This window comes from Novosphingobium sp. PC22D (assembly GCF_002556635.1).
Taxonomy (GTDB): Bacteria; Pseudomonadota; Alphaproteobacteria; order Sphingomonadales; family Sphingomonadaceae; genus Novosphingobium.
On sequence record NZ_MWMO01000020.1, the window covers coordinates 1 to 57,671 of the forward strand.

40 protein-coding genes and 1 tRNA gene (1 of these 41 running past the window's edge) are annotated in these 57,671 nt (G+C 66.5%); 20 read left to right on the plus strand and 21 right to left on the minus strand.

Annotated features, from left to right (window positions below; all coding sequences use genetic code 11):
• Nucleotides 1-406 precede the first annotated feature (406 nt).
• Entirely contained in the window at nt 407-3,679 is a 3,273-nt protein-coding gene (locus B2G71_RS20810) for a type ISP restriction/modification enzyme (protein ID WP_206049473.1), read from the plus strand.
• 218 nt (nt 3,680-3,897) lie between these two features.
• Here B2G71_RS20810 and B2G71_RS20815 read toward each other — a convergent pair whose 3' ends face one another.
• From B2G71_RS20815 to B2G71_RS20835, 5 genes are all read right to left on the minus strand, one after another.
• Entirely contained in the window at nt 3,898-4,422 is a 525-nt protein-coding gene (locus B2G71_RS20815; RefSeq protein WP_141521649.1) for a hypothetical protein, read from the minus strand.
• A gap of 84 nt (nt 4,423-4,506) precedes the next feature.
• Nucleotides 4,507-4,803, minus strand: a complete 297-nt coding sequence (locus B2G71_RS20820; RefSeq protein ID WP_098108590.1) for a hypothetical protein — start codon at nt 4,801-4,803, stop codon at nt 4,507-4,509.
• Between the two features lie 92 nt (nt 4,804-4,895).
• A complete protein-coding gene (locus B2G71_RS20825) occupies nt 4,896-5,087 on the minus strand; it encodes a helix-turn-helix domain-containing protein (RefSeq protein WP_098108591.1) in 192 nt (63 codons plus the stop codon).
• A gap of 116 nt (nt 5,088-5,203) precedes the next feature.
• A complete protein-coding gene (locus tag B2G71_RS20830) occupies nt 5,204-5,905 on the minus strand; it encodes a hypothetical protein (RefSeq protein WP_098108592.1) in 702 nt (233 codons plus the stop codon).
• A complete protein-coding gene (locus B2G71_RS20835) occupies nt 5,902-7,212 on the minus strand; it encodes a tyrosine-type recombinase/integrase (RefSeq protein ID WP_240530263.1) in 1,311 nt (436 codons plus the stop codon). The genes B2G71_RS20830 and B2G71_RS20835 overlap by 4 nt, the downstream gene beginning before the upstream one ends.
• A 5-nt stretch (nt 7,213-7,217) precedes the next feature.
• On the opposite strand from B2G71_RS20835, the gene B2G71_RS20840 reads away from it, so the two are divergent.
• The 5 genes from B2G71_RS20840 (at nt 7,218) to B2G71_RS20860 (ending at nt 10,458) form a co-directional block, all read left to right on the plus strand.
• Nucleotides 7,218-7,294 (plus strand) — tRNA-Leu (locus B2G71_RS20840).
• A gap of 191 nt (nt 7,295-7,485) precedes the next feature.
• Entirely contained in the window at nt 7,486-8,109 is a 624-nt protein-coding gene (locus B2G71_RS20845) for a lytic transglycosylase domain-containing protein (protein WP_098108638.1), read from the plus strand.
• 14 nt (nt 8,110-8,123) lie between these two features.
• Nucleotides 8,124-8,411 carry a TrbC/VirB2 family protein gene (locus B2G71_RS20850; RefSeq protein WP_240530271.1) on the plus strand — a complete coding sequence of 96 codons (288 nt, stop codon included), beginning with the start codon at nt 8,124-8,126 and terminating at the stop codon, nt 8,409-8,411.
• A gap of 84 nt (nt 8,412-8,495) precedes the next feature.
• Nucleotides 8,496-9,851 carry an NADP-specific glutamate dehydrogenase gene (gene gdhA, locus B2G71_RS20855; RefSeq protein WP_098108594.1) on the plus strand — a complete coding sequence of 452 codons (1,356 nt, stop codon included), beginning with the start codon at nt 8,496-8,498 and terminating at the stop codon, nt 9,849-9,851.
• Between the two features lie 13 nt (nt 9,852-9,864).
• On the plus strand, nt 9,865-10,458 hold the full coding sequence (locus tag B2G71_RS20860; RefSeq protein ID WP_240530264.1) for a Pycsar system effector family protein: 594 nt from the start codon (nt 9,865-9,867) through the stop codon (nt 10,456-10,458).
• Between the two features lie 49 nt (nt 10,459-10,507).
• Here B2G71_RS20860 and B2G71_RS20865 read toward each other — a convergent pair whose 3' ends face one another.
• On the minus strand, nt 10,508-11,302 hold the full coding sequence (locus tag B2G71_RS20865; protein WP_240530265.1) for a tetratricopeptide repeat protein: 795 nt from the start codon (nt 11,300-11,302) through the stop codon (nt 10,508-10,510).
• A 188-nt stretch (nt 11,303-11,490) separates the two neighbouring features.
• Here B2G71_RS20865 and B2G71_RS20870 point away from each other — a divergent pair, with 188 nt between their 5' ends.
• From B2G71_RS20870 to B2G71_RS20890, 5 genes are all read left to right on the plus strand, one after another.
• Nucleotides 11,491-14,097: a cyclic nucleotide-binding domain-containing protein gene (locus B2G71_RS20870; RefSeq protein ID WP_098108596.1), complete on the plus strand. Its 2,607-nt coding sequence runs from the start codon at nt 11,491-11,493 to the stop codon at nt 14,095-14,097.
• Entirely contained in the window at nt 14,097-14,966 is an 870-nt protein-coding gene (locus tag B2G71_RS20875; protein WP_098108597.1) for a hypothetical protein, read from the plus strand. The genes B2G71_RS20870 and B2G71_RS20875 overlap by 1 nt, the downstream gene beginning before the upstream one ends.
• Nucleotides 14,967-14,975: 9 nt before the next feature.
• Nucleotides 14,976-16,715 (plus strand): cytochrome c3 family protein, encoded by a 1,740-nt coding sequence (locus tag B2G71_RS20880; protein ID WP_098108598.1) that lies wholly within the window; start codon nt 14,976-14,978, stop codon nt 16,713-16,715.
• A 24-nt stretch (nt 16,716-16,739) separates the two neighbouring features.
• A complete protein-coding gene (locus tag B2G71_RS20885; RefSeq protein WP_098108599.1) occupies nt 16,740-17,600 on the plus strand; it encodes a metallophosphoesterase in 861 nt (286 codons plus the stop codon).
• Nucleotides 17,601-17,691: 91 nt separating this feature from the next.
• A protein-coding gene (locus B2G71_RS20890) for an IS630 family transposase (RefSeq protein ID WP_098108600.1) occupies nt 17,692-18,634 on the plus strand; the annotation gives its coding sequence in 2 pieces (ribosomal slippage) (nt 17,692-18,036 and nt 18,038-18,634; 942 coding nt in all).
• A gap of 199 nt (nt 18,635-18,833) precedes the next feature.
• Here the strand turns inward: B2G71_RS20890 and B2G71_RS20895 are convergent.
• The 10 genes from B2G71_RS20895 to B2G71_RS20940 form a co-directional block, all read right to left on the minus strand.
• Entirely contained in the window at nt 18,834-22,961 is a 4,128-nt protein-coding gene (locus tag B2G71_RS20895; protein WP_098108601.1) for a multiheme c-type cytochrome, read from the minus strand.
• Between the two features lie 11 nt (nt 22,962-22,972).
• On the minus strand, nt 22,973-24,841 hold the full coding sequence (locus tag B2G71_RS20900) for an alginate export family protein (RefSeq protein WP_240530267.1): 1,869 nt from the start codon (nt 24,839-24,841) through the stop codon (nt 22,973-22,975).
• Between the two features lie 62 nt (nt 24,842-24,903).
• Complete coding sequence (locus tag B2G71_RS20905; protein ID WP_098108603.1) at nt 24,904-26,907, minus strand: heme-binding protein; 2,004 nt, start codon at nt 26,905-26,907, stop codon at nt 24,904-24,906.
• A complete protein-coding gene (locus B2G71_RS20910; protein ID WP_240530268.1) occupies nt 26,907-28,217 on the minus strand; it encodes a cytochrome c family protein in 1,311 nt (436 codons plus the stop codon). Before B2G71_RS20910 ends, B2G71_RS20905 begins: the two co-directional genes overlap by 1 nt.
• 71 nt (nt 28,218-28,288) lie before the next feature.
• Entirely contained in the window at nt 28,289-35,752 is a 7,464-nt protein-coding gene (locus B2G71_RS24770) for a hypothetical protein (RefSeq protein WP_206049474.1), read from the minus strand.
• Nucleotides 35,753-35,754: 2 nt separating this feature from the next.
• Complete coding sequence (locus B2G71_RS20920) at nt 35,755-37,560, minus strand: ShlB/FhaC/HecB family hemolysin secretion/activation protein (RefSeq protein ID WP_098108606.1); 1,806 nt, start codon at nt 37,558-37,560, stop codon at nt 35,755-35,757.
• 165 nt (nt 37,561-37,725) lie between these two features.
• A complete protein-coding gene (locus B2G71_RS20925) occupies nt 37,726-38,433 on the minus strand; it encodes a hypothetical protein (RefSeq protein WP_141521651.1) in 708 nt (235 codons plus the stop codon).
• Entirely contained in the window at nt 38,420-40,528 is a 2,109-nt protein-coding gene (locus tag B2G71_RS20930; protein ID WP_098108608.1) for an adenylate/guanylate cyclase domain-containing protein, read from the minus strand. The genes B2G71_RS20925 and B2G71_RS20930 overlap by 14 nt, the downstream gene beginning before the upstream one ends.
• 4 nt (nt 40,529-40,532) lie before the next feature.
• Entirely contained in the window at nt 40,533-43,622 is a 3,090-nt protein-coding gene (locus B2G71_RS20935; RefSeq protein ID WP_240530269.1) for a CHAT domain-containing protein, read from the minus strand.
• Between the two features lie 339 nt (nt 43,623-43,961).
• A complete protein-coding gene (locus B2G71_RS20940) occupies nt 43,962-44,846 on the minus strand; it encodes a UTP--glucose-1-phosphate uridylyltransferase (protein ID WP_098108609.1) in 885 nt (294 codons plus the stop codon).
• A gap of 129 nt (nt 44,847-44,975) precedes the next feature.
• On the opposite strand from B2G71_RS20940, the gene murA reads away from it, so the two are divergent.
• The 3 genes from murA to B2G71_RS20955 all read left to right on the plus strand — a co-directional run bounded on the left by murA (nt 44,976) and on the right by B2G71_RS20955 (nt 47,156).
• Nucleotides 44,976-46,259 (plus strand): UDP-N-acetylglucosamine 1-carboxyvinyltransferase, encoded by a 1,284-nt coding sequence (gene murA / locus B2G71_RS20945; RefSeq protein WP_098108610.1) that lies wholly within the window; start codon nt 44,976-44,978, stop codon nt 46,257-46,259.
• 106 nt (nt 46,260-46,365) lie between these two features.
• A complete protein-coding gene (locus B2G71_RS20950) occupies nt 46,366-46,572 on the plus strand; it encodes a hypothetical protein (RefSeq protein ID WP_098108611.1) in 207 nt (68 codons plus the stop codon).
• Nucleotides 46,573-46,649: 77 nt separating this feature from the next.
• Nucleotides 46,650-47,156 (plus strand): DUF305 domain-containing protein, encoded by a 507-nt coding sequence (locus tag B2G71_RS20955; protein WP_206049476.1) that lies wholly within the window; start codon nt 46,650-46,652, stop codon nt 47,154-47,156.
• Here the strand turns inward: B2G71_RS20955 and B2G71_RS20960 are convergent.
• Nucleotides 47,150-47,380 (minus strand): ribbon-helix-helix domain-containing protein, encoded by a 231-nt coding sequence (locus B2G71_RS20960; protein ID WP_098108613.1) that lies wholly within the window; start codon nt 47,378-47,380, stop codon nt 47,150-47,152. The two genes, B2G71_RS20955 and B2G71_RS20960, sit on opposite strands and share 7 nt — an antisense overlap.
• An 87-nt stretch (nt 47,381-47,467) precedes the next feature.
• Between B2G71_RS20960 and B2G71_RS20965 the strand changes: the two genes are divergently transcribed.
• Nucleotides 47,468-48,319, plus strand: a complete 852-nt coding sequence (locus B2G71_RS20965) for a DUF4019 domain-containing protein (protein ID WP_098108641.1) — start codon at nt 47,468-47,470, stop codon at nt 48,317-48,319.
• Here B2G71_RS20965 and B2G71_RS20970 read toward each other — a convergent pair.
• The 3 genes from B2G71_RS20970 to B2G71_RS20980 form a co-directional block, all read right to left on the minus strand.
• The gene (locus B2G71_RS20970; RefSeq protein WP_098108614.1) at nt 48,304-49,347 is read right to left on the minus strand and encodes a hypothetical protein; all 1,044 of its coding nucleotides are present in this window, start codon (nt 49,345-49,347) and stop codon (nt 48,304-48,306) included. The two genes, B2G71_RS20965 and B2G71_RS20970, sit on opposite strands and share 16 nt — an antisense overlap.
• Nucleotides 49,348-49,360: 13 nt before the next feature.
• Nucleotides 49,361-50,083: an acetoacetyl-CoA reductase gene (phbB, locus tag B2G71_RS20975; RefSeq protein ID WP_098108615.1), complete on the minus strand. Its 723-nt coding sequence runs from the start codon at nt 50,081-50,083 to the stop codon at nt 49,361-49,363.
• A 173-nt stretch (nt 50,084-50,256) separates the two neighbouring features.
• Nucleotides 50,257-51,030 carry a hypothetical protein gene (locus tag B2G71_RS20980; protein WP_240530270.1) on the minus strand — a complete coding sequence of 258 codons (774 nt, stop codon included), beginning with the start codon at nt 51,028-51,030 and terminating at the stop codon, nt 50,257-50,259.
• A gap of 252 nt (nt 51,031-51,282) precedes the next feature.
• On the opposite strand from B2G71_RS20980, the gene B2G71_RS20985 reads away from it, so the two are divergent.
• From B2G71_RS20985 to B2G71_RS21005, 5 genes are all read left to right on the plus strand, one after another.
• Nucleotides 51,283-51,732, plus strand: coding sequence for a DUF3576 domain-containing protein (locus B2G71_RS20985; protein ID WP_098108643.1), 450 nt, complete (start codon nt 51,283-51,285; stop codon nt 51,730-51,732).
• Nucleotides 51,733-51,757: 25 nt separating this feature from the next.
• Complete coding sequence (leuS, locus tag B2G71_RS20990; RefSeq protein WP_098108616.1) at nt 51,758-54,298, plus strand: leucine--tRNA ligase; 2,541 nt, start codon at nt 51,758-51,760, stop codon at nt 54,296-54,298.
• Nucleotides 54,295-54,810 carry an LPS assembly lipoprotein LptE gene (gene lptE / locus B2G71_RS20995; RefSeq protein ID WP_098108617.1) on the plus strand — a complete coding sequence of 172 codons (516 nt, stop codon included), beginning with the start codon at nt 54,295-54,297 and terminating at the stop codon, nt 54,808-54,810. Before leuS ends, lptE begins: the two co-directional genes overlap by 4 nt.
• Complete coding sequence (holA, locus tag B2G71_RS21000; RefSeq protein WP_098108618.1) at nt 54,807-55,841, plus strand: DNA polymerase III subunit delta; 1,035 nt, start codon at nt 54,807-54,809, stop codon at nt 55,839-55,841. The genes lptE and holA overlap by 4 nt, the downstream gene beginning before the upstream one ends.
• A gap of 289 nt (nt 55,842-56,130) precedes the next feature.
• Complete coding sequence (locus B2G71_RS21005; protein ID WP_098108644.1) at nt 56,131-57,423, plus strand: sugar transferase; 1,293 nt, start codon at nt 56,131-56,133, stop codon at nt 57,421-57,423.
• 81 nt (nt 57,424-57,504) lie between these two features.
• Here B2G71_RS21005 and B2G71_RS21010 read toward each other — a convergent pair whose 3' ends face one another.
• Nucleotides 57,505-57,671 carry the final stretch of an LptA/OstA family protein gene (locus B2G71_RS21010; protein WP_098108619.1) on the minus strand. The gene runs 361 nt beyond the window's last position, so 167 of the gene's 528 nt are visible here — the last part of the coding sequence; its start codon lies off the right edge, out of view; its stop codon occupies nt 57,505-57,507.

Here is a 57,671-nt window from a genome sequence, read left to right on the forward strand (position 1 = left end):
GCTCTTCATCGCCTCGATCCAGCTCTTCGTTCGCCGCACCGCAAGGCCATGAAATTACGCCAGATAATTTTGAATCAGACTCTTAGGCGGGCGAATTGTGTAGACCGCAGACAACTCGCGGACATTGGCGGATTTTCATCGCCATTTCAGGACCTTGTCGCACGATGAGTTGGCTGCGGATCGGTGCAAACCCGCTCAACTCGTCGGCGGGTGACTTTCGCCCAAACCACTATTCTTCAAGGATTAGGGAGCCTTGCATCCCGAAATCGCTGGGTACGGTGTGCCTGCCAAATTTTTCCCAAATTGCGACGCGTATACCGGCGTGACCTGACTCGCGATTCATAGAGCTCAACGTCATGCCTTCCAGCGGAGCGTAAGCAACCTTCATCCTGCGAGCCCAAGATGCTTGGCGCTCTATCTGGTTGTCGCTAAGTCTCGCGAAGGCAGGAGGGCGCAAGCGCAAATGGACGTTCAAGGTTATCTATCTGAAATTCGCGCGCTCTATGCCAGTGGCCAGACAACCGAACATAGTTTCCGCCCTGCGTTGGCGAAGCTGTTCGCATCGATCGATCCGGCCATTACCGTAATCAATGAGCCAAAGCATATTACCGATGTCGGCGCGCCGGACTTTGTCTTTCAGCGCGTGGAAGTTGCCATCGGCTGGTGCGAGGCCAAGGACATCGGCAAAGATGTCCGCAAGTTCGCTGCTAATGACTACAGCAAGGGCCAGAAAGAACGATACCGCAAGGGCCTGCCCAATCTGATCTATACCAATGGACTGGACTTCGAGTTCATTCGTGATGGCGAGGCGGTGGATTTCATCACCATTGCCGACCTGATCCCGACCATGCCCGCAAGGCCGGACAGCTTTGTGCTCCTGGAAAACCGGCTGCGCGATTTTGCTCACGTTACGCCGCTCAGCATCACGTCATCCAAGCGGTTGGCGGAAATGATGGCGGGCAAGGCTGCCATCATCAAAGACATCATGGGCCGCGCTCTGGTGGCCGATATGAAGGCAAAGGAGGGAGGTCAGCCAGCTACCGACCTGATCGGCCAGTATGAGGCGTTCAAGGCAAACCTGATCCACGACATCACGGTTGACGAGTTTGCCGACATCTATGCCGAGACCATTGCTTACGGATTGTTCGCAGCGCGCTTGCATGATGAGACGCCTGCCACGTTCACGCGAGGCGAAGCGCTGGACCTCTTGCCCAAATCCAACCCGTTCCTGCGCGAACTTTTCATCTACATCGCCGGGCCAAATCTGGACGAGCGCCTGCGCCGCGTGATCGATGAACTATGCAACGTCTTCTGCGCCACGAACATGGAACAAGTGCTTCGCCACTTCGGCAAGGTGACGGCGAGGCAAGACCCGTTCCTGCATTTCTACGAAGTGTTCCTGGCCGAATACAATCCGGCCAAGCGCAAGGCGCGAGGCGTTTGGTACACGCCTGAGCCGGTCGTGAATTTCATCGTTCGTGCGGTCGACGAAGTGCTGAAATCTGAGTTTGGTCTGGCGGACGGGCTTGCCGATACCAGCCGCATTTCGATTGATTGGGACACAGGCCAAACGGACAAGAAGGGCAAGCCTGCGACCATCAAGAAGGAGGTGCATCGCGTCCAGATTCTCGACCCTGCGACTGGCACTGGAACCTTTCTGGCAGAGGCGATCAAGCTGATTGCCGAGCGGATCAAGGGACACGCACCTGGCAACTGGTCGAACTACGTCGAAGAAAACTTGATCCCGCGCATCCATGGCTTCGAATTGCTCATGGCGAGCTACGCGATGTGCCACATGAAGCTCGACATGATCTTGACCGGGCTAGGCTACAAGCCGACCGCCAAGCCTCCCCGTCTGGGGGTCTATCTCACCAATTCGTTGGAAGAAGGCGAGCGAGTAGATCAAACGCTTTTCGGCCTCTCGCGCGCCATCGCAGAGGAAGCCAAGGCCGCCAGCGACATCAAGCGACAGACGCCAATCATGGTCGTCATTGGCAATCCGCCTTATTCGGGCATCAGCCAAAACAACGGCGCGTGGATCACTGGCAAGATCGAAGATTACAAATACGTTGATGGCGTTCACTTCGGAGAGCGCAAGCACTGGCTGCAAGACGACTATGTGAAGTTCATCCGCTTCGCTGAACACATGATCGAAAAGAATGGAGAGGGCGTGTTGGGATTCATCACCAATCACGGCTATCTCGACAATCCGACCTTTCGCGGGATGCGCTGGCACCTGATGCAGACATTCGACAGCATCCATGTGCTGGACCTCCATGGCAATTCGAACAAACAGCAAGTCAGCCCAGACGGTTCGCCGGACAGGAACGTGTTCGACATCAAGCAAGGTGTCGCCATCGTTTTAGCGGTCAAAAAACGGCGCAAGGCCAAAGAAGACAAGCCGCTGGCGAAGGTTCGCCACGGCGAACTGTGGGGCAGTCGCGAGGCCAAATACGCCACACTCTGGGATGGCGCACCAGAGAGCCTCATGCCAGCCGAGCTTCCGTCTAAGGCCCCTGCCTATCCTTTTGTGCCGCGCGACTATGAACTGGAAGGTGAATACGCGAAGGGCTTTTCAGTAGCAGAGTTAATGCCTGCCAACGTAACGGGCATCGTTTCTATGGGCGACAGCTTCATTATCGCAGACACCGATGCGGCCCTGCGAGCGAATATTGAATATCTGCTGCACTCGGGCTGCACCGCCGCTGAGCTCAAGGCCCGCTATGGACTCGGCAAGAACTACGCCGATTGGGTTGTGGGGAATCGCGCGGACTTGGAATTTGATCCGTCGCGGGTGACGACCATCGCATATCGACCGTTTGATGCCCGAAGGACCTACTTCGACAACAAGTTGCTCTGGCGCTGGCGAGAAAAGGTAATGCGAAACCTGCTCGGTCAACCGAACATCGCTATTGCCATTTGCAGGCAAGGAGTTGGTGAAAGTTGGGCAAACGCATTCATAGCCGATTTGATCGGAGACGACAGCTATGTATCAAATCGGTCAAAGGAGCGCGGTTATTTCTGCCCCCTCTTACTCTACCCAGACGACGGCACGCTGGACCAAACCGTCCGCGTCAATTTCGACCCCAAACTATACGCGAAAATCCGGAAGTCGGCTGGCCTGACTGGATCGCCAGTCGCGCCAGACGGCACCGACGCCTTTCGCTTCGCAACAAGCGATGCTCGCCCCGATGAGGTTAAGGTGTTCGACTACATCTATGGCGTGCTGCATTGCCCGGCCTATCGCGAAACCTATGCCGAGTTGCTGAAAATCGATTTCCCGCGCGTCCCCTTCCCGCCATCGCCCAAAATCTTCCGCAAAGTGAGCGAGCAAGGCGAATCACTTCGCCGCCTTCACCTAATGGAAGACGCGGCCATTGGTGATGCCAAGTTCCCCTTCGAAGGCGAAGGCGACGGCATTGTCGACAAACTCCGCTTCGAAAGCGGCAAGGTCTGGATCAACAAGGATCAGGGTTTCACAGGCGTCCCCGCCATCGCATGGGATTTCCCCATTGGCGGCTACGAGCCTGCTCAGAAATGGCTCAAAGACCGCAAGGGCCGCGCCCTGTCATGGGATGACATTCGCCACTATCAGAAGATCATCAAGATCCTCGCTGAAACCGACCGCATTATGCAGGGCATTGAGCTGCCACTGAGCGCTACCAACGCAAACCAGTGAAGGATTAGGCTGGGTTGCTCCCGCTAGAACATGGAGTCGTTTCGCACGCTTGCAGAGGCTTTCCGACGAGCTTCGATAGTCAACAAGCGAGATTGGAGCACTACCCATGGTAGCAGCTATATGTGCGTCGGAATCCGATACGATGCTGATTGGCGGAATTCTGCCATTTCCGGCATTCGGCGTGTCGGTTTCCAATACCGGGATTACCGATAGTTCCGTCAGTTTTCGTCCAGCGTATCGGAATCCACCACCGGCAAACGGCCTGAGTCGCGGTCCTTGCGATAAGCCTTCAATGCCCGCAATCCGCGTTCCATCCTCGTGTGCGCTTTTGTGCCGGGCTCCGGCTGGCATTCCATAAACGCCATCGTCGGCCCTTTGCGACCGGGACCAGCCAGCCAAGTCAATCGCCAGCATCGGGCGCGGGACTTGTCAGCGGCCTTCACGTGAAACGAAGCTTCCTCGGTCACCTCAATGAAGCCGAGGTCCTGCAATTCGTTGAATGCGCTGCTGATGGCGGACAGATCGGACATGCCGAGGCGGCCCGCTGCATCGCGGATGCTGAGATAGAGGCTCCCGTTGTTCTCGCCATTCTCGAGCATCGTCAACTCGACCAACAGCGCGCGGGCCGCAAGGCTGAGCGCGCGATAGGCTGGCGAGTTCAAGAGGCTGTGGTCCAGCCGGGCAAAGCGCGAGGTGGGGTTGCGGCCCGTCTGATTCGGTTTGTTTCTGCGTCGCCTGCCCACGGCAAGTCACTCCCGGCAGCGAGATTGGTTCGGCGAACGAAAACGGGGCGACTGTTGCCAGCCGCCCCGCCACGGTCCCGTCTGTCAGCTCGAAATGATTTCGATGATGGTCACGGTCGAGCGCAGGACGTAACGCCCATGATTGCCACCTTCGTGAGCTTCCCAGATCATCGGGATTGCCAGCCGGTGCCTGTGGCGCAGGACCATGATGTAGTGGGAGAGGCGGAAGGCCCAGGAGGCAATTTCCAGCGCCGTCACGCCGGCCTCCCCGGCTTCGACCAGTGCGACAAGCGTCCGGGCTGTCTGGCCCGTCACGGTGAAAGGCTCGCCGTCCGGTCCGATGGCCTTCTCGACAAGTCGCTTGCAGGGATTGCTACCCATGGTAACCTCCCATCTGCCCGGTGGCTTCTCGTCCCAAGGCAATGGCCCCCAGCGCCGCTGCAACGGCGCTGGGGGCATCATCAAACAGGTCATTAGCCATTGGACGCCTCCCCGCCGTGCGTCGGCAGGCTGGCAGCCCATGCTTCGGCGTCGGCGAGCGAAACGCGCGTTGCCCGACCGATTTTCCTGATGGGGATGCGATTGGCGGCCACCTCGCGATAAAAGGCGCTATGGCTGATTTTGTAGCGGTCTTTGAATTCCGCAACGGTCAAGAGTTCGGTCATTGTTGGTTCCATGCCCATGCAGAGACGGAACGAAATGCCGCCATGCTTCAGGGCATGGCAGGGGATGCCGCGAACCCAGAAACCGAAAAATGGAAAGCATAGACGCGGCTGGCGGCCTATTTTTTCCGGGGGCGGCCTCGCTTAGGAATGTCGCTGACTTTCAGGTCAGGCTCGCGAACGACTGAAGAACCACGGTACGGAGCATTAGGATTAACATAACCGCGCTTTCGAGCATTGCGGCGAAATATGCTTAGCAGCTTTTTGACTCCTTCAACGTCGGGAAGATTGAGCCGTGGCCGATTGATGGCAGGGAAGTCTCCAATCTGGGGATATGGCACACCCGTCCGGTAGTCTTCCTTCACCGCTGCGATTGCGTCGTCCTTGGGCTGGCCAGCGGCCATTCGCTGATAGACTTCCTCGCCTACTCTCTGGGCAAGATCCTCGCGCTCTCGCTCCCGGTCACGCTTTCCGCCATCTGACTTTTCGGAGTCCTTGCGATGCCGAACACTCAGAATCCAAGATTGCTTGGACTTGGGCGCTGCCATCAACGCTAGCAGGCGGGCTTCTTCCCGGCCCAAGCGGCTCACGACGACTCGGAGCGCCCGAAACCTCTGCTTGAATGTTGCTGCGCCCCAGTTTTGCGCGGCCTCCGCCACCTGCTCTAATTCGCGACGAAACCTGCCGCCATCTGGATCGAGTCGCTGGCTCATCTCGCGCAGCAGGCGGTCTATCTCCATGTCTCGGCGGATGGCCTTGAGGTCGTCGCTTTCCTCTTCCCCGGTAGGGTCATTTTCACGGTAGGGGTGCGGCTGGCTCATAGGGCCAGCTCCCCGAGTGCCTTGACCGCTGCATCGCTGGCAAGGTGGCCGTAATGCCGTTCGATCATTTCGGCGCTGGTGCCTGAAATCTGGGCGATGGTGAGCAATGGCAGGCCCGCGCTCACAAGGTCGGTGATGGTGCTGTGACGCAAGGTGTAGGCGGTGGTGCCCTTTGGTAGCTTCGCCGCCTTCGCCGCATCCTCGATGGCATCGCCCCATGTGTTTCGATCCCAAGGCTTGCCGTTGGCGCGCATGAACATGGATGCGGCTGGCAGCTTGCCTTTCGTCTGTTGGGCAAACAGTGCCGCTGCCTCGGTCGGCAACAAAATGCGGCGCTTGCCGCCTGCCTTGTCCTTCCCGATAGTCAGTTCGGCGGTGCGCTTATCGTAATCGCCCGCCGCAAGTGCAGCCATTGCACCGGGGCGAAGCGGCAACAGGCACAGCGCCCGGACAAACGGACGCGCATCGTCGGCAACGTGCGCCACCAACGTGCGCCGCTGCGTCTTGTCGAGATATAGCAGGCGCCGCCGGTCGGCATTCTCGAAGGGCCTGAGGGCCTCTTGCCAGGCGGCCTCGCTGTTTGGCGCGCCGGGGGCCAGCACCTTGTTCAGCGCCGCTCTAAAGGGCGCCATGTCGCGGTTGACGGTGGACTGCGCGCGCTTCCGTGTTCGGACCTCGCCCTTGCGACTCCGGCTGACAATGGCCGGGGCATCTTCCAGCCGCTTGCGCCAGTCGCGCAAATGGTGGCGACGCAACTTGTCGAGCTTCACCTTTGCAATCGGATCACCGTAGATGTGCCGGTTGAAAACGCCCTCGGCAATCTTGCCGGGATGGGTCTTGAGGTATTCCCGGCAGGCATCGGAAACCGTTTCGACCTTGCGGCGAACCTCGCCCCCCGCTTCGACCAGTTCCGCCAGATTCTCCGCTTCCCTTTTGGCAGCGGCGAACATTTCATTGCCTGCGAGCGTGCCAAAGTCGCCAAGCGACTTCACATGATACCTGCCAGCATCCTCGTCATAGGCGCGGGCGATCCACGTTCCCTTGCCGCCGCGCTTTGAAGGACGAAACCCGAGAAAGCATCCGGTGCGCAACCGCTGCCAGAACGGCTCACGTCGCGCCCTTAGTTCGTTGCGCTCGCCAACCTTGCTCAGGTCCACAGCCTTGTGCCGCTTCCGCTTGCTCGCCTTGCCCGGTTCCGTTGCCACTTCCAGCCGCCTTTCCGTTCCGTATGGAATGCGTATGGAATACATCAGGGGATGCATCGGAACAACTGTGGACACGAAACCGCCGAATTCCGGTGATTCCATTATCCGCCGTTGTGCCCAGATGTGGGATTTTCCACCCTTGGTAAGGGTGAGGTCGGGAGTTCAATCCTCCCCAGCAGCACCATCGTCGCAATACCGGATCGAAGCGCCGCACCGCCGCGTTGCGGGCAAATCCGGGCGTGTCGAGCGCCAAGTAATGCGCATGTAAAAGCAACGCCTTGGCAGTTTGCTCGCAAATGGGATAGTGGCGGCTCGAACGTTCGGGGAAAGAGGGACGATTCGGTGTTCGACACGGCGGCATTTGCCAGATCGGTTCTGGCCAGATCGCTTGGCGCGGTCCTGCTCTGCGCGGGCGGGCTGGGCGCAGGCGCGGTCGCGCGCGCCGACGTTCTCGAAGTGAACGCGGGCGGTTATGCCTGGGTCGCGGGCGGCCCCGCGCGGGAACAGGGCGCAGCGAGCGTGCTGACGCCCGAGGAACTGGCGGCCGCCGGAATGCTCGACGATACCGCCGTCCATCCGCAATCGCTCACCGAGGCCCATGACGCCGCCGGTCCGGACCGCTGGCGCGAGCAGGTCGCGGCGATGGCGAAGAAATACGACATCAGCCCGACGCTGCTCGAGGCGGTGGTCTGGCAGGAAAGCCGCTGGAACGAGCGCGCGGTCTCGCCGGCCGGCGCGCGCGGGCTGGCGCAGCTCATGCCCGTCACGGCGCGCGAACTCGGCGTCGATGCCAACGATCCGCTCGCCAATCTCGAAGGCGGCGCGCGCTACCTGCGCATGCAGCTCGACACGTTCGGCAGCGACATCGAAAAGGCGCTCGCCGCCTACAACGCCGGGCCCGCGCGCGTCGCGCGCGCCGGCGGCGTTCCGGCGATCCGCGAGACCCAGCTCTACGTCGCGGCGATCATGTCGCGGCTCGCCGAGCCGGTGCGCCGGTGAGGCTCGCGGCGCGCATCGCGGCGGCCCTGGGGCTGCTCCTCGTTTCGGTGCGCCCGGCGCTGGCGCAGGCCGCCGATCCGGCGGGCAGCGGCCCGATCGTCGCCGCGCTCGGCTGGCTGCAGGGCACGTTGCTGGGCAATGTCGCCACGGCGGTGGCGGTGATGGCCGTGGCCGCCGTCGGCTTCATGATGCTGACCGGACGGCTGAACTGGCGCTTCGGCGCGACCGTGATCATCGGCGTGTTCATTCTCTTCGGTGCCGGGGCGATCGTTTCGGGCATCCAGGCCGTTTCCGCCGGCTGAGGCGCGCGCGAGGGGCATTGCGGGAAATGCGGGGGTAGTCAGCCGGACAAATACATAAACCGGCGCTTGATAGGGGGAAGTCAGATGGCAGTTTCGGACCACGTCGATTTCAACGGTTTCATGGAAGGCGTGAAACGCCGCAATCCCCACCAGCCCGAATTCGTTCAGGCCGTGCAGGAAGTCGCGGAAGACATCTTCGACTTCATCGAGGACAAGGAAGAATATCACGCGCAGCAGATCCTGCGGCGCATCGCCGAGCCCGACCGCGTGGTCTCGTTCCGCGTTTGCTGGGAGGACGACAACGGCAACATCCGCGTCCAGCGCGGCTACCGCGTGCAGAACAACAACGCGATCGGCCCCTACAAGGGCGGCATCCGCTTCCATCCGAGCGTGAACGAGAGCGTGCTCAAGTTCCTCGCCTTCGAGCAGACCTTCAAGAACGCGCTCACCGGCCTGCCGATGGGCGGCGGCAAGGGCGGCTCGAACTTCAACCCCAAGGGCAAGAGCGTGCGCGAGATCATGCGCTTCTGCCAGTCGTTCATGACCGAGCTTTACCGCCACATCGGCGCCGACATCGACGTGCCGGCGGGCGACATCGGCGTGGGCGGACGCGAGATCGGCTACATGTTCGGCCAGTACAAGCGCATCACCAACCAGTTCACCGGCGTGCTCACCGGCAAGGGGCTCGAGTTCGGCGGCTCGCTGATCCGTCCCGAGGCGACCGGCTACGGCGCGGTCTACTTCCTCGCCGACATGCTCGCGGTCAAGGGCGCCGATCTCGGCGGCAAGACCGCCGTCATCTCGGGATCGGGCAACGTCGCGACGCATGCCGCCGAGAAGATCGTCCACCTGGGCGGCAAGCCGGTGACGCTTTCCGATTCGGGCGGCTTCATCCACGATCCCGAGGGCCTGACGCTCGAGAAGATCAATTGGGTCAAGGCGCACAAGACGCACCGCCGCGGCCGCATCAGCGAGTACTGCGACGAGTTCACGGGCGCGTCCTACCACGAGGGCAAGACCCCCTGGGGCGTGCCCTGCGACGTGGCGCTGCCCTGCGCCACGCAGAACGAGCTGCTCGGCGCGGATGCCCGCACGCTCGTCGCCAACGGTTGCGTCGCCGTCTCGGAGGGGGCGAACATGCCCTCGGACCTGGAGGCGGTGCACGTCTTCAAGGACGCCAAGATCATGTTCGCGCCGGGCAAGGCGGCGAACGCAGGCGGCGTCGCCGTTTCGGGCCTCGAGATGAGCCAGAACTCCGAACGGCGCTCGTGGAGCGAGGCGGAGCTGCAGCAGATGCTCAAGGACATCATGGCGGGCATTCACGCGCGCTGCCTCACTTACGGGGAACAGGGCGGCGGCTACGTCGATTACGTGAAGGGCGCCAATATCGCCGGCTTCAAGAAGGTGGCCGACGCGATGCTGGCGTTCGGAGTGGTGTAAGGCAGGATACGCGATGGCGGGACGCGAAGCGGAAAGTGGCACGATCGAGAGCGCGGCCGCCGAGGACTTCAAGTACGACGACATGACGGTCAGCGTTCACGCCATCCACATGGCGCGCACGGCGATGACCAATCACATGGCGCTCAGCCAGATGGCCGACCAGAAGGCCAATATCCTGCTGGGCGCCAACTTCCTCGCTTTCACCCTCGCGGTCGGCCAGGCCGGGGCGGGGCAGTACAGCGTCGCGCTGCTGGTGCTGGCGCTGACCGCGTTCGTCTCGGCGCTGCTCGCGATCGTCGCGGTGGTGCCCAAGACCTCGATCCGCACCGCCGACCCCCACGCGGCCGGTGCCAATCTGCTGTTCTTCGGGACCTACACGTCGCTGTCGCAGGACGAGTGGATCGACAGGATCATGGAACGCTCGCAAACCGATGGCCGGGTGATGATGACGATGCTGCGCGACGTCTATCAGAACGGCGCGGTGCTGCGCGCCAAGAAGTACCGCTACCTCGGCTATGCCTTCAACGTCTTCCGGCTCGGGCTGATCATCGCCTTCATCCTGTTCCTCTGGGAGAACCGCGAGGTCATCGTCGATTCGCTGACCTGAGGCGCGGCCGGGCGCGGCGGCAGGGCGTCCTGCGGCAATACTTGCGCGATTACTTGATTCCGAGGATCGCGGCCTGCTGGCGCAAGTAGTCGGCTTTGCCGGGATTGGCCGCGACCGCGTCGGCGAGCGCTTTGGCCGCCTTGTCGGGCTGTTCGAGCACCATGCGGCTGCGCATCAGCATGATCCAGCCGTCGACGTTCGCCGGATCGCCTTTCAGCCGGTCCTCGAGCCGCGAGACCATGCCTTCGGCCATCTGCTGCTGTTCGGCCGGGCGCATGCGCGAGGCGGCGGCGAGATCCTGCGACGAGGGTCCGGGAATGGCCTGGGCCGCGACCGGCGGGGCGGCGGGCGGAGACTTGGCTCCGGCCTCGGCGAGGCGGTTCTCGATATCGACGGCGTTGATCTTGCCGACTTGCTCGACGGTGCGAATCAGGTCGGCCCGCCAGGGCGCGTCGGCGGGCGTATCCTCGAGCAGCGCCAGCCAGTCGTCCAGCGCGCCCGCATGGTCGCCCGACAGGTCCTTGCGCACCGCCAGGAAGTATCGCGCTCGCGGGTCCTTGGGATCGATCGCGATTGCCCGCTCGAAGGCGTCCGCGGCGGGCCCCGGCATCGGGTCGCGATCGCTCGCCATGACCCGCGCTTCGCCCAGCGCCGACCAGACGACCGCCTGCTTCGGGTCGATGCTCGCCGCCTTTTCGTAGGACTTGGCCGCCTCGGCGAATCGGTCCGATTCGAAATAGGCCATGCCGAGCTGCTGCCACGCCGCCGGATCGTTCGGATTCGCCGCTGTCTTGGCTTCGAGTTCGGAGATGATGTCGCCGGCCGCGGCAGGGGCGTTAGCCAAGCTTTCAGCGGATTCCTCGGCACGATTACGTGATATCGCAAAGACAATCGCAAATGCGGCAACCATCGCGGCGATCACTAGAAGCACTTTACCGGCCCGGAAAGTTTTCGCGGCGTGTTGTGTCATGAGGAAATACCGTTCATTACTAGTGGAGGAGACCGAGGGGCGATGATCGGCTGCGCATGGGGATGTGCGCAAGTTCGATCGACAATGCAAATCGTTCGTCGGGCGATAACGGGGGTGAAGGGGTGGAAGCTCACGTTCGCATTGCGATTGTCGGCTCGGGTCCGGCAGGGATGAGCGCCGCGGGACGCGCGGCTGCGCTCGGCATTCCGCACGTCCTGCTCGAGAAGACCGATCACTTGTCCGATACGATCTACAAGTATCAGAAGGGCAAGCACGTCATGGCGACGCCCAACCAGCTGATCCTGCGCTCCGACCATGAATTCGATGCCGGCAAGCGCGAGCAGATCCTCGAAAAGTGGATCAGCCGCACCGACGAACTCAAGATCAACGTCAAGTACAACGCCGAAGTAAAAGCGGTTCGCGGCACCGGTCCGGCGATCCCGGGAAGCACGCAGAAGATCGTCACGCGCCGCCGCGGCAAGCCCGACGAGGTCAACGAGATCCAGCGGCACGAGCCGCCTTACGAGATCGAGCTGGCCAACGGCGAGAAGATCATCGCCGAAACCGTCATTCTGGCGATCGGCACGCAGGGCAATCCGACGCTCGTCACCGCGCCGGGCGGCGACCTGCCGCACGTCACCTACCAGCTCGACGATCCGACCGAAGTGCTCGACGAACACATCGTCGTCATCGGCGTGGGCGATGCGGGGATCGAGAACGCGCGCGGACTTGCCGAGGACCCGGCGCAGCGCAACGTCGTCACCATCCTCAACCGCAAGCCCAAGTCCACCAACGTGCGCGAGAGCTTCGCCAACGCCAAGGAGCCCAACGCCAAGGCGCTGATCGAGGACGATGCCGAGGGCAAGCTGACGATCCGCTACGAGACCGAGGTCAAGGCGGTCGAAGAAGGCTGGGTGACGCTCTCGACCCGCGACGGCGAGGAACGGATCAGGTGTGACCGGATCATTGCGCGAATCGGGTCCGCCCCGCCGCGCGCCTTCGTCGAGAATTGCGGCATCGAATTCACGAGCGACGACCGCCAGGCCTATCCGACGCTCTCGCCGGTCTTCGAATCGAGCGCGCCGGGCATCTTCGTGATCGGCGCGCTCGCGGGCTATCCGCTGATCAAGCACTGCATGAACCAGGGCTACGACGTCGTCGAGTTCATCAACGGCAACACCGAGTTGAAGCCCGCCGACGAGCCGCTGCTGGTCGAGACCTTTGCGGGCCTGCCGCGGCAGATGCCGGTCGAGGACTGGCTCGAATACCTCAAGACCAACGTCACGATCCTCAACGAGATGAGCACGCTGCAGCTTCGCGAGTTCATGCTCGATTCGGACATGCGCGCCTACGCCAAGGGCGAGACGATCTTCGAGAAGAGCGCGCCGGGTTCCTCACTGTTCGCGATCGTCGACGGCAGCGTCTCGGTGCTGATCGATTCGAAGGACCCCGGCAAGACCGTGCCGATCGCGAAGGGCTCGATCTTCGGCGAGGTCGGCCTCATCTCGGGACGCCGCCGCAGCGCCACCGTGATCGCGGCCGAAGAGACCATCTGCGTCGAGATCAGCCGCAACGCCGCGCTCAAGCTGATGAGCCAGGTCCCGCCCGCCAAGCGCGAGATCGAGCGCATCTCGACCGAGCGGCAACTGCTGCAGATGTTCGGTTCGGGCCTGACCGCCGAGGATCTCCAGGAAGTCATGGAGACCGCCAAGTTCAAGATGATCCCGGCGGGCACCGAGATCATCACCGAGGGCGATCGCGGCAAGAACATCTTCGTCATCCGTTCGGGTTCGATGACGGTCGAGAAGAACATCGGCGGCAAGCCGGTCTTCCTCTCCTACCTGCCCGCCGGCTCCTACGTCGGCGAGATGGCGCTGATCGACGACCTGCCGCGCTCGGCGACGGTGCGCGCGGCGATCAAGTCCGAAGTGATCGAGCTCGATGGCGAGGCCTTCCAGCGCGTTCTCGCCGCCCGGCCGGCGCTGTTCGAGAAGGCGCGCAAGGAAATGGACGTGCGCCGCCGCACCAACGAGATGATCGAATCGCGCAAGGAAAACTTCTCGACGATCGTCCAGCTCTATTCCGAGCAGGCGGACTTCCTCGTCTCGCAGGGCATCGGCGAGGCGACCGACGTGCTGCTGATCGACGAGACGCTGTGCGTGGGCTGCGACAACTGCGAAAAGGCCTGCGCCGACAGCCACGACGGCCTCTCGCGGCTCGACCGCGAGGCGGGGCTGACCTTCGCCCACCTCCACGTGCCGACGAGTTGCCGCCACTGCGAGCATCCGCATTGCATGGCCGACTGCCCGCCCAACGCGCTCCATCGCGGGCCCGACGGCGAAGTCTCGATCGACGAGACCTGCATCGGCTGCGGCAACTGCCAGCGCAATTGCCCCTATGGCGTGATCCGCATGGACGCGCGGCCGCCCAGGAAACCCTCGCTGCTCTCGTGGATGTTCCTCGGCAGGGGGCCGGGGCCCGGCGAGGCTTCGAAGCTCTGGCGCAAGAAGCATGCGCAAGGCGATCAGGTGAAGAAGGCGATCAAGTGCGACATGTGCACCGGGATCGACGGCGGCCCGAGCTGCGTGCGCGCCTGCCCCACCGGCGCCGCGATCCGCGTTTCGCCCGACGTATTCCTCTCGGTCACGAACATGGTGGATGAAAACTGATGGCGACCAACCTGACGTCGGGCGCCCTGCAGTCGGGCCGTGAGTTTCGCACGGACCACGAAGGGTTTCTCCAGCATCGCGGCTTCCGCTGGCTGAAGCTGTCCTCGCTGCTGATGCTCGTGTGCATCGCGGCCTATTTCCTCGCCGACGTCGAGCCGCGCCCCAACGGCGGCACCTGGGTCGGCTATACGCTGGGCACGATCGGCGCCGGGCTGATCGTCTGGCTTTCGCTGCTGGGCTTTCGCAAGCGCGCGATCACCGAGGGCGGCTGGTCGCTCAAGGCCTGGACCTCGGCGCATGTCTACCTCGGGCTCTCGCTGATCGTCATCGCGACGCTGCACACCGGCTTCCAGCTCGGCTGGAACGTTCACACGCTCGCTTACGCGCTGATGATGCTGGTGATCCTCTCGGGGATCGTCGGCATCTGGTTCTACACGACCATCCCGGCCGAGCTCAGCCTCAACCGCCGCGAGATGACGCAGCGCCAGATGCTCGATGGCCTCAAGGCGCTCGATCGCCAGCTTAACGAAGCCGCGCAGCCGCTGCCGCGCGAACAGGCCGACCTGGTGCTCGAAGCGCTGGGCCAGAGCCCGTTCAAGGTCGGCTTCTGGCGCCGCGCCTTCAATTACTATCCCAATTGCGCGACGACCCGGGCGATCGCGGTGTTCGACAACGCCCCCGCGACCGATCGCGATGCCAAGCGCGTCCAGCGCCTCCTGATGCGGCGCAAGGGACAGCTCGACAGGATACGGCGCCACATGAAGCTCAAGGCCATGCTCGAAGCCTGGCTCTTCGTGCACGTGCCGGCGACGGTCGCCCTGCTCGCCGCGCTCCTCGCGCACATCATCAGCGTCTTCTTCTACTGGTAGGCCCGGGCGATGGCGTTCAAGCTCAGATCGATCGACGTCACCGCCACCGGGCGCGAGATCGTCCGCGACACCGACCTTGCCGGCAGCGCGATCATCATCGGCCGCTCGGCCGACTGTGACATTCACCTGCCCGACCTCGCGCTCGAGGCGCGCCATGCGCGCGCCACGCTGCTCGAAGGCGGGCGCGTCGAGATTCGCGCTCTGGGCACGCTCGGATTCAGCGTCGACGGCACCGATACGCTGCATGCCGAGATCGATCCGCAGATCGGCGCCGAGCTGGGTTTTGCCACCTATCGCATCACGATCGCGCGCGAGGACGGCGACGTCCTGCTCACGGTTCGCAAAAGCGCGAGCATCGGCGGCGACCTTGAGGAAAAGCAGGGCTTCTCGCTCGCCGGAGTCCTGCCGAGCAAGCGCTGGATTTCCTGGGGCTTCGCGCTCGTCATCCTGCTCGCCTTCCTCGCGGTTCCGATCATCAGCCACGCCACGCGCGACGTCGCGGCACGGCAGAAGGTGATCGGCGACAAGGCCTGGAGCACCGGCGAACTCAGCCTGGCGCACCATTCGCTCGAGAACAGTTGCGAATCGTGCCACGTCGATGCCTTCGTCTCGGTCCGCGACGAGACCTGCAAGTCGTGCCACAAGACGATCCACGACCATGCCGATCGCGACAAGCTCCTCGCCGCGCACGGGCGGCAGCCGCTGGGCACGCGCTTTCTCTATTCGGTCGGCGGCATCTTCGGCAAGGAAGGGCAGGATTCGTGTTCGGACTGCCACACCGAGCACGAGGGGCCGGTCGAGCTGCAGGCGGAAAACCAGCAATTCTGCGCCGATTGCCACGCCGATCTCAAATCAAACCTCGCTGGCACCGCGCTCGGCAACGCGTCTGATTTCGGCAAGGTCCACCCGCAGTTCAGCGCGGCGATCGTGACCGACCCGCAGACCAAGACGATCAAGCAGGTCTCGCTCGACAGCACGCCGCGCGAGGACAACGGTCTCACGTTCCCGCACAAGCTGCACCTCGATCCCAAGGGCGGCGTCGCGCGCATGGCGGCAAACATCGGCGACGAGCACGGCTACGGGTCCGACGGGATGCAGTGCAAGGACTGCCACCACGCCACCAAGGACGGCGTGCGCTTCGTCAAGGTCGACATGGAGCGCGATTGCGAGGCCTGCCACAGCCTCTCGTTCGACGAGGTCGGCGGGCAGTTCCGCAAGCTGCACCACGGCGACGTCGACAAGATCATCGCCGAACTCAATTCCGCCGACATCTCGCGGCCGCTGCCCAATCCGCGGCGCCGTCCGGGACTCTACGCCGACGGACCCTATCAGTTCAGCTTCTCCGCGCCGGTCTGGCAAGGGCTGCAATGGCGCACCGCGCTGTCGCCGCGCGGCGTGTGCGGCGAATGTCACCGGCCCGATTTCGAGGACGGCAAGCCGGGCGTGTTGCCCGTCACGCTGCAGACGCGCTATTTCCACGACGGCTGGTTCGACCACGGGCCGCACAAGCAGGAAAAGTGCGCCACCTGTCACCTTGCCGATGCCTCGACCGCCAACACCGATCTCTTGCTTCCCGGAGTCAAGGACTGCCGCACTTGCCACCTGGGTGAGGACGCCAAGGCTCCCAAGACGCCCTCGACCTGTGCGATGTGCCACGGCTATCACACGCCGGGGCAAGGCGTGCTGTCGCAGCTTGAGAACAAGAAGACGGCCAGGACCATAAAAAAGAAAACGACGAAGGCGAGCTAAGGCGCGGGAGACAGGAAGGCTCATGTGCTGATCGCACAGATCACGGATATTCACGTCGGCTTTGACCGGGGCAATCCGGACGAACACAATCTGCGGCGGCTGCGCTCGGTGGTCGATCGCTTGACCGCGGGGCCAGAGCAGCCCGATCTGCTGCTGCTCACCGGCGACCTGACCGAATATGGCGACGGCGAGAGCTACGCGCTGCTGCGCGAGGTTCTCTCGCGCTGCGACTTTCCCGTCTGGCCCGCGACCGGCAATCACGATGTGCGCACAGAGCTGCTGCGCGCCTTCCCGGTCGTGCCGAGCACGGACGGTTTCGTGCAGTACGCGCTCGATTTTCCGGGCCTGCGCATTCTCGTGCTCGACACGCTCGAGGAAGGGCGGCATGGCGGCGCCTTCTGCCCGGTGCGGGCGCGCTGGCTGGAAAGCGAGCTCGCCGCCCATCCCGAAACGCCGACGGTGATCGTCATGCACCATCCGCCGTTCGAATCGGGCCTGGCCTGGCTCGACAGCGGCGAAGACGAGGCCTGGATCGGGCGCTTCACGGCGGCGGTCGCGGGGCACGAACAGGTCGTCGCGATCCTCTCGGGGCACCTGCACCGCACGATCAGCACCGTGTGGAACGGCATCGCGCTCAACGTCAGCGCCTCGACCGCGCCGCTCGCCTCGCTAGATCTGCGCCCGATCGATATCGCGGTGCCCGACGGCCGGCCGATGATCGCCGACGAACCGCCCGTCTTCGCCCTGCACCGCTGGACCGGCAGGCACCTGATCACCCATACCAAGAGCGTCACCGGCGCCACGATCCTGGCTCACTACGACGAGAAGTTCCTGCCGGTGGTGCAACTCATCGACCGCGAGCGGCGCAGCGGCGCGAAGGATTAGACTCGATTTCTGATTGATTGAATCGAAAGGGGATTCCCAAAGGGGTTGAGTTCTGATTCAACCTGCTGGCTGGGGATGGAGGCCAGCATGGATGGCGAGACCCTATTCGAATGATCTTCGGGAGCGAGCGGCAGCGGCGGTGGCGTCTGGTCGGAGTTGCCGAGAGGTAGCATCGCTGTTCGGGGTGAGCGTGGCGAGCGTGGTGAAGTGGTCGCAGCGCCAGCGGGCAACGGGCACGGCGGCATCGCGCCAGATGGGTGGTCACCGCAAACGGCTGCTCGAGCCACACCGGGCGCTGGTGATTGATCGCGTGAGAGCCGTGCCGGACATCACATTGAAGGCGCTGGTGGCCGAGCTGGCGGAGCAGGGGATCGCGACGAGCACGGTATCGGTGTGGCGGCTGGTGCGCTCGGAAGGGCTGCGCTTCAAAAAAAGCGCTGTTCGCCGTCGAGCAGCTGCGGCCAAAGATCGCGAGAAGGCGGGAGCAGTGGAAGAAGTATCAGGGCCGGCTTGATCCCCGGCGCCTTGTCTTCATCGACGAGACCTGGGCCAAGACCAACATGACGCCGATCCGGGGCTGGGCACCGCGAGGGACAAAGCTCGTCGCTCGCGCCCCGTTCGGCAAATGGCGTACGTTGACCTTCCTTGCAGCGCTACGTCACGACCGGATCGAGGCACCCTGCGTCCTCGACGGACCGATCAATGGCCTCAGCTTCACGGCATGGGTCGAGCAGTGCCTCGTACCGACGCTCGCACCCGGCGATGTCGTCATCATGGACAATCTGGGCAGCCACAAGGGCCAGGCCGTCCGCAAGGCGCTCCGCTCCGCCGGGGCCAAGCTCTTGTTCCTGCCGCCCTACTCGCCAGACCTCAACCCGATCGAACAGGTCTTCGCCAAGCTCAAGCTGCTGCTCCGAAAGGCAGCCGAGCGATCCACCGAGGCAACATGGCGCCGCATCGGAACCCTGCTCGACGCCTTCCCTCCGCACGAATGCGCCAACTACCTCAGAAACTCCGGATACGCTTCAATCTAAATGAAACCGACTCTAGGCGTTCCTGCCGGAGGGTCGCCCGCCGCCGCGTGGAGACTGTCGAAAGCGAACCCAGCGTTGGCCGGAGTGACGACGGCGGGACGGGAGGGGCGCAAGTTCCTGCGCGTTCCTCACGCAGCGCCAGAACCGGGTTGTCCCTAAGCTCGCAGACGCCGCCCGCCGCGTGGTCGGTTGCGCCGGCTCAGTCCTTCGCCAGCCGGCGCATCGGGATCCAGGCAGTCATGTCGGGCTCGTCGTTGACCTTGTAGGGAACGCCGCGGCTGTTGAGGAACAGCTTTTCCATCTCGGGCCGGGTGAAAGGCCGCGAGCCGAGCCGGCCGAAGATCGCGATCTGGCCGCCGGTCTCGTCGACGCCGCGGTCGCGGTCGAGGCCCTTCGAGAGCGCCTTGGCCGGTGACGGCGTGCGCGCCCAGGCGATCAGCTCGGGATTGGGCGCGGGCGAGAAGCCGTAGAAGTTGGGCTGGAGGTCGGGCGAGGTGAGCTGGAGCACCTTCAATCCGTTGCGCCCGTCGGCGACGTAGGCGAACAGCGAGGCGTTGGTCGATGCGACCACCACGTCCTCGGCGTCGTCGAGCTGACCGTCGAGCGTGACCTTCTTGTAGATCGTCGGGCTCTCGGGCCGGGTCACGTTGATGATCACCAGCCCTTCCTGCTTGGCGGCGACATAGGCGTAAGTGCGCGCGACGTAGACCTTGCGGGCGTCGGCGAGCCGCACCGTGCCCGAGGGCACCGCGACCGGCCGGCGCAGGTTGGTGACGTCGAACAGCTTGAGGCCTTCGCCGTCGGTGACCCAGAGGTAGCGGAACTGCACCGCCGAGGCTCGCGCGTCGGCCATCGGCACGACCGCCGCGAGCCTGGGCTTGGTCGGCACTTCGAGGTCGATGACCACGAGGCCCGCGTCGGCGGTGACGTAGGCCACGTTGCCCGCCAGCGTAATGTGCCGCGCGCCCTTGAGCACGCCGTTTTCGTTCCAGGTGACCGCACGCTTGAGGAAGTTGTTGCGGAACTCGCCGTCCTGGAAGGTATCGACATCGACCAGGATCAGGCCTTCCTTGCTGTCGGTGATCGCCGCGTAGCGGTAGATCTCGTGCATCCGCTGTTCCTGGTTGACGTCGAGCAGCGTCAGTTCGGTGCCGTCGTCCTTGAGGACCGGCTTGCCGTCGTCACCCTTGATGACGTTGGCCTTCATGTCGTCGTTGCGCTTGACCGAGACCGGCTGGTTGGTGGCGAGCGCCATGCAGGTCGCGTTCTTCGTCTTGACCCGGGTGTCCTGTCCCAGCGGCGAGAACGGCGCGGTGATCAGCGGATCGGAGAACGACTTGTTGCCGATCGAGGCGGCGTCGTAGACGTGGAAGCCGCCCTTGCCCTCGGCGACATAGACGTATTCGCCGCGAAGCTGGAGGCACCCGACTTCGCCGCGGGTCGACTGGACCACGTTGCGGAAATTTTCGAGCGCCTTGGTTTCGCCCGAAAGGTTCGCGTCGAAGGTCTTGCCGCGCACCCAGGTCTTGAGTTCGCGCTTGTTGTCCTCGACGTGCATCCGCCAGTAATCGGGATAGGCGTACTTCTGGAGGTAGGAGCCGATCACGGCCTGCGGCTCGTCCCACTCGGTGACGCGCACCGCCTCGATGCCGCTGTCGAGCCCGACCCAGGCGTTGAGCCCGACGAAGTTCACGAAATTGGTTCCCAGCAGCAGCGTCTGCGCCATGATCGCGTTGTTGTCGTCCTTGTCGGACAAGTGGCAGTCGGTGCAGGTCTTGGTCTCGGTGAGGCGCACGGTGTGCGGGAAATGCGGCGCGAAGGCCTGGCTCGAATAGCCCGCCGCGCTCACCGGCGGCTGCTGCACGTAGATGCGCTCGCGGTTGACGTTGGTGGAGGAGAGCACCAGCGCCGAGGACGAGCGGATCGGCGCGACCTGGTTGCCCTTGGTTGTCTGGTGCTTGCCGAGCTGGAACATCTGGTCGCGCGCCACTTGCGGGTTGTAGGTCGCGAAGTTGCGCGTTTCCTCACCCTCGTAGTGGTGCATCGTCGTTTTCCAGTTCGCCTCGATCGGCAGGTGGCAGCCGCCGCAGCTCGTCGTCCACGAGAGGTGGCAGGTAAAGCAGGCCATCTCGTCGGTCTTGTGCGCGCGATCCTCGAGCGGGACGCCGGGGCCGAAGCCGAACTTGCCGTCGACCGCGCCCGAAGCGCTCATCAGCTTGGCGCGCGCGGCCTTGGCGTTGAACTCGGGCGAGCCGGGATCGACCGCGTTCTTGACGAGGCTGACCTCCCACTTGAGGCCGGGATCGACGATCGAGCGCTGGATCAGGTGCTTGCGCCCGAAGCTGTCGGTGCTCCACTCGAAGCGGCGCGAGCCGTCGGGGTTGCGCAGGAGCGCCAGGTTGTTGCCCTTGGGCGGCGCGGCCGGACCCGAGGTCATCAAGGTCGGATAGTCGTCGGCAGTGCCGTGGCAGTCGTTGCAGCGGATCTCGACCGCGTTCGCGACCTCGGTGTAGATCAGCCCGTTGCCGTGCGCGTCCTGACCGAAGTGGCAGTCGGCGCACTGCATGCCCTTCTCGGCGTGGATGTCCATCATGTGGACCGTCTTGCCGGGGTTGGTGCCGGGCTGGACCCACTTGCCCTCGTCGCCCTTGCGCCACTTTTCCGGATCGTCGTTGGCGACGATGTGGTCGGTATCGGTGCCGTAGGTCGCCTGGCTGCCGCCCGCGTCGAGCAGGTTGCCTTCGCGGTCGCGCTTCAGGATCGCGCGGAAGTTCCAGCCGTGGCCGTGATAGTCGGCGAACTGCGTGTCCTTGAGCTTGGGATTGAGGTCGTAGACGTTGCGCAGGAAGTCGACGTCGGCCCACTTGCCCTTGGGCGACGCCGCCTCGGGGTTGCGCTCGAGCACCTTGTGGACTTCCTCGGCGGTCGGATACTTCTGCTTCTCGGGCCACATGTGCGGCGCGTCGGATTCGTAGTCCCACATGGTGTAGCCCAGGTAGGGATTCACGAAGACGTTGGGCTGGTGCATGTGGCAGTTCATGCACTGCGCGGTCGGAATGGCTCGGGTGAAGACATGCTGCAGCGGGTGGCCGTACTCGCGGTCGTCCTCGTCGCTGCGCGAGAAGGCTTCCTCGCCGTGGCCGTCGCCATGGGCCTCTTCCTCGTGGCCCTTCTCGCCCTTGAGCTCACCGTGCTTGCGCTTCTTGAGATGCGCGATCGTGGGGTCCTTGGTGATCGACTGGCCGTCACGGCCGAGCGGCGCGTAGATCGAGCTTTCGCGCGGTTCGCGGCTGTTGGCGTAGACCACGTGGCAGGCCGAGCAGCCCGAGCTGCGGTAGTCGCCCGGCTGGTCGTTCGTGCCCAGGAACCAGGTGAACGGGTCGTTGAGGCGCGTCTTGGTGATGTTGAGCACCGGGATCGAGACGCGCAGGCCCGTGCCGGGGCCGCGGTTCGACTGGCGGATGTCGGGCCGGCCGGGTTCCTCGAGCCGCTGGGTCAGGCCGGTCGGGTTGGGCAGGCCCACTTCGGCGAACTGGGTGTTGATGTTGCGTCCGCCGCGCTCGAACACGCGGAACACGTCGGCGGGCGGAACCACGTTCCAGCGCGGCAGCGGATAGAGCGCTGCGATCGCGCCGCGCGCTTCCTGCTCGGGCGTGACCGTGCCCGGCTTTTCGCCCGGCGACTGGACCACGGCCGGCTCGCCCTCGCGCGTGTAGGCCTCGCCCAGGACGTAGTTCTTGAACGGCAGAATCCCGTTGTTGTACGAGCCGCCGCCCCACAGCATCGCGCCCGAGGCCATGATCGAGCGCTCGGCCGCCTCGATCACCGGCAGGTGGCAGGCGCCGCAGGCTTCGCGGGCGATGCGATAGTCGCCCGGATTGACGAAGCGCACGTACTCGGGCGATTCCCTGTTGAGCAGCGTGTAGGAGCGTTCCGGATTGCGCGATTCGGGATAGTGCCACGATTCCGGATACTTGGGCAGCACGTGCGCCCGGTCGCGGGCCTCGACATAGGCCGCCGCCTCGAAGCCCAGATCGGGATTGCCCATGACTTTCGGATTGCCGCCGTGGCAGTCGGTGCAGCCGAGCATGACCGCGGGCGTCGCATGCATGCTCGGTGCATCCGACGCGGTGTGGCACGAGATGCAGCCAGCGGACTTGGCATCGACCTGCGCCTGGGTCTGGCGCGCGGGCGCGGGGGCCGCCTTGACCAGCGCGTAGTCGCGCTCGACCGGCTTTTCGCCGCCCGAGGCGAGCAGGCTGCTCGCGGGCATGGCCAGCGCGGCAAGCAGGCCTGAGACAACGAGAAGAAGCCGGGTGATCTGCATCGTTGGGCGCATCAGTAGGTCAACACTATGTTGCCGAGGATCGAGTAATAGTTCTCGTCTCCGTCGAAGTTGGTGAACAGGTCGTTGAAGCCGTCACCGGGCACGAGCATCGCGCCCGAAAGGCGTAGAACGATGTTCTGGTTTGCCTTGGGCCGCCAGGTCGCCGCGGTGGAGATGTCCCAGCCGATGTCCTTGGGGATCGTGCCCTCGCTGCGCAGCGTCTGCAGGACCTTGGTGTTGTCGAACCACAAGTGGTTGGCATTGGTCGAGACGCGCAGTTCGGGGGTCAGGTCGAAGTCCGCCCCCGCGCCCAGCAGGATCGTGCCCGGGTTGTTGAAGTTCGACTGGCCCTGCTCCTTGGAGGAGCGCAGGTTGTTGAGGATGCCGTTGCGGCTGTTGATGCTGATCGCGCGGCCACCGCCGATGAAGGGCACCGGCTGACGGATCCAGTAGCTGGTATCGGCGCCCGCGAAGATCGGGTTTTCGAAGATCGCGTCGAAACCCTTCTCGGTGTTGTCGAACGGGTCGTCGTCGCCGCTGGCGTAAAGCGCGGAGAGGCGGAAGCGCATCCAGTTGCGATCGTAGCTCAGTTCGGCCGCGCCGAACCAGGCGCGGATGTCGGCGGGCTTGCCGGTGAAGACGTTGTTCTTGTCCTTGCCGAGCGCGAGATAGCCGAAGGCGGTCAGGTTGAGCCGGTCGAGCCGGCCGTCGACGCCGTAGCCGAGATAGGCGACGTCGTAGTCGCGGCCCTCGAGGTTGCCGATCAGCGCCGGGCGGACGGGGAAGCCGTTGTCGTCGATCTTGATGTCGTCGGCTTCGCGGTTGATGTTCACCGCCGCGATGACCTCGCTGGTCAGGCCGACTAACGGGAAGTCCTGGCGGTAGAGGTTGGCGATGAAGGTCCAGTCGTCGCGCGGCGCGTTGGTGATGTCGTTGAGGCCGCTGTTGGTGTCTTTCTCGAGCCGCCAGAGCAGGACCAGATTGTAGGCGAAGCGGTTGTTGTCGCGATTTCCGAAAAAGCGGAACGAAAGCTGGTTGTCCTGGAACAGGAAGCCGCGGAAGTCCGCCTGGAACGGCTGGATGCCGACGCGCAGCGATTCGAAGTCGTAGCGGTCGGAGGTGTTGCGCACGTGGTAGTCGAGAAAGGCTTCCTGCACGCCCAGGAACTGGTCGAAGCGGGTGCGGCCCTTGGTCGGCTCGACGTAGAGGATGCGCTTTTCGGGCACCTCGACGTAGTTCATGTTATAGGCGAGCGCGAGGCGCCACTCGACGTCGGGCGGCTTGTAGGCGGTGTTGCCCTTGATCAGCGCGGCGCCGACGAGAAAGGTCTGCGAGGCGATCAGGCTGGTCGGCCGCCCGAAGACGTCGTTGCTGCCGGGCCGTGCCGGATACTGGATGCCGACCGGCAGCGGAATGCTGCGCGGCTCGATCACCGTGTCGGAGACCGCGTTCAGCGAGAAGAACCAGTCGTCGCCCTTGATCGGCAGCCAGGGAACCTTGGCCGGATTGATCGGGCGATCGCCCTTGTAGGTGTTCTGGTGATAGGGATCGAAGAAGTTCTCCTTCACCAGGCCTAGCGTCTGGATCAGGCGCCAACGGTCGGGGATGGAGACTTTCTCGGCCGGGAAGGCTTCGGGCGGCGGGGCGCGCACCGCGCCGGGATTGTCCTGCGTGACCTGGTCGGGAAGGTCCGGCTGCGCGCCCGGGCGGCGGCGGCCGTCGAGCAGTTCGTCCTCGATATCCTCGGGCGCTTCCGGCGTGCCGGGGCGTCCGATGATGTTTTCAGGATCGGCCGAGGCGTCGGCTTCGGTTTGCGCCTCTGCCTCTTCGCCGTCCTGCTGCTGAGCGGGGGGCGCGTCGGCGGACGGCGCTTCGGCCATGCCGGCGGCATCCGACGCCGGCTGGGCGAAGAGAAGCGGGAGAGCGAGAGGCCAGTACGCCATTACTTGCCCTGACACACGTTCTGTTCCGACGTGCCGATGAAGGGCGCGAAGGGACAAGCGATGAAGGTCAATTGCTGGCTTCCGCTCCCGGCCGGGATCACGATCTTGTCGGAGCGGATCGCGAGCGGCGGGACGTTGACCGATCCACCCAGCTTCTCGCTGGCGTTGAACAGGCCGAGAAACGCGATCATGTCGCTCTGGTCGTCCCCGTCGCCCGACGATCCGATCGCGCCGACCAGTTCGTTTCCGCGATAGATCGGCGTTCCGCCGGCGAACAGCGTGATGCCGTTGTTGATCCGGTTGCGGCCGGTCGCCGGGACGATCGGCAGGTCGGAGCAGACCTTGGGCACGTCGTTGGCATTGACGCCCAGCACGTAGAGCACGTGCTCGATGATGTCGGGCGTCACCAGCCGTGACTGCAGCCCGGTGTTGAAGATGCTGAACTTGTCTTCCGGCACCGACAGCGGGCCAGGCGGATTGCCGCGCTCGCCGTCGGGGAAGTTGGGCCGCGCGAGGTTGCCGATCGCCTTGACCGAGAAGGCGGTGCCACCGGTCAGCGCGGACGAATCGTTGAGGAAGGCGCGGAACGCGGCGACGAAGGGCGGGACCGCGGGATCGGCCGAGGCCTGGAGGTCACTCGCGGCGAACCGGCTCGAGAAGAAGGCCATCGTCCGCGCCTTCTGCGGCACCGCGTCGATCGCGTCGACCAGCGCGTCGGGGCCGCGCACCAGGCCGAGGATCTCGCCGTTGGTATCGACCACGACGATCGTGTTCTGCGCGCGGTTGTCGACCGGGCGGCGCACTTGCGCGCGGGCGCGGCGCTGCACGTCGAACGCCTCGATCAGCATCGTGCGCACTTCGTTGGCGGTGAGCGGCTGCGAGACGTTGGCGGCGTCGGTCCCGGCCTTGGGCAGGTAGCGCGTGTTGCCGGTGCCGTCGCTGACCACCCAGATATCGGGATCGTCGTACCCGTCCGAGGGCTTGGCCGGACGCACGCCCGATTCCTCGGTGCCGTAGACCGCGCCGGCCACGATGCCCGCCGTCGCGTCGTAGTAGCCGCGCACCGAGACGAGACCGCCCACCGATCCGTTGATCGAGGCGAAGCTCGGCGCGCTTGCCGGATTGCTCAGGAAGTCGCTCGGTGTGGCGTCGGAAAAGCGCAGCAGGGTGCCGTCGATCGAGATACGCGGCGCCTTGATCTCGGGCGCGGGCTCGAAGCCGGTGGTCGCCGCGAGCGCGACGGTTTCCTCGCGCAGGTCCGCGTCGGTGTCGCGATACTCGGTATCGAAACCGTAGACGCCGTCGCCCACGACCGCGACCGAGCCGACCACCGCGCCCTGCTTGTAGAGCGGGAAGGCGCCCGCGTCGGCCCCGACGCCCAGCGGGCCGCGCTTGGTTCCGGCGAGGTTGCCCGGGACGCCGACCCCGAGGAAGCGGTTCGACACGTCCGAACAGGGAAGCTGCGAGAGCTGCACCGAGAACAGCGCGCCGCTTTCGAGGCCCTGCGTCGTCGCCGAGGGCGGGAAGACTTCCTGGACGATGTCGTTGGCGGTGCGGCTGGAGAAGGCGCCGCCGACCGACGAGAAGTAGGACGAAGTCAGCGCCTTCGAGATACCGCCCGCGAGCGCCGCCGGCGCCGGCAGGTCGAGGCCCTGCAGGTCGGTCTTCGAGCCATCGGGCGCGAGCGGCGTCTTCAGCGTCAGGTCGGTGCCGTTCATCACGAAGACTGCGAGAACGTTACCGACGCGGTCGATCACGACGATGCCCGCCTTGAAGTTCTGCGCCTGCGCCTCGGCGACGCCTTGCGCGATGATCTTCTCGATATCGGCGACCGTGAGCCCGACTTGCGCCGGGACCTGGAAGACCGAGCCCGAGGGCGGCGGCGGAACCGTGGGCGTCGGGGTCGGGGTTGGGGCCGGCGAGGAATCGCCGTCCCCGCCGCCGCACGCGGCCAGCAGCAGCGCAAGGCCGCTGATCAGGGCTGTCGCCCGGCGCATCGCCATCAGCGCAGCCTCCCGATCGCGCCCGTCGCCTGGCCGAGCGCGGAGCGGAACGCCGAGGGGTTGTAGCCTTCGGGCGTACTCACCGCGGCATAGGCGCGATTGATGTTCGCGCGGATGCCCGCGGCGGCGCCGACGGTGACGCGCCCCTCGCGCACCAGCGCGTTGAGCAGCGTGTCCACCGCCATGACCGCCTGGGCCGAGCCGGTATAGTCGGTGAAGCGCGCGGTCGTGGTCTGGCTGGCGATCGCCGAGATCACCTGGAATGCCGTCCCGCCCGAATAGCCCCGGGCGGAAAGCGTGTCGGACAGCGCGCCGGCGGCCGAAGCGAGCTTCTGCGCCGCCGCAGCCGCCTCGCCGCGTCCCTTGCCCATCGCCGCGTGGAAGGCACGCGCGGCGGCATCGAAGCTGGCGCCCTGGCCCGGCGCGAGCACTTTCGCCACCGCCGAGAGCATGATGATGTTCTCGTCGTTGTAGGGCGGATTGCCGAAGGGGATCGGCCGCGCCGGATTGGTCTCGAAGGTCCGCCTGGCGTCGGGCTTGTCGCTGATGCCGCGATGGCAGCTATGGCAATCGAAGAAATAGAACTGCGGGAAGGCGCCCTCGGTGCCCAGCTTGGGGTCGGCGTAGAGCGTCGCCTGCCGGCGTACCGCCTCGGCCTGGCCCACCGCCCACATCTGCACGCTGTCCACCCGACCCTTGCGGCGGGTGTAGTCGGCGTCGAGATTGTAGTGCTGCTGGAGCGAGGAGAAGAGATCGAGTTCGAACGACACGCGCGGATGGCCCGCCGCCATCATCGCGTGCGTCACGAACTGGCCCGTGTCGCTCGAGCCGAAGTGGCAGTCGAGGCAGACTTGCGCGCGCACCTTGGGGCGTTCGAGCGGAACCAGGCCCGCCGCGACGTTGGACGCATGCGTGGCGGGAAGCGCATAGTGGCTGGAGAGCCAGCCCGACGCCGCGCCGTGGCAACCCTCGCAGGAAACGCCGTCGGAGATCTGGTAGCGCGCGCCGCGCGCCGAGGCGGGTGCATTGGTGGCGTGGCAACCGAGGCAGGCGGTCGCGCTGCCGGCCTTGCCCAGGCCGAGCGCGGAGGCGATCCGTTCGCCGCGTGGGGTGGAGAGCACGGCGGACGCGCGGCTGTGCGCGCCGGTCTTGCTCGAGGGCTCCTGCCAGATTCGCAGTTCGTCCTGGCGCACGACCTTGCCGTCGCCCTCGTTGCGGCCATGGCAAGTCGAGCCGGCGCAACTGGCGACCCCTTCGTAGGTCCCCGCGGCCCGAGCGACACTCCAGACACTTCCGCAGGCCAGAAGCACAAGGCAAATTGTTTGAAAAGCCCTAAGAAATGGCCTGAACGACCAACGCAACGCCCCCGTATGCGCCACAGTCATGATCCCCCTTGTTCGCAGCGATCCGAATCGTCTTCGCCGCAATTCTCCTCCCACAAGTCGTCGTTACCTACCCCGGTCACGGGTTCGTCAACAAGAGGAAGAAGTGAATCGGGCGGACTTTCTTCAAATTCGATCAAGACCGTGTCGCTTTCGATCAATTCCTGAGTGTCCACCGGAGCTTCGAACTCCTCGAGTTCGCCGAGTTCGGCATCGCGCGGCAGATCCGGCACGATCGGCGGTTCCGTTGGCGTTGGCGTCGGTGTCGGCGTCGGTGTCGGCGTCGGTGTCGGTGTCGGCGTTGGTGTTGGCGTCGGTGTCGGCGTTGGTGTTGGCGTCGGTGTCGGCGTTGGCGTTGGCGTCGGTGTCGGCGTCGGTGTCGGTGTTGGCGTTGGCGTCGGTGTCGGCGTCGGTGTCGGCGTTGGCGTTGGCGTCGGCGTTGGCGTCGGTGTCGGCGTCGGTGTTGGCGTCGGTGTCGGCGTCGGTGTTGGCGTTGGCGTCGGCGTCGGTGTCGGCGTCGGTGTTGGCGTTGGCGTCGGTGTTGGCGTTGGCGTTGGCGTCGGCGTTGGCGTCGGTGTCGGAGTTGGCGTCGGCGTTGGTGTCGGCGTCGGAGCGACGCAGCCCACGGATGCCAGGCCGATGATGCAGCCGTTGATCGTCGACTCATCGTCGAAGCCGGTGGCGGTTGGCGCTGGGGTGCCGTTGATCACCACGAAGGGCTCGGTCGCGAGCCCGGCCGCGTCGTTCACCACGCCGTTGATCGCGATGATCGTCGTCGTGCCGTTGGTGTCGATGTCGAGCGTGTCGGACAGGATGCCCTCGCGATCGGCGTATTGCGTGCTCACGCCGGTGTTCTGCACGTAGAACCCGGTATCGGCGGTGGCCGTGATCGCGCCCGCCGTGAGCACCGCGCCCTGGCTGGTCGGCTGGTCGAGCAGCGCGGTGATCTGGCCGGTGGTCGTTGCCGAATCGATATCGTCGATCACCGCGGAGGTCGCCGCGAAGATCTCGTCGGCCGACAGGGTAAGCCGGCCCGACGGCACATCGTCGCCGAGCAGCCGGATGAGACCGTTCTGATCGATCACGACCTCGATGCGCTGCGCGTTGAGGGCGAGAGTCGAAAGCGGCCCGCCTGCGGTGAGGTCTACCGCGCCGACCACTTGGAGGAGCCCGAGCGTGTCGATCGAAACCGTGCCGTCGCTGCCGATCGGGCCGGTGTCGCCGTAAAAGAATGACAGGTCGCGCACGATCACCGTGAGTGGCGAGTCCCCGGCCGCGGAGATCGCGATCGAATCGTCCGCCGCGAGACGGCCGAACTCGTCCTGATCGAGGCTGTAGGCCGGATCGGACCCCGCGGTGCCGCCGATGTAGGTCGGATTGTCGATATTGACGTTGGTCAGCTCGATCGAGCTGGTCGACTGCCCGGACGTGCGGCGCACGCCCAGCCGCGATCCCGAATCGAGTACGATGTCGCTCGAGAACACGCGGATGACCGGCGAATCGACCGTCGCCGCGTCGCCCGACAGGAAGAAGGTTTCGCCCGCGTCGAAGTTCGCCTGCTCGCTGGCGATCACTTCGCCGGAGATATCTATGTCGGTCTCGGCCGAGACGAATACGCTGCCGCCTTCGACCAGCGTGTTGATCGTGACCGAACCGTCCGTGCTGATCAGATCGACCCGCGCGGGCGGATCGACGACATCGACGACGAGGTCGTCGACCGTCCGGATGAACACGTCCCCGTCGGTCGCGTTGGCCTCGGCGATGTCGAGCCCGGCCAGCGAAATGAGCTCGATGTCGGTGCCGGTCGCGGTGACTTGTCCGGCCGATCGCAGGTCGACGCTCACCGCGATCGGGCCGTCGGTCGCGGTGAGCAGGGTCGTGCCGCCTGAGGCGAGGCGTTCGAGGTCGATGCCGTCCGGCGCGGTGATCGTGACGTTGCTGCCGGCGGTGGTCTGGCCCGTCCCGGACACGAGGCTTTCGCTGACCACGCTGAGCGTGCCGCTCGTGGTGAAGTTCGCGGCATTCGCGAAGTCCAGGAGGATGTCGCCCGTCGCATCGAGCGAGGAGTTGCCCAGAACCTGCAAGACGATGTTGTCTAGCGATACCGCGATGCCGATGCCGTCCGCGCGCGCGTTTCGGCCGTTGGCCGATGCGAAGAGGCTGCCGCCGACTTGCAGGAAGCTGTCGGTGTTCGTCGCCGAACCTGTGATCTCGATGAGCCCGGCCTGCGAGGCGCCCGTATTGCTCAGCGCGTCGATGCCGCCGAAGCCGCTCGCATCGAGCACGAGGTCGCCGCCGATGGTGTTCTGCCCGCCGCCGAGTTCGATGCCGATGTCGCCGCCCGAGCCCGAGCCGGCCCCGCCCGACACATTGCTGTTGCCGCCGAAACCGAGCGCCTCGAGTCGCACATCGCTGCCGAAGGTGAGCGTGCCGCCGTTTTCCGCCAGGAGGACCGAGCCCCCGGTGCCGTCGCCGTCGCGTCCGCCGCGCCCGTTGGCCTGCATGGTCGCAATACCGACGACGCTGATGGTGCCGCCCGTTCCGGCGATGATCTCGCTCGATCCGCCGGTCCCCGACCCGAAGCTGGAGCCGAAGAGACCCGTCTCGGCCCCCGAATCGGTGTCGAGCGTCCCGCTCACTTCCAGGAGGCCTGAATTGCGCGCCGTCACCAGCACGGTGCCGCCTTGCGCGTCGCGCGTGAGCGCAGGGCTGGGGGTAGGTGTCGGCGTCGGCGTCGGCGTTGGTGTGGGCGTGTCGGTGTTCTGCGTGGCCGGCGCGGTCACGACCAGCGAGGCGACGCGAATCGTGCCGCCATCGGCGATGACTTGCGCGGTTCCGCCTTCTGCCGGGTCCACCGCTGCCGGGCTGGACGCGAACTCGGCCGTGGCATCGACAGTGGCGTCGTCCAGCGTGATCGTGCCGCCGGTCGACCGAAGCGTCGCGGTTCCGCCGATCGCATTGCCGCCGGTGGTGTCCGCGCCGCTGCCGTAGCCCGCGACTCCCCTGGCGGAGATCGCCGTGCTGCCCCCGGTCGCGGTGAAGCTGCCCGCCGATGCGCTGAGCCGCGCGGTGCCGCCCGCCGCGTCGCCGCCGGTGGTACCGGGTTGCGGATCGAAATCGGTGAACGCATCTGCCGTCACCGAGACATCGCCCGAGACCGCGACGGTGGCGCCGGTCACGTCGAACGCGGCCGTCCCGCCCTCGGCATTGCCCATCGTGCCGGCATCGAAGGCCTCGCCGCCGGTGCCGTCGGCGTTCACCGTGAGGTCGGTTCCCACGGTCAGCGTGCCTGGGCCCGCCGTCGCGGTGATCGCGCCGCCGGTGCCGTCGCCCGCCGTGCCCTCGTTGGTGTCGCCGCCGACGCCCGCGACGATGAGCGAGAAGCCGCCGCTCACGGTCATCTCGCCGCTGGTGCCGATCGCAAAAGTGCTCGGCCCGCCGCCGGTGCCGGTGCCCCCAAGCGTATCGCCGAAGCCGCCGATGCCGCTGCCGTCGAAGTTGAAGCCGCCCGAAGTCGTCACCGAGCCGCCGCCGCTCACCTCGCCGTCGAACGTGCCGCCGAGTCCGTCGCCGCCGTTGCCGCCGGCGCCATCCGAAATGTTCGAGCCGCCACGCCCCGCCGCGTAGAAGCCGATGCCCAGCGAGGAATCGATCGAACCGCCGTCGACGTCGAGCGTGATGTCGCCGCCGGTGCCGTCGCCGCCGGGCTCGGCGGCCGCGTAGCTCTCGCCGCCCCGGCCCGAAACGTCGATGTACAGCCCGATCTCGGAGCCGCCTGCGGTTATCGTGCCGCCGTTCGCGGCTTCGACGCGCGCGGAGCCGCCTTGTCCGGACCCCGCGCCGCCGCTGCCGCCGAAGCGGTCGCCGCCTTCAGCACGGGCGCTGGCCGCGAGATCGCCGCCGGCAATGATCTCGCCGCCGTCGATCGCGCTCACGGTGACGACACCGCCGGTCGCATTGGCGCCGGTGAAGCCCTCGACGATGGTGGGTGCGCGTTGGGCCTCGGCGCTGAGTCCGATGTCGAAGTCGGTCTCGATCGAGCCGCCCGCCGCGCTGACGGTGGCGCTGCCTGCCTGGTTGGTCGCGGGATTGAAGGCAGCGCCCGAGCCGTAGAGTGCGTCGGCATCGACCAGCACTGTGCCGAAGACCCTTACGGCGAGCGCCGAGGTCGCGGTGAGCGAGGCGGTGCCTCCGGTGGCGGTGCCGCCCGCACCACCGCTGGTCGCGCTGCCGCCGGTCGCGGTGGCGTCGATGCGGATGCCGTCGGTCGAGACGTCTCCGCCGGTCCCCGAGAACGACGCGGTGCCGCCCTGGGCCGTGCCGGCATCGCCGGCGTCGGCATCGAGGCTCTCGCCGGTGGCGCGGACCGCGATCAGTCCGAAGGTGTCATCGCCGTTGCCGAGGACGTTGGTGGTGCCGCCGTTGGAGACGAATGCCGCGGTTCCGCCGATACCCGCGCCCGAATCGCCGATTTCGGAAAGTCCGCCCTGGCCGCTGGCATCGATGTTGGCCTCGAGCACCTCGAACAGGCCGTCCTCTACGACGAGGCGGGCCGCACCACCCTCTCCGAGCCCGCCGGCGACGGCAGGCGTGGGCGTTGGTGTCGGAGTGGGCGTTGGTGTCGGTGTCGGTGTCGGAGTTGGAGTGGGGGTCGGTGTCGGTGTCGGTGTTGGAGTTGGAGTTGGAGTGGGGGTCGGCGTTGGCGTTGGCGTTGGTGTCGGGGTTGGCAGCACGGTATCCCCGCCGACGCCTTGCGCTTCGACCGCCACCAGCTCGCCGATCAAGACGGTTCCGCTGCGCAGTTGCGCGGTTGCGGTGCCGCCCTGGCCGATGCCGCCGGCGGTGCCGTCGTACTCCGCCGAGGCATTGCCGCGGGCAAAGACGAAGAGGTTGTCGGCGGTGACTCGGGTCTCGCTCACGCCCGCGTAGGTGTCGAAGGTCGCCTCGCCACCTGTCGCATTGAAGCCGACGCCGTCCGGCGGGGGTGGTGCGAAGGAGAAATCGGTCTCGCCCGCATCGGCGGTGACGACGATCGAATCGACGATGTTCAGCGCCGAGCCGCTCACTACGAGGTTCGCGGTGCCGCCGATCACGTCGGCGGGAGTCGAGCCGCCGCGCGCGCCGAACGCGCGCGCATCGATGATCAGGTTTCCGGCGCCCGAGGTCGGCGTGGGCGTGAGCGTCAGGGCACCCACTTGCGATTGTCCGGTGGTCGCGAGGCTGCCGCCGTCGGAAACCGTCACGCTGGCCGTGCCGCCTTGCACGGTGCCGGCCGAGGTCAGCGCCCCCGAGCCTCGCGCGCTGCCCGAGATCGTCACGCTGGCCGCGGTAACGCTGCCCCCGGCGACGGCGAGGCTGGCGCTGCCGCCGGTGAGATTGGGCGAGGAGTCCGCGGGATCGGGTGAGCCCTCGCCGCCCGAGACGCGCGCGGACGCGCCCACGGTCAGCGCATCGCCGATGGTCAGCGTCGAACCGGGGCCGACGGTGACCGAGGCGCTGCCGCCGTCGACGGCATTGGGCTGGCCGAAGTTCTCGGAAAAGGCGCCCGCGCTAAGGTCCACGCCGAAGGTGACGTCGAGTGTCGAGGCGCCGGTGACCGTCAGCGATGCCGTTCCGCCCTGGGCATCGCCGCCCAACGATCCATTGACCGAGGAGCCCGCTTCGGCATTGGCATTGATGTCGAGGAAGTCCCAGGTCTGGTCCGCGCCGCCGGACACCTCGACCGAGGCATTGCCACCCTGGGCCGAACCGCCTTGCGCTCCACCGAAACCGCCGAAGCCATTGGCACTGATGAAAACGCTCGATACGTCGATCGAGCCCTCGATGGTCCGCACGCTCACCGTGCCGCCGGTGCCGCTTCCGCCGACGCCCGTTTCCGGTCCCTCGCCGACGAACGCGTAACCGCCGAAGCCGGGGGTTGCGAGCGAAAGGTAACTGGCTTCGATCGTGCCGCCGTTGTCAACCGCGACATCGATCGTGCCGCCGCGCGCATCGCCGCCCTGGCTGGTGTCGTTGGCGCCGTTTCCGTAGGCATCGAGCGTGATGTCGAACGCCGAAATCAGGCCGCTGTCGGCCAGGATCGTGATGTTTCCGCCCTGCGCAGGGGTGCCGGGATCATCCGAACTGCCGTCGGCATAGACCGTGAGCTGGTCGGCGAAGACGATCGAGGCGCCCGACCGCGTCTCGATGTTGACGTCCGCGCCATTGGGTGAACCCGTCGCATCGATGAACAGCGACGTCCCCGTCGACTGGAAGGCGATCTCGGCGTCGCCATCGGCGATGATCTCGGTCAGCCTGTCGGCGTCGAGCGTGACGCGGCCCTCGAAGGTCACCGAGCGGTTGACGCCGGGAACGACGCTGATCGTGTCGGTCGCGAAGGCATCGACCCGGTTCTGGAAGACGCCGGGGCCGATCGTCATGCTGCCCAGGCTGTCGGTGGGCAGGTCGGTGAAGTCGTAGACGCTGTTCGCTTCGGCGCCCGCGCCTGACGAGAGGATGATCGCGCTGCCGTCGTCGCTGGCGATCGCCGCCGGCTCGTAGCCGATCGTGCCCGACAGCAGCATGGTCAGCGCGTCGTTCTTGGGGATCGCGACCATGCGGATCTGCTTGACGTCCTGCGAGGACGTGCTCGCCGAGCCGGTCGTGGTTCCGGTATGGATGATGCCGTGGCCGCCGTCCTCGGCGTCGGGATCGTCGGTGCCGACGGTGACGTTGATGTCGATCAGCCCGGTGTTGATCGTCAGTTCGGCCTGCTCGGCCGCGACATAGGCAATCGGACCATCGGCGCTGACGTCGCCCGCCTGAACGATGCGCGGCGAGACGATCGCGAGATAGGAGGAACTGATCAGCGAGGCGGCGCCGTCGCCACTCTGGATCTCGACGCGCGAATCCGAATTCGCCGGTCCGGTGACCGAGAAGCGCCCGGCGAGGAAGTCGCCCGCGGCGTAGCTCGCATAGTCGACGTCGAGCGTGGTGAGCACGAGGCCCGCGACGTTGAAATCGGCGTTCGGGCCGATGACGATGCCGTTGGGCGAATAGAACCAGATCTCGCCGAGCGACGAATTGACGGTGCCGTCCATGCTGATCGACTGGCCGTTGACGTCGGGCAGGATGCGGTTGAGGACGACGAAGCGGCCCGAAAAGCCGCTGCCGGTGTTGAAGTTGGCGGTCGTTCCGGTGGGCTGGAAGTCCCAGACGGTGGGCGTGGGAGTCGGAGCGGGCGTCGGACCCGGCGTCCAGTCGATCACGACTTCGTCCGAGGTCACCTCGACGGTGGTGGTGCCCGATCCGTCGAAGAAGTCGGCCGTACCGACCTGAACTTCGTGCGAGCCCTGAAACGATTGCGCGCGCGCCGCCGAAGGCGCGACCGTGAGGCTCAGCACCAGCGCGAGCGTGCTGGTCCCGCCCAGGATGCGCGAGCGGCTCGGATGGAACTTGCGGCGGCGCAGGCTTTGCGATTTCATCGTCAGCGATCCCATGGCGCCAGCAGCGCTCGCAGATTGAACAGCACCCGCACGTCGCCGCGCTCGGTCTCGAACGGTGCCTTCGTCAGGGGCGCCGCGACGGTCAGGCTGGCCTGGATGTGATTGCCCCAACGGCCCCGCACCCCGCCGCCGACCGATTGCACGCTCTCCGGATCGTCGAAGGCGCCGCCGTCGCGGTTGGTCCAGACCCAGGCGGCGTCGAAGAAGGCGAACGGCTGGATGGTGAAGGCATCGACGCCGCGCGGCACGAGCTTGCCATAGCTCACTTCGAACGAGGCGCCGAGGCCGCTGTCGCCCAGCACGCGCCCCGGATCATAGCCGCGCCCGACGGTGTAGTTGCTGACGCTGTACTGCTCGAAGCCGAGCAGCGCGTCGGGCGAATACTGGATGCGCGGCTCGACCGAGAGCGCGATCTCGGGCGTCGGGCGATACTGCGCCAGCCCCTCGAAACGCACGACGAAAGCCGAAGGATCGGCGAGGACGCGGCTGATCGGCACGTTGGGCGCGATGCAGTCGGTAATCGGCGAGCAGTCGTCGCTCGCGCCCAGGCCCGAAATCCCCTGCCGCAGTTCGAGCGCGCCGCGCAGCGACCACTTGGGTTCGAGGAACGAATAACCGCCGCGGCCGATGATGCTGTCGGCATCCATCGTCTCGCCCTCGATCCGGGCGTAGAACACGCGCAGCTTGTCCTCGGTGATCCGCGTCGATCCGAAGTCGACCGACTGGTCCACGATATCGAGCCCGCCGCCGACCATCACGCTCGCCTTGCGCGAGCGGAGCAGCGGGTAAGTCAGGCCGATGCCGCCGACGAGCGTCTTGGAGCTGAAATTGCCGCCTCCCGCCGATGGCTCGCTCTCACCGTAGAGGATATTGGCGCCAAGGCGCAGGCCGTCGGCGTTGAGCGCCAGGTCGTGCGCCGCCTGGACGACGACCTGCTCGTCGAAGTCGAGCGTCGCGAATCCGGCGAGGACGGTGCGGTCGCCCATGCCGATGAGGTCGTTGAACACGAGCTGGGCCGAAAGGTTCTCGCGTCCCACGGACTTCGAGCCATAGTTGCGGATGCCGACGGCCGCCTGGATCGGCGTGCGTTCGACGAGGACGTCGCCGATCACGTCGCCGCGCGCCCCGCCCTTGGCGGGACGCAGCGTCAGCCGCACGGCGTAGCCGGGCAGGTCGGAAAGCAGCAGCAAGTGCCGCTCGGCCTGGTCGGCGTTGAAATACTGTTCCTTGGTGAGCTTGGCGAGGTGGCGCTCGATCAGCTTTGCGCTGGGGCCGACGTCGCCGCGCGCCTGGACCTCGACGAGCCTGGCGATGAGCACGTCGAGCTGCACCGTGCCCGCCTTCTCGATCCGCTGCGGCGGGATCTGGACGGCGGCGAGGTAGCCCATCTCGCGCAGCATCGTCGCGGCGCGGTCACGCACTTCGCACAGTGTCGAGACCGGCACCTCGCGTCCGGCGAATTCCTGCCAGCTCGAGGCGAGCCGTTCGGGCGGAACGACCGCGAGCCCGCTGAACTCGACGCGGTCGAAGGTGACCATGGTATCGGCGAACGAGGGATCGGCGAGCGGGCAGGGGCCGCGCTCGATCTCACTGTCGACGGTGAGTTGCGGACCGCGCCGCTGCTCGCGCAAGGCGCCGTCGATGCCGAGTTCCTCGCGCGTCGGCGGGACGCTGGCCTGCTGCGCCTGGGCGGCACTCGCGAACGAAAGCAGCGCGACCGCCGCGACGGCGGATGCGCGACCGCATCGGAGGCGGACAAACTTCGAGTGCGCCTTTGCGAAAGCCAACGAACCCCCCTTTCGCTGCCGCGCTTGATGACGCGTGACAGCCCCTTATTACGCCACCCCTGGCGCTTCCGTACTCCCACGGAAGCAGATATCAGCACCCGAGCTTTCCACCGAAGCGAAGGCAAGGTGCCAGCAGAACTGCCCGCGGGCAAGTTCTGTGTATCGTCAACTGCTTGGTAATGCCATTGTATCGGTCAGCATTTGCAGTTGTGCCGTGCACTTGTTCGCAATCAGTGCACTTGCCAATTCCTCCGGCGTCTGCGGCTGTTCGGCGAGAACCACGAAAGTCACGTCGCGGCTCATGCCCTGTCCGCTGATGCGGTAGGTCGATCCGTTCGCGATGGCCGCGCCCGCCGGACGCCAGGTTCCGACATAGGCGTTGCTGTTGAACGAGACCGACGAATCACCCGATCCGTCGAGCGCGCTCACCGAATAGGACGAGGCGTTGGCGCCGTTCGGCCGCCAGATGCTCACCGCCCCTGGATTGACGATGCACATCCGCCCGTTGCCGGTCGCATCGACATTCCAGATGTTGGTGTTGCGCGCGGTGCTGCCCGAGCCGCGCACCGCTCCGGTCCGGACGCGCGACGGCCGGACCAGCGCGTTGAAGGCCATCGTGCGCGGGGGCATCCCCGATGCGCCGACCTTTTGCGCGCCCGGACCGCGCAGGACGCGGGTTCCGCTGCCGTCGAGGATGGTGACCGAATCGCCCGCGCGCAGCGTGATCGACGCCGAATCGTCGAGCTTGGTGCCTGCCGGATACTTGCTGGCCGATGGACCGCTCGAGGCCACCACGATTCCCGCCATCGCCATGTGCGGCAATGCCAGGGTCGTGGCCGCAAGCAGTACTGCCGCTCCCTTACCCCAGTACATATGCATTGTCCCTTTCACACTCCGAAAGTCTTTTTAGCAGACACAGTAATGCCCTGTCAGCAGGATGCTTGTCTGTGAGCTTTCGCACTATCGCGATCGATTCTTCCGGATCGGAACTCAAAACCGCCATCGCCCGCGTCAGTTCGGCGCGATCTTCTTCGGGAAATTGCGGAGCTGGCTCGAATAGCTCGACCGGGCTGGCGCGCCCGCGCAGCGTCACGCGGCCCATCGGCCGCCACCAGTCGAGCCCCGAACGCTCGGCGAACTCGCGGCTCGCCATGACCGCCGAGTCGAGCGCCTTGTTGGCCGATTCGAGCCGCGCCGCAGTGTTCATCGCATCGCCGAGCGCGGTGTACTGGATGCGGCGCTCGCCGCCGAAGTTGCCGACCACCGCTTCGCCGAAATGCATGCCGACGCGGGTCTTGCCCACACGCGGCATGCCCGGCGCCATGCTCTTGCGGAAGTCCTCGCCCGCCTGCCACATCGCATAGCCGGCGAGCGCGGCCTTGCGGCCGTCGTCGGGCCGTGAGATCGGCGCGCCCCAGAACGCGACCACCGCGTCGCCGACGTACTTGTCGATGATCCCGCCATGCTCGAGCACGACCGCGCTCAGCCGATCGAGATAGTCGTTGAGCAGCTTGGCGACCTGCTCGGGCGCGAGCTGATGCGACAGCTCGGTAAAGCCTTCCAGGTCGCTGAACAGGATGAACAGCTCACGTTTGGCGCCGCTGAGCGCGAGCCGGTCGGGATGGTCGATGATCTCCTGCGCGATGTCCTCGGGCAGGTACTTGCCGAGCGCGGTCTGCGCGAACTGCCGCTCGACCGCGCTCGATGCGCGCACCAGCGAGGACACCGCGAACAGCCCCAGCGCCCAGGCGATGATCCAGCCCACCGCGGGCAGGCCGAGCGTGTCGAAGCCCTGCGCCTGCATCGAGAACGGGATGCCGGCGATGAGGCCGAGCTGAAGCACCAGGAACGGCATCATCCGCGAGATCCGCGTCTCGATGAGGCTGGTGAGCCCCGCCGCGACCACCCACAGGATCGCCGCGAGCCAAAGCTGCCACGGCGCGAGGTGGGGCAGCGTCGCTCCGTCGAGCATCTGCGAGATCATCGTCGCGTGGACCCGGATTCCGGGCGGCGCCGGCGAGAGATCCTCGATCGGCCGGACGCAAGACTCGGTACCGTCCGCGGCCTCCTGCATCTGGCAGTCGGGGAGGAAGGGCGTGAAAGCCGTTTCCACCCGGTCGGTATCGACGATCTCGCCGCCGATGAGCACGTAGCGGCCGCGCACCTGCTGCGCGATCTGCTGCGACAACTCGGGGATCTCGAGCAGCGCCGGGTCGGCGAAGAGATCGATCTCGAGCGCCGAATAGATCGGCGCCTCGGTCGCTGGCAATCGATAGCGGATCGCGCCGGAATAGCGATCGAAAGGCTTCCAAGCGGGGTCGCCGGCCTTCTCCAGCATGGCCTTGCCGAGCAGCAGGGGAAAGCCGGGCAGCCGCTCGGGCCAGCGCCGTGCGACGCCATCCTCGTAGTTGAGCCGGATGCTCGCCGGACCCGCGCGCGTGCCCTTCAGCGCGTCGAGGAAGGCATCGAGGTAGGCCTGCTGCTCGTAGACGATGTTCTGCGCGTTGCCCTCGAAGGTGGTGTAGCCGATGCTGACCGGGGTCTTCATCGCGCGCAGCGCCGCGATCAGTTCGGCGTCCTCGGCTTGCGGCTGGTCGAACAGGATGTCGATGCCGATCGCCTTCGCGCCCATCGTGTCGAGCTGGCGCAAGGCGCGCGCGAGCATCCCGCGATCGAGCGGCGAACGCTTTTCGGCCTTGATCAGGGTCTGTTCGGTATAGGCGACGATCAGGACCCGCTCGTCCTGCGGCACGTGCTCGGCGGTCTGGAACGCGCGCACGTCGTAAAGCGAGCGCTCGGCGTCGCTGAACGCGGGCAGATACCAGCTATAGCGCGCGATCAGCAGCGCGAGCAGCAAGACGACGCCGGTGCTCGCCATGCGCAGCGCGCTGGCGGCCCGGACGCTGCGCCAGCCCTTGCGGAGCAGGTCAAGGCTCCCGCCCCGCGTCGATCCCTCGGCCGGAGCCATCGGATCAGTCGCCGGCGATGGGCTTCGCGGCGTCGCCGATGATCGCGAAACCCGCCCAGTAGAACGGATGCGAGGTATCCGGATCGTCCATCAGGGCAAGTTCCGCCTGCCGCAGCGCCTCGCCCGTCGAGGCGGTCTTGTCTCGGTAGAAGTTGGTGAAAAGGCGCTCGGTCGCGTCGTAGTCGTCGGGTGCGGGCCAGTGGCTGGCGACGATCTGGCGGCCGCCCGCGGCGATGAAGGCGCGCACCAGCCCGTCGAGCGACTGCCCGCCGCCGCCGACGACGCCGGCTTCCTTGGTCGCCTCGAGGCTCGCGCCGCCGGCGGTGTCGCAGGCCGAGAGCACGACAAGGTTGGCGTCGATCTTGAGGTCGAAGATCTCGGAGAACGAGAGCAGCCCGTCCGACTGCGGGCCGCCGAACGAGGTCAGCAGCGCCGGGCGCACCGGGCAGCCCATGGCCGGCGCTGTCACGAGACCGTGCGTCGCGAAATGCAGGATGCGGTAGTCGGCGAGGTCATCGCGCGTCTTCACCGCCGTGTCGGTGAACTCGCTGCCGGTCAGCAGCGTCGCCCCGCCGCGATCGAGCACGTTCGTCGCCGAGACCAGCTCCCTCGCGGAAATCGGATTGTTCCAGACTTCGGCGGGCCACAGGCATCCGGCGTCGCCGCCGTCGGTGGTCAGCATGGCGTTGCGCATGCCGCCGGAGATGCCGCTGCCGCCGAGCGGGGCGTTCTGCCCGAGGCCGAGGAACGACTTGCTCGCGGCCGAGACCGGCGCGTTGCGCGCGTCGCGGAAGCTCGCCGCCGAGATCGCGGTGCTGACCGCGCGGTTGCGGCCGAGCCAGTCTATGCCGGTGAAGTCGTATTCGTCGCCGCCTCTGGCGACCTTGGCGCGATAGGCCTCGATCCCGACGCTGTCGCCGGTGAGCAGGTTGAGCGGCAATTCGAGCATCGCTCCGTCGGGCTCGAAAACGATGTGCTTCACCGACGCGAGATCGCCCGCGACCGGCCCGAGCAGCGCGTCGTAGAGTTCGGCGGATGCTCCGATCTGGAACGGATAGGTGGTCTGCACGCCGTTGATCACGATCGAGATGCTGTCGCGCATCGTCGTCACCAGCGCGTCGAGCTTGGCCGAATCGATCGGCAGCTTCCACGCGGTCAGGCGCGTGGGCGAGGCGTAGATCGCGTAGTCCGAGCCAGCAAGCTCGACCATCTTGAGATAGGCCTCGCCGCTGCCCAGCATGCCGCGCAGCTCGTCGAGCGTGATCGTGCCCGACGCGACGGCGCGGTACGAGGGATAGGCGGACAGTGCATTGACGGTCTCGCGCTGCTCGGTCGCGAGGCGCTCGACCTTGTCCTGCACCGCGGCCAGTTCGGGCGTCGCGGCGCCGGCGGATTCGGCCGCCTCGAGCCGCGCGAGCTCGATCCGTGCGCGTTCGAGCTCGCGGCTGATGTCCTGCCCCCGGCGATAGAGCTGCGCCGCTTCGCCACGGCCCGATTCGAGTTCGCGCGAAAGCTGGATCAGCGTGTCGGCGGCGCCCGGGCGCGGCACGAGCTGGGCGACGTCGAACAATTCGGAAACCGCCTCGGGCGACGAATCGCCCCGCGCCACCAGCATGTCGAAATAGGGGCGCATCAGGTTCTCGAAGCCGGTGATCTGGCCGCGCGCGGTGGCGACGTTCTCGACGATGGCGCGGTAGGTGGCGCGTGCCTCCTGCTCCTCGCCGCGACGCGCGAGGAAGCCCGCCATGCGCGCGCGCGCCATGTTGACCGAGGTGCTGTCGGGATACTGGAACTCGACGAGTTCGAGCGCGCGGCGCAGATAGGCCTCGGCCTCGCCATATTTGCCCTCGGCCTCGTAGGTGATCGCGAGTTCGGAATAGATCTGCGCGCGCAGCCGCGCGATCGAGGCGACGCGACCGTTGCGCACGCTCACTGCGGTCTGCAACGCGGTCGCGAGGTCGGCGCGCGCGCCCGCGACGTCGCCGCTCAGCCGCTTGGCGGTGCCGCGCAGTTGCAGCGCCTGGGCGTCGATGATCGTCGCGCGCTCCTGCGGCGAAAGCCGGGTCGGTTGTCCGAGAATCCCCGAAACCCCGCCTTCCTCGGTGGAGTTGAGCCCGGCGGCGGTGAACGAATCGATGCTGACCGTGTCGCCGTCCACCATCGGCGAGGCCATCAGCGGCGGCACTTCGCCGTCGAGAATGCGGATCGCTTCGGCCCGGTCGCCGCGATTGAGCGCATGGATCGCGGTGTAGTTGCGCGTCAGGCGGACCTGGATCGGATCGGTCACGCCGTCCGCCTCGGCCTCGGCGAAGAGGCGGTCGGCCTGCTCGAAATTGCCGAGGTTCGAAAGTTGCAGCGCGCGATTGATCTTGGCCTCGTGCAGCCGCACCGCGCGCGATTCGAGCGTGCCGCTGTCGGCCTCGATCAGCGCCGGAGCAGAAGCGAAGGCCTGCGCGGCCTCGGCGAAAGCCCCCGCGCTGTTGCCGCGATAGCCCTCGCCGACGAGCGTTTCGGCATCGACCACGAGGCTGCGCGACTGGATGATCGAGCGCGATCCGCCCGATCCGATCGCGGCGATGGCGACTTCGCCCGGAACGATGCTGTCGGTCGCGAGATTGGCGATGGTGAGCCGCAGCGCGCTGTCATAGCCGGCCAGGCCCTCGACGACGTAGGTCTTGCCGTTCGCGCTCGTAGAATAGCTGCGCCATTCGAGACCCGACTCGCGGCCCGTGCACGAACGGCCCTGAACGGACGCGCCGCCCGCCGTTTCGACCGGCCGGGCCGCGTCGCACTCGAGCGCTTCCTCGCGCGCGGGCGCCACCCGCGCCAGCGGGTCGATGCTCGGTTCGAAAGCATAGGCGGTGCCCACGGGCAGCGAAACGTCGCTGCACAGCACGACCCATTTGCGCTCGAAGATCGACTGGCGCAGGCCGCCCATGCTCACGCTCTGCGCCTCGCAAGTGGTTCCCGATGTGCCGACGACGAAGCTGGACGCGGCCGAGGGCGTATCGCTTGCCGCGCGCGCCGGCACGGCGGAGCCGACGACAAGGGCTGCTGCTACCGGTCCCCAGATTGCAAGCCGATTTGCGCTCACGTGAATTCCCCCAAGCTGGAATGCGAACGGCCGGATTCGGCTCCGGCCATTCGCCCGCGACGCCGAACCTCGGCGATTCCCTTCCCCCCGCTGCGAGCAGTTAACCCCACGAGGGCGCAAGGTACAAGTACTTGGCGAAACGAATATATGATGGTCGCGCGATTAACCGCCGCGAGGACTTGGCCGCACACGGGTTCGACTGCACCGCATCGAAGCGGGCGCGCGGGTTGTCTCGCGCGGTTTCGCGCCGCCGCTATCGTTTGATAGGCTTCGCCGCGCGCATTGTCTTTGTCCGGATCGGATCGGGTTTCCGTCGGAGGGTCTCACCCGGCTCCGCGGTCAAGCGCCCAGCAACTGCGTCGCGATCTCGCGGACGTCCGCGCCCATGTCCTCGCGTTCGAGCGCCAGCGCGAGCGTGGCCTCGACGAAGCCGATCTTCGATCCGCAGTCGAACCGCCGTCCGGCGAAGGTCACGGCGTGGAACGGCTGCGTGCCGATCATCCTGGCCATCGCGTCGGTGAGCTGGATCTCGCCGCCCGCGCCCTTCCCTTGCGTTTCGAGCGTGCGCATGACCTCGGGCTGGAGGATGTAGCGGCCCGAAATGATGAGGTTGGAGGGGGCATCCTCGACCTTGGGCTTTTCGACCAGGCCGGTGACTTCGGTCAGGCTGCCCGAGGCCGCGCCCGGTGAGATGACGCCGTAACTGGAGACCTCGTCCCTGGGCACTTCGAGCACCGAGATCAGGTTGCCGCCCACTTCGTTGTAGGCCTCGACCATCTGCGCCATGCAGCCCGGGCTGCCGTGCATCAGCTCGTCGGGCAGGAAGATCGCGAACGGCTCGTCGCCGACGACCGCGCGGGCGCACCAGATCGCGTGGCCGAGCCCCATCGGCACCTGCTGGCGGACGGTGACGAGGTTGCCGGGCAGGATGCGGGTCGGGTCGAGCGGCGAGAGCGGCTTGCCGCGCTCGTTCATCGTCGCTTCGAGTTCGAAAGCGGTGTCGAAGTGCTCGACGATCGCGGTCTTGCCGCGTCCGGTCACGAAGATGAATTCCTCGATGCCGGCTTCGCGGGCTTCGTCGACCGCGTACTGGATGAGCGGGCGGTCGACGATCGGCAGCAGCTCCTTGGGGATGGCCTTGGTCGCGGGCAGAAAGCGCGTGCCGAGGCCCGCGACGGGGAATACGGCCTTGCGGACGGGCTTGTTGTACTGGGCTGCTGGCATGCCGGATCGATCCTCCTTGGGTGCGGCTCTCTCTAGGATGCATTGATGCTGCGCCGCAACCGATGCTTGCACCAATCCGCTCGGCGATGGCTCCCTTGCCGCGTGAGCGTTTCGCGCTAAACGCCGGACATGGACAAGATCATCATTCGCGGCGGCCGCAGGCTTTCCGGTACCATTCCGATTTCGGGCGCCAAGAACGCCGCGCTCACGCTGCTTCCCTGCGCCTTGCTGACCGACGAGCCGCTCACCTTGCGCAACCTGCCGCGGCTGGCCGACATCGACGGGTTCCAGCACCTGATGAACCAGTTCGGCGTCTCGACCACCATCGCCGGATCGCGTCCGGAGGACTTCGGCCGGGTGATGACGCTCGAGGCACCGCGAATCACCAGCTCGGTCGCGCCCTACGACCTGGTGCGCAAGATGCGCGCCTCGATCCTCGTACTGGGGCCGATGCTGGCGCGCATGGGCGAGGCGACGGTCTCGCTGCCGGGCGGCTGCGCCATCGGCAACCGTCCGATCGACCTGCACTTGAAGGCCCTCGAGGCGCTGGGCGCAGAGATCGAGCTTGCCGCCGGTTACGTGCGCGCGATCGCGCCCGACGGCGGGCTGCCCGGCGGGCGTTTCTCGTTCCCGATCGTCTCGGTCGGCGCGACCGAGAACGTGCTGATGGCGGCCGTGCTCGCCAAGGGCAAGACGACACTTCACAACGCCGCGCGCGAGCCCGAGATCGTCGACTTGTGCCGGCTGCTGACGGCGATGGGCGCCAGGATCGAGGGAATCGGCACCAGCGACATCACCGTTCACGGCGTGCCCCGGCTGTACGGCGCGACCTACCGGGTCATGTCCGATCGCATCGAGGCGGGGTCCTACGCTTGCGCGGCGGCGATCACGGGTGGCGACGTGCTGCTCGCGGGGGCGGAGATCGCCGAGATGGAAGCGACCGTCGCGGCGTTGCGCCAGGCGGGCGTCCATGTCGAGCCGCGCGCCGATGGTCTTTACGTCGCCGCGCAGGGCAGGCCGCGCGCGGTGACGCTTTCGACCGCGCCCTATCCCGGTTTCGCGACCGACATGCAGGCGCAGCTCATGTCGCTGCTGTGCCTCGCCGAGGGGACGAGCGTGCTCAACGAGACGATCTTCGAGAACCGCTACATGCACGTCCCCGAACTCAACCGGATGGGCGCGCATATCGAGACCTCGGGCCGCACCGCGATCGTTCACGGGGTCGAGAAGCTGTCCGGCGCCGAAGTCATGGCGACCGACCTGCGCGCCTCGATGAGCCTCGTTATCGCGGGGCTCGCCGCCGAGGGCGAGACACAGGTCCACCGGCTCTATCACCTCGATCGCGGCTACGAGCGGCTGGAGGAGAAGCTCTCGCTGATCGGCGCGGAGATCGAGCGCGTCGGCGGCGACTGAAGACTCCGCCGGACCGGGATTCGTCGTCGACGAGCGACTTGCCGGTGCCGGAAACCCGAGCCCGGCTGACGCGTTTCTCGTGTGCAAACCCTCACAGGAGGAACACATGGGTCTGATCAAGATGGCTGTCGCGGGCGCCGCCGGCTATGCGCTCTACAAATACGCGACGCGGGACAACGAAGCCGCCTATGCCGGCGGCCAGGTTCGCGACGCGGGTCCCGAAGCGATGAAGGAACCGCCCAAGTCGTGGAGCAAGATCGACGAAGCGAGCGACGAAAGCTTCCCGGCAAGCGACCCGCCCTCGACATACTGAGGCGCGGCGCCGCCGAGAGGCGCACGTTGACAGGAGAAGCGGGCGGAACCCTTCGCGGTTTCGTCCGCTTCTCGTTCATGCGACAGGAAAACGGGCAGGCCGGAATGCCCTACCGGCGCTTTTTCGCGATGATCGCGACATCGACGGTGGTGATGTACGGGCTCATGTACCTCAACACCTACGAGTACGCGCATGTCTGGTTCAGCCAGACGCGGATGTGGATGGCGCTGCTGATGGGCGCGGTCATGGCGGTGATCATGCTGCTGTTCATGTGGGGCATGTATCGCCGGGTCCGCGTCAATCAGCTCATCCTCGGGCTGGCCGTCGCCGCTTTCGCCGGCTCGCTCTGGCTCGTGCGCAGCCAGGATACAGTGGGCGACGTGTCTTACATGAAGGCGATGATCCCGCACCATTCGATCGCGATCATGACCAGCCGCCGCGCGCGGATATCCGACCCGCGCGTGCGCGAACTCGCCAACGAGATCATCGACGCGCAGGTGCGCGAGATCGGCGAGATGGAGCGGCTTATCGCCGATCTCGAGGCGAACGGCGACGCACCCGGCGCCCCGGCCGCGATTCACTGATCGCGCGAGACCAGCCAGACGCGAATCGCGCTCGCCAGCCCCGGCGGCGTCTCCGCCTCGATCCGCAGCGCGTCGATCCGCGCGACCAGCGCGTTGATCGGCACGCCCTCGCTGGCCGCGCGCGCCCTGAGCATGTCCCAGAAGACCGGTTCGAGGCTGATCGAGGTCTTGTGCCCGGCGATCTCGATCGAGCGCTTCACCGGCGGATGGAACAGCGGGGTCATGACCGCCCCGTCTAGCCGGGCGGCTTGCCCGGACATACGATTTTTTTGGGGTGGCGTGCGGCAAGGCGCGGGCTCAAGGTTCCGGTCATGACGACGGGAGCACGCACGAAAAGCGGAGAAGGCCACGAGGCCCTGACCGAGAAGGAGAAGCAGACTCTCCGCCTGATCCTGCAGGGCCACGATGCCAAGTCGATGGCCAGCAAGCTCGGGCTCTCGGTCCACACCATCAACGAGCGGCTGCGCTACGCGCGGCGCAAGATGTCGGCGTCGAGCAGCCGCGAGGCGGCACGGCTGCTGCGCGAGGCGGAAGGCGAGGCGCGGGACGATCCTGGGGCAGTGGCGCGGGGCCCCGATTTTCTCGCGGACAAGCCTTTGGGGGAAGGCCAAGCGGCGCATGCCGTGCGACACGAGCACGCATCGCCCATCGGCCCGGCGCGGCGATCGCGCCCCGCCCGGCTCAGCAGAGGAATGCTCTTCATGTCTGTTCCCGTGCTCGCCACCGCGATTCTGGTCACCGCCGTCGCGGTATCATCGCTTTCGCCGGATGCGCGCGAGGTCCGGCGCGCTCCCGCTCTCGCGGCGGCGCCTGGCGCGTCCGCTCCCGTCGCGGCCGAATCGGAGCAGGTGCGCGCCGCACGCGCATGGCTCGCGCTCGTCGACGAGGGCGACTGGAGCGAGAGCTGGTCGCGCACGGCCGAAGCGTTCCGCGACCTCAACACGCTCGAGACCTGGGCGTCGCTGTCCGAACGGGTCCGACCGCCGCTGGGCGCGGTCGTTTCGCGCACGGTTTCGGCGCAGGAGAGCGTGCCCGCTCCGCCCGCCAGCGTCGAGATGGTGAAGTTCCGGACGAGCTTCGCGAACGAGCCCGATACGGTCGAGACGCTCTCTCTCGTGCGCGAGGGAGCGGACTGGAAGGTCGTGGGTTACTGGATCGGCTGACCGTCGAACCGTTCGCGCAGCGCGGCGAGGAACGGCGCGGGATCGTCGAGCCGGAACGCCACGGCCTCGATCCGCCGCGTCCGCAGCAGGCCCGGCCGCACGATCGGTTCGCGCAGGCGCAGCAGGACGTTGGGCCATGCGAGCAGCGCCGCGTTAAGCGTTGTGCGTGCATCGATCGTTTCGCGATCGAAGCTTGTCGCTATCTCCGCGATCTGCGCGCAGGCGATATGCTGGTCGATCAGCAGGCCGGCGCGCACGCGCAGGCCGGTCCCGCCGAGCAGCACCGGCATCAGACGTAGCGACTTGATCAGCCCGACGAGGTAGACGAGACCGGCCATGCTGAGCGCGAACAGGATCAGCGCCGCCCGCGCGCTCCACAGCCCCACCAGCAGGTGCACGACGCCGATCTCGATGAACTGCAGCACCAGCAGCGTGATCATCATCGGCGCGAGATGGCGGTGGTAGGCATAACCAGTGCTGCCCGCCGGGACCTCCGGCTCGGCGCGCCAGCGGAACAGCGCGAGCCTTAGCAGAGCGATTTCGGTGCGGGCGAAGCGGAGCAGCGCGGGCGGTACGATCGTCTCCGCCGCCGCGGTCCAGCCATGGCCGTTCTCGGCTCGCGCCGCGCGGAACCGCGCGCGTGCGACCAGGGCGCTCCAGCCCAGGTAGAGCCCCAGCGTCAGCGCCATCGCGAGCGGCAGCGGCGGCATCGCCAGCAGCGTTTCGCGCAAGTTCGCGGGAAGACCGAGCGCGACCACGCAGGCCGCGGTGGCGAGTGCGCCGGCGACGGCGCGCGGAGCGGGCCGCCTGCGCGAATCGCGTGCCATCAAGCCAAGGCAGAGGCTGTCGGCGCAAAGCCAGGTGAACAGCAGCACCGCGCTCGCCGGATAGGCGGCGGCGAGGTCGGACGAGAGCGCGAGCTTGCCCGCCGTGATGGCGAGCGCGGGCGCGGCGAGCGCGAGGAGCGGGCGGAGCGCGATGCCGCCGCGCGGCGGTTCGTCCGGTGCCTCGCTCGCGGTAGCGTCCATGCCCGGTCCTTTCTCAGTACATGTGCTGGCCGCCGTTGATCGAGAGCGTCGATCCGGTCACGAAGCCGGCGTTGTCCGAGCACAGGAAGGCGACGCCGCGAGCGATCTCGTAAGGCTGGCCGAGGCGGCCGACCGGGATCTTGGCGACGATCTTCTCGAGCACCGGCGCGGGAACGGCGGCGACCATGTCGGTATCGATGTAGCCGGGCGCGATCGCATTGACCGTCACCCCGTACTTCGCACCTTCCTGCGCCAGCGCCTTGGTGAAGCCGTGGATGCCGGACTTCGCCGCCGCGTAGTTCACCTGCCCGTACTGGCCCGACTGGCCGTTGATCGAGCCGATGTTGACGATGCGGCCCCAGCCGCGCGCGCGCATGCCGGGGAAGGTTGCCTTGGCCATGTTGAAACAGCCGCCCAGATTGATCCGCATGACGTCGTTCCAGTCTTCGAACGTCATCTTGTGCAGCACGCCGTCGCGGGTGATGCCCGCGTTGTTGACGACGATGTCGACCGCGCCGACCTCTTCGGCGACCTTCTCGCACCCGGCGATCGTCGCCTCATGGTCACCGACGTCCCACTTGTAGACGGGGATGCCGTGCTCGTCGGAAAAGGCTTTCGCCTTCTCGTCGTTGCCCGCGTAGTTGGCGACGACGGTGTGGCCGCGGTCCTTCAGCGCGAGCGATATGGCCGCGCCGATACCTCTGGTACCGCCAGTAACGATTGCGACTTTTGCCATTTTCCTAAGCTCCCGATCAGGCATCTCCTGACACTTGCTATGAAAGGCGGCAGGGGTCCGCAATAGGGGCTTGGCGACTCATCGCGGTTTTTTGCGCATCGGGCCTTGCGGTTGTAGCAAACGCCCCGGCGATGTCATGGTCGGCCCGCGATGTCGCGACCGGAATGTCGCGGCTAGAAGCGGAACTGGGTTCCGACGTAGACGGCCTGGCTGTCCTGCTTGCCGTCGGTCAGCGGGACGAGCCGCTCGCGATCCTGCGAATAGCGCACGCCCGCGGTGACATCGAGATTCTTGGTCACGCGGTAGGCCCCGCCCAGGTCGACTTCGCCGGCGTCGCCCGCAAAAGTGCGGGGCGCGCGACCGGACGCCTGTTTCTCGTCGATCGAGATGCGCGGGCTGAAGCGCGCGCCGTCGCTGTCGGTGCCCGGTTCGAGGCTATAGGCGCCGAGATCAGGCAACTCGCCACTCGGCTGGCGCTGCGCGGCGGCGAGATCCTGCGAGAAACCGCGATAGCCGCGCGAAACGCCGAGGTTGAACGCGCTCGAGGCGATCCGCAGCTTGCCCGGATCGCCGTCGCCCGAGCCGGGCGCGCGACCGCGCACGGTAATCGCCTCGGCCGTCGCGGCATCGACGCGCACTGCCACCGTGACCGAGCGGTCTGGCTGGTCGGGCGTTTCGGCCGGCGTGAACGGAAAGAGCTGGCCCTTGGCGAGCGAGCGCAAGGGAATCGCATTGGCGAGATCGGCCGAAGGCGCCTTGGCCTCGATCGCCGAACCGGCGGACGGCGCGGCAGCGTTGCCGGCATCGAAGCGGGTGGTGAAGGCGAGCACGGCGCTGGGCAGGGCCAGCAGGCCGACCGCGCCCGCGAGCATCATCCCCGCCGTCGCGCCGGAGCGGATCGTGCTGGCCGCAGGCCTGGCCTGCTTGTCTTTCCAATCGTCGCCCATGGCGATCAACTTTCCATCCCGCGCATGTGGCCCGTTTCGCTCGGGCGGGCCCGTCACTCGAATCCCCGAACGGCTATTCGCGCGCGCAGCTTAACACAGGATGACGCGCCGTCCCAGCGTCGCGCGCGCAGCCACGCGAGGCGCGGCGCGGACGCCGGACCCCTTGCCGCGCGCGCAACGCGGCGATAGAGGCGCAGTACGGTATGCGCACGTCCCGAACGGCGCAGTCTGCCACGAGGAATGCAAACGACCATGAAAGCCCCTTCCGGTAACCTGCGCAAGTTCGCCGTCTACGGCCTTTGCGGCGCCCTTGCCTTCAGCCTCGCGGCGTGCGGCGGCAAGAAGAAGGTTTCCTCCAGCGTGGCGCCCTCGATGGTCACCACGATCGGCGTCAACGGCTACTTGTGGCGCGCCAGCCTCGATACGCTCTCGTTCATGCCGATGCTGCAGACCGACAGCGCGGGCGGCGTCATCGTCACCGACTGGTACACCAACCCGAGCAATCCGGGCGAGCGCGTCAAGGTCACCGTCACGATCCTCGATTCGGACTTGCGCGCCGACGCGCTGCGCGTCGCGGCGAGCCGCGAGGTCAATTCGGGCGGCGGCTGGGTCGCCGCGCCGGTCCAGGCCGCGACGGTGCAGAAACTCGAAGACATCATCCTCACCCGCGCCCGCGACCTGAGGCGCGATTCGGTCGGCTGAGGCCGGCCCAGGAGACGGTTCCGATATGAGCGAGCGGTTCGATCCCGCCACGGCAGACGCGCGATGGCAGCGGGTCTGGCACGAGAAGCAGTGCTTCGCCGCCGACAACGCGAGCGACAAGCCGCGCAGCTACGTGCTCGAGATGTTCCCCTATCCTTCCGGGCGCATCCACATGGGTCACGTGCGCAACTACACGCTGGGCGACGTGCTCGCGCGCTACAAGCGCATGACCGGGCACGAAGTGCTCCACCCGATGGGCTGGGACGCCTTCGGCATGCCCGCCGAGAACGCGGCGATGGAAAAGAGCGTGCATCCCGGCGGCTGGACCCGCGAGAACATCGCCAACATGAAGGCGCAGCTTAAGCGCCTGGGTTTCGCGCTCGACTGGAGCCGCGAACTGGCGACCTGCGAGCCCGACTACTACGGCCACGAGCAGGCGCTGTTCCTCGACCTTTACGAGGCGGGGCTGGTCTATCGCAAGGAATCGGCGGTCAACTGGGACCCGGTCGACATGACCGTGCTCGCCAACGAGCAGGTGATCGACGGGCGCGGCTGGCGCTCGGGCGCGCTGGTCGAGAAGCGCAAGCTCTCGCAGTGGTTCCTCAAGATCACCGACTTCGCCGAGGAACTGCTCGACGGGCTGGCCGAGCTCAAGGACTGGCCCGACAAGGTCAAGCTGATGCAGGAGAACTGGATCGGCAAGTCGCAGGGGCTCGAGTTCGCCTTCACGCTGTCGAACGGCGAGAGCCTGCCGGTCTACACCACGCGGCCCGACACGATCTTCGGCGCGAGCTTCGTCGCGGTCGCCGCCGATCACCCGGTGGCGCAGGGCGTCGCAGCGAACTCGTCCGAGGCGCAGGCCTTCATCGAGGAATGCAAGCGCGGCGGCACCACCGCGGCCGAGCTGGAAACTGCCGAGAAGCTTGGCTTCGATACGGGCCTCACCGCGAAGCATCCCTTCAGCGGCGCCGAGCTGCCGGTCTACATCGCGAACTTCGTGCTGATGGACTACGGCACCGGCGCGATCATGGCGGTGCCGGGCCACGACCAGCGCGACTTCGATTTCGCCACCAAGTACGGCCTGCCGATCGTGCGCGTGGTTGCCGCCGACGCGGCGGACGCGGACAAGCCCTTCGCGGGCGAGGCCGAAGCGGGCGACGGCGTGATCGTCAATTCGGACTTCCTTGATGGCATGAGCGTGGCGGACGCCAAGGCGGACGTCATCGCGCGCGCCGAAAGCGGCGGCTGGGGTGAAGGCAAGACCGTGTGGCGCCTGCGCGACTGGGGCGTCTCGCGCCAGCGCTACTGGGGCACGCCGATCCCGTTCATCCACTGTGAGGCCTGCGGCGTGGTGCCGGTGCCCAAGGACCAGCTTCCGGTGGTGCTGCCCGAGGACGTCGATTTCCAGACGCCGGGCAATCCGCTGCTGCGCCATCCGACGTGGAAGCACGTCGATTGCCCAAGCTGCGGCAAGCCGGCGACCCGCGAGACCGACACGCTCGACACTTTCGTCGACAGCTCGTGGTATTTCCTGCGCTTCGCCAGCCAGCCCGGCGACAAGCCGTTCGATCCGGGCGTCATCGCGCAGTGGCTGCCGGTCGAACAGTACATCGGCGGCATCGAGCACGCGATCCTGCACTTGCTCTACGCCCGCTTCTGGACGCGCGCGCTCAAGCGCATCGGCCTGATCAACGTCACCGAGCCGTTCGCCAGCCTGTTCACGCAAGGGATGGTCACGCACGAGACCTATCAAGTGTTTATCCCGAACGAAGTCGGCGAAACTCACGCTACGCGTAGCTACTTTGTCTCCCCTCAAGAGATCGAGAGACGTGACGGCGACGTCTATGAAGTGAGTAGTGGATTGCCGGTCGAGATCGGTCGCGTCATCAAGATGTCGAAGTCGAAGAAGAACGTCGTCGATCCCGACGCGATCCTCGCCGACTACGGCGCCGACGCGATCCGCTGGTTCATGATCTCGGACAGCCCGCCCGAGCGCGACCTGCCCTGGTCGATCGCCGGCATCGAGGGCTGCGCGCGCTTCGTCCAGCGCTTGTGGCGCCTGTTCGGCCAGTACGATGCGGCTGCGACGGGCGAGGACAAGCCGCTCGATCGCAAGCGCGACCAGACCGTGGCGGCCGTCGCCGAAGACATCGAGGCACTGGCTTTCAACAAGGCCGTGGCGCGTATCTACGAACTGGCGAGCGCGATCGAGAAGGCGCCGCCCTCGGCGAGCCGCTCGGCCGCGATCCGCACGATCCTGCTGCTCGTCGCGCCGATGATGCCCCACCTTGCCGAAGAGGCGTGGGACGCGATCGGCGGTGAGGGGCTTGTCGTCGACGCGGCCTGGCCCAAGGTCGATCCGGCGCTGCTGGTCGACGACGAGGTGACGATCGCGGTGCAGGTCAAGGGCAAGCTGCGCGACACGCTCACCGTCGCCAAGGGCACCGGCAAGGACGAGCTGGAGGCGCTTGCGCTCGCCAGCGAGAAGGTCCAGCGTGCGCTCGACGGGGCGGAGATAAGGAAAGTGATCGTCGTGCCCGACCGCCTGGTCAACCTGGTCGCATGAAGCGCCTCGCTCCCCTGACGGGAGCCTTGCTGCTCGCCGGCACGCTGCTGGGCGGCTGCGGACTGCAACCGATGTACGCGGGCGGCGGCAGCGGCGCGGTCGCGCGCGGGCTTTCGGCGATCGAGGTCTCCGCGATCGAGGGGCGCGCCGGCTGGCTTGTGCGCAACGCGCTGGTCGACAAGCTCGATGAGCCCGCGAGCGGGGCCGCGCGCTATCGCCTCGACGTTCGCCTCGACGACAAGCTCGAAGGCTTCGCGCTCCTGTCCGACGACACCATCAGCCGCGAGCGTCGCACGCTGCGCGCGCGCTTCCAGCTCGTCGATCTGTCGAGCGGCAAGATCATGCTCGACGACAGTGTCGGTTCCGACGCGGGCATCGACGTCGTGTCTTCGGACTATGCGACGATTGCGGCCGAGCAGACCGCGCTCGAAAATCTCTCGAAGGACGTTGCCGACCGGATCCTGACGAGCTTGTCGTTGCGGTTGCGGGAAAGCGCCGGCGACGGACGGTGAAGGCGACGCAAAAGGACTTCGCCGGGCTCGCCCACCGCGCCGCACGCGAAGCCCGTATCTTCTTCTTCTGCGGCCCCGACGAATCGGGCGCGAATGACGCGGCGGCGAAAATCGCGTCGCTGCTCGCCGATCCGGGCGAGCGCGTCGAGATCTCGGGCTCCGACCTGCGCAGGGATCCGGTCCGGCTCGGCGACGAAGCGCGGTCCAGCTCGCTGTTCGGCTCGGCGCGGCACATCTGGGTGCGCGCGCAGGGCGACGAGGCGCACGATGCCGTCGCCACGCTGATCGGCGGCGAGGTCGAGCCCTCTCCCGTCCTGATCATCGCCAGCGGCGCGACCGACAAGTCGCGCACCGCGAAGCTCTTGGCGGGACGCGACGACAGCCTCGTGGCGATGTTCTGGCCGCCGGACCTCAGGTCGGTGAGCGCGGCGGTGCGGGCGCAGGCCGACGGCCTCGGGCTGCAGGTGGCCAGCGATATCGCCGAGCGCATCGCGCGCGGGTGCGGTCTCGATACGCGGCTGGCGCGATCGGAGCTGGAAAAGCTCGCGCTCTATCTCGACGCGGCGCCCGAGCGCCCGCGCCGGGCGAGCGGCGCCGATCTCGATGCGGTCGGCGCGCAGACGGAGGACGACGGCTTCGCCACGCTCGTCGACGCGGTGCTGGGCGGCGGGCCGCAGGCGGTCGCGGCCGAGCTGCGGCGCTTCCGCGAACTCGGCCTCAATCCGGTCGGTACGCTGCTCGCGCTCGAACGGCGCTGCGCCCAGCTTGCCAGTCTGGCGGCGCGGATGGGCGGGCGTGGTGACGTTGCCGGCTTCGTCGATGCCGAGGCCGCGGCGCGGCGGATCTTCTGGAAGGACAAGGCGGCGATCGGCGCGCAACTGCGCGTCTGGCGCGGCAAGCGCCTCGAATGGCTCGAGCGCAGACTTGTCAGTCTGCATCAGCTACTTCTGACTAACAGTGCCGATGCGGATCTGCTGTTGAGTCAGGGACTCGCAATGATCGTTCGCAGACGGCAGGCAGCCTCCCAGTAACCGGGAATATATCCTAAGGTATATATCTAATTATCATGCCTTATCCGTTGCTTTGCGGAGCTATAAGGGCATATACATACCGCACTTGCAGCGTACCAATAGGTGCAGGGGTCGGGAGTGCACTGCCGTGCGCAACGAGAGCGGGTTTCAGGCCGTAGTATCAGCGGGGAGCAGCGGGGTGGATGCGTCTTTCCATCCGCAGGAGGACGAGCGCTATTCGCGTGCGGTCGCCGACGCGCTGCTCGTGGCGCCCTCGCTCGAACGCCGTCGGCTGCAATGCTACCTTGCCATGATCGTCGCCGACGTGGCGGCGCTGCTCATGGGCTTCGGCCTGATCGGATATCTCTATACCGGGGCCCAGGGCGGTGTCACCGCGCTGGTACAGGCCCAGGTCGTGCTCCCCATTTTCCTGACTATCGCCGTCTACAACGGCGCCTATTCGATCAAGGCGCTGCGTGACCACTGGAGCGGCAGCGCACGGGCGCTCGTTGCTCTGGCGCTGTCCTTCGCGGCTGTCGTCTTCATCGCCTTCTACGCCCGCGAAACACGGGAATTCTCGCGTTTCGGCTTGAGCGTCGGCGCGCTGGCCGCGGGCATCCTGATGATCTGGGGCCGCTTGCAGATGCGCTCCTTCGTCCGCTGGCGCTGCGGTACGAGCGTGATGAACGAGCTCGTCGTCGATGACGGCGGGCCGCGGATCGATATCCGGGGCGCGATCCGTGTCTCGGCGGCGGCGATGGGGCTGCGCGCGGACCTCAAGGACCCGCATGCGCTCGACCGGCTCGGCCTCGTCCTGCGCAACATCGATCGGGTGGTGGTCAGCTGTCCACCCGAGCGCCGCTATGCCTGGTCGCTGATGCTCAAGGGCGCCAATGTCGATGGTGAAGTGCTCGACGATCAGGTCGCCCGCCTCGGTGCGCAGGGCGCGCGTGTCGTCGGCCGCCACGGCCTGCTGATGATCTCGACCGGTCCGCTGGGCCTGCGCGACCGCGCCCTGAAGCGGCTTTTCGATCTCGTGCTCACGGGCGGCGGCGTGCTTGCGCTCTCGCCGCTGATGATCGCGATCGCGATCGCGATCAAGCTCGAGGATCGCGGGCCGGTGTTCTTCGTCCAGCGGCGGATGGGGCGCGGCAACTGCTTCTTCAACATGTACAAGTTCCGCTCGATGACCGCCTCGAAGTCCGATTCAGACGGCAACGTCTCGGCCTCGAAGGACGACAAGCGGGTGACGCGCGTGGGCCGCTTCATCCGCTCGACCAGTCTCGACGAGCTGCCGCAGCTGCTCAACGTGCTGCGCGGCGACATGAGCCTGGTCGGGCCGCGCCCGCACGCGATCGGCTCGCAGGCGGGCGACAAGCTGTTCTGGGAAGTCGACTTGCGCTACTGGCAGCGGCACTGCCTCAAGCCGGGCCTTTCCGGCCTGGCCCAGGTGCGTGGCTTTCGCGGCGCGACCGACCACGAATCCGATCTCGTCTACCGCCTCCAGTCCGACCTCGAATACCTCGAGGGCTGGACCATCTGGCGCGACATCAAGATCCTGCTGCTCACCATGCGCGTCCTCGTTCACGACCGCGCGTTCTGACCGGAGGTGAAATCAGCGGAGCGCGCGCAGCCTTCGTCCGGGCCGCTCGTTACCGACAGCACGGCCTCGCCGGAAACCGGCTCAGTTCTTCTTGGGTACGCTGAAGGTGCCCGAAACGCGGCCTTCGGCGGCCGAGACGCCGCTGTTGAGGTCGATCACGAAGCGGTTTCCGCGCAGCGTGTCGCCGCCGCGCTTGAGCGTGGCGTTGCCGACCATCGTGATGATCCGGCGATTGAAATCGTAGATCG

Bases quoted from the DNA above. Each gene is read 5' to 3' on its own strand.
- B2G71_RS20820 (WP_098108590.1), bottom strand. From the start codon at position 4,803: ATGGGTAGCAATCCCTGCAAGCGACTTGTCGAGAAGGCCATCGGACCG.
- B2G71_RS20825 (WP_098108591.1), bottom strand. From the start codon at position 5,087: ATGACCGAACTCTTGACCGTTGCGGAATTCAAAGACCGCTACAAAATC.
- B2G71_RS20830 (WP_098108592.1), bottom strand. From the start codon at position 5,905: ATGAGCCAGCCGCACCCCTACCGTGAAAATGACCCTACCGGGGAAGAG.
- B2G71_RS20835 (WP_240530263.1), bottom strand. From the start codon at position 7,212: ATGGAATCACCGGAATTCGGCGGTTTCGTGTCCACAGTTGTTCCGATG.
- gdhA (WP_098108594.1), top strand. From the start codon at position 8,496: ATGGCAGTTTCGGACCACGTCGATTTCAACGGTTTCATGGAAGGCGTG.
- B2G71_RS20860 (WP_240530264.1), top strand. From the start codon at position 9,865: ATGGCGGGACGCGAAGCGGAAAGTGGCACGATCGAGAGCGCGGCCGCC.
- B2G71_RS20870 (WP_098108596.1), top strand. From the start codon at position 11,491: ATGTGCGCAAGTTCGATCGACAATGCAAATCGTTCGTCGGGCGATAAC.
- B2G71_RS20875 (WP_098108597.1), top strand. From the start codon at position 14,097: ATGGCGACCAACCTGACGTCGGGCGCCCTGCAGTCGGGCCGTGAGTTT.
- B2G71_RS20880 (WP_098108598.1), top strand. From the start codon at position 14,976: ATGGCGTTCAAGCTCAGATCGATCGACGTCACCGCCACCGGGCGCGAG.
- B2G71_RS20895 (WP_098108601.1), bottom strand. From the start codon at position 22,961: ATGCAGATCACCCGGCTTCTTCTCGTTGTCTCAGGCCTGCTTGCCGCG.
- B2G71_RS20900 (WP_240530267.1), bottom strand. From the start codon at position 24,841: ATGGCCGAAGCGCCGTCCGCCGACGCGCCCCCCGCTCAGCAGCAGGAC.
- B2G71_RS20905 (WP_098108603.1), bottom strand. From the start codon at position 26,907: ATGGCGATGCGCCGGGCGACAGCCCTGATCAGCGGCCTTGCGCTGCTG.
- B2G71_RS24770 (WP_206049474.1), bottom strand. From the start codon at position 35,752: ATGAAATCGCAAAGCCTGCGCCGCCGCAAGTTCCATCCGAGCCGCTCG.
- B2G71_RS20925 (WP_141521651.1), bottom strand. From the start codon at position 38,433: ATGTACTGGGGTAAGGGAGCGGCAGTACTGCTTGCGGCCACGACCCTG.
- B2G71_RS20930 (WP_098108608.1), bottom strand. From the start codon at position 40,528: ATGGCTCCGGCCGAGGGATCGACGCGGGGCGGGAGCCTTGACCTGCTC.
- B2G71_RS20940 (WP_098108609.1), bottom strand. From the start codon at position 44,846: ATGCCAGCAGCCCAGTACAACAAGCCCGTCCGCAAGGCCGTATTCCCC.
- murA (WP_098108610.1), top strand. From the start codon at position 44,976: ATGGACAAGATCATCATTCGCGGCGGCCGCAGGCTTTCCGGTACCATT.
- B2G71_RS20950 (WP_098108611.1), top strand. From the start codon at position 46,366: ATGGGTCTGATCAAGATGGCTGTCGCGGGCGCCGCCGGCTATGCGCTC.
- B2G71_RS20955 (WP_206049476.1), top strand. From the start codon at position 46,650: ATGCGACAGGAAAACGGGCAGGCCGGAATGCCCTACCGGCGCTTTTTC.
- B2G71_RS20960 (WP_098108613.1), bottom strand. From the start codon at position 47,380: ATGACCCCGCTGTTCCATCCGCCGGTGAAGCGCTCGATCGAGATCGCC.
- B2G71_RS20965 (WP_098108641.1), top strand. From the start codon at position 47,468: ATGACGACGGGAGCACGCACGAAAAGCGGAGAAGGCCACGAGGCCCTG.
- B2G71_RS20970 (WP_098108614.1), bottom strand. From the start codon at position 49,347: ATGGACGCTACCGCGAGCGAGGCACCGGACGAACCGCCGCGCGGCGGC.
- phbB (WP_098108615.1), bottom strand. From the start codon at position 50,083: ATGGCAAAAGTCGCAATCGTTACTGGCGGTACCAGAGGTATCGGCGCG.
- B2G71_RS20980 (WP_240530270.1), bottom strand. From the start codon at position 51,030: ATGGGCGACGATTGGAAAGACAAGCAGGCCAGGCCTGCGGCCAGCACG.
- B2G71_RS20985 (WP_098108643.1), top strand. From the start codon at position 51,283: ATGAAAGCCCCTTCCGGTAACCTGCGCAAGTTCGCCGTCTACGGCCTT.
- leuS (WP_098108616.1), top strand. From the start codon at position 51,758: ATGAGCGAGCGGTTCGATCCCGCCACGGCAGACGCGCGATGGCAGCGG.
- lptE (WP_098108617.1), top strand. From the start codon at position 54,295: ATGAAGCGCCTCGCTCCCCTGACGGGAGCCTTGCTGCTCGCCGGCACG.
- B2G71_RS21005 (WP_098108644.1), top strand. From the start codon at position 56,131: ATGATCGTCGCCGACGTGGCGGCGCTGCTCATGGGCTTCGGCCTGATC.